This window comes from Pseudovibrio sp. Ad37, from assembly GCF_001623075.1.
Lineage (GTDB): Bacteria > Pseudomonadota > Alphaproteobacteria > Rhizobiales > Stappiaceae > Pseudovibrio.
Map to the genome: position 1 here is coordinate 1 of NZ_LMCF01000027.1, position 48,791 is coordinate 48,791.

At 52.7% G+C, this 48,791-nt stretch carries 32 protein-coding genes, 5 pseudogenes and 1 riboswitch; of the genes and pseudogenes, 27 read left to right on the forward strand and 10 right to left on the reverse strand.

The genetic code is table 11. The annotated features are described in order from the left end of the window. Positions 1 to 124: 124 nt before the first annotated feature. The 4 genes and pseudogenes from PsAD37_RS08355 to PsAD37_RS08370 all read right to left on the reverse strand — a co-directional run. A pseudogene (locus PsAD37_RS08355) lies at positions 125 to 775 on the reverse strand (ABC transporter ATP-binding protein); the annotation flags it as partial. A gap of 10 nt (positions 776 to 785) precedes the next feature. Beyond that, on the reverse strand, positions 786 to 1,673 hold the full coding sequence (locus PsAD37_RS08360) for a carbohydrate ABC transporter permease (RefSeq protein WP_063295753.1): 888 nt from the start codon (positions 1,671 to 1,673) through the stop codon (positions 786 to 788). Then, positions 1,666 to 2,574, reverse strand: coding sequence for a carbohydrate ABC transporter permease (locus tag PsAD37_RS08365; protein ID WP_063295754.1), 909 nt, complete (start codon positions 2,572 to 2,574; stop codon positions 1,666 to 1,668). Before PsAD37_RS08365 ends, PsAD37_RS08360 begins: the two co-directional genes overlap by 8 nt. A 72-nt stretch (positions 2,575 to 2,646) precedes the next feature. Beyond that, the gene (locus PsAD37_RS08370; protein WP_063295755.1) at positions 2,647 to 3,894 is read right to left on the reverse strand and encodes an ABC transporter substrate-binding protein; all 1,248 of its coding nucleotides are present in this window, start codon (positions 3,892 to 3,894) and stop codon (positions 2,647 to 2,649) included. A gap of 204 nt (positions 3,895 to 4,098) precedes the next feature. Between PsAD37_RS08370 and PsAD37_RS08375 the strand changes: the two genes are divergently transcribed. The 7 genes from PsAD37_RS08375 to PsAD37_RS08405 all read left to right on the forward strand — a co-directional run bounded on the left by PsAD37_RS08375 (position 4,099) and on the right by PsAD37_RS08405 (position 17,174). Further along, positions 4,099 to 4,815 carry a response regulator gene (locus PsAD37_RS08375; RefSeq protein ID WP_208986705.1) on the forward strand — a complete coding sequence of 239 codons (717 nt, stop codon included), beginning with the start codon at positions 4,099 to 4,101 and terminating at the stop codon, positions 4,813 to 4,815. A gap of 27 nt (positions 4,816 to 4,842) precedes the next feature. Beyond that, on the forward strand, positions 4,843 to 6,255 hold the full coding sequence (locus PsAD37_RS08380) for a HAMP domain-containing sensor histidine kinase (protein ID WP_063295756.1): 1,413 nt from the start codon (positions 4,843 to 4,845) through the stop codon (positions 6,253 to 6,255). A 216-nt stretch (positions 6,256 to 6,471) separates the two neighbouring features. Then, positions 6,472 to 7,368, forward strand: coding sequence for a sugar kinase (locus tag PsAD37_RS08385; protein WP_063295757.1), 897 nt, complete (start codon positions 6,472 to 6,474; stop codon positions 7,366 to 7,368). A gap of 1 nt (position 7,369) precedes the next feature. Next, positions 7,370 to 8,410, forward strand: coding sequence for an oxidoreductase (locus PsAD37_RS08390; protein WP_063295758.1), 1,041 nt, complete (start codon positions 7,370 to 7,372; stop codon positions 8,408 to 8,410). 576 nt (positions 8,411 to 8,986) lie between these two features. Next, positions 8,987 to 11,542 carry a phosphoenolpyruvate--protein phosphotransferase gene (gene ptsP, locus PsAD37_RS08395; protein ID WP_208991772.1) on the forward strand — a complete coding sequence of 852 codons (2,556 nt, stop codon included), beginning with the start codon at positions 8,987 to 8,989 and terminating at the stop codon, positions 11,540 to 11,542. 100 nt (positions 11,543 to 11,642) lie between these two features. After that, complete coding sequence (gene ptsG, locus PsAD37_RS08400; protein ID WP_063295759.1) at positions 11,643 to 13,352, forward strand: PTS glucose transporter subunit IIBC; 1,710 nt, start codon at positions 11,643 to 11,645, stop codon at positions 13,350 to 13,352. A 984-nt stretch (positions 13,353 to 14,336) separates the two neighbouring features. Next, positions 14,337 to 17,174, forward strand: coding sequence for a valine--tRNA ligase (locus PsAD37_RS08405; protein ID WP_063295760.1), 2,838 nt, complete (start codon positions 14,337 to 14,339; stop codon positions 17,172 to 17,174). A gap of 74 nt (positions 17,175 to 17,248) precedes the next feature. Here PsAD37_RS08405 and PsAD37_RS08410 read toward each other — a convergent pair whose 3' ends face one another. Further along, positions 17,249 to 21,181: an autotransporter domain-containing protein gene (locus PsAD37_RS08410; RefSeq protein WP_063295761.1), complete on the reverse strand. Its 3,933-nt coding sequence runs from the start codon at positions 21,179 to 21,181 to the stop codon at positions 17,249 to 17,251. Positions 21,182 to 21,522: 341 nt separating this feature from the next. Then, positions 21,523 to 21,969, reverse strand: coding sequence for an Rrf2 family transcriptional regulator (locus PsAD37_RS08415; protein ID WP_084407698.1), 447 nt, complete (start codon positions 21,967 to 21,969; stop codon positions 21,523 to 21,525). A 352-nt stretch (positions 21,970 to 22,321) separates the two neighbouring features. On the opposite strand from PsAD37_RS08415, the gene PsAD37_RS08420 reads away from it, so the two are divergent. Then, a complete protein-coding gene (locus tag PsAD37_RS08420; protein ID WP_063287743.1) occupies positions 22,322 to 22,543 on the forward strand; it encodes a hypothetical protein in 222 nt (73 codons plus the stop codon). Between the two features lie 445 nt (positions 22,544 to 22,988). On the opposite strand, the gene PsAD37_RS08425 is transcribed toward PsAD37_RS08420, so the two are convergent. Beyond that, positions 22,989 to 24,548, reverse strand: a complete 1,560-nt coding sequence (locus PsAD37_RS08425; RefSeq protein WP_063295762.1) for an L-serine ammonia-lyase, iron-sulfur-dependent, subunit alpha — start codon at positions 24,546 to 24,548, stop codon at positions 22,989 to 22,991. Between the two features lie 326 nt (positions 24,549 to 24,874). Between PsAD37_RS08425 and katG the strand changes: the two genes are divergently transcribed. The 4 genes from katG to PsAD37_RS08445 all read left to right on the forward strand — a co-directional run bounded on the left by katG (position 24,875) and on the right by PsAD37_RS08445 (position 30,491). Next, positions 24,875 to 27,052, forward strand: coding sequence for a catalase/peroxidase HPI (katG, locus tag PsAD37_RS08430; protein WP_063295763.1), 2,178 nt, complete (start codon positions 24,875 to 24,877; stop codon positions 27,050 to 27,052). Between the two features lie 116 nt (positions 27,053 to 27,168). Further along, positions 27,169 to 27,275: riboswitch (TPP riboswitch) on the forward strand. Between the two features lie 21 nt (positions 27,276 to 27,296). Beyond that, entirely contained in the window at positions 27,297 to 28,289 is a 993-nt protein-coding gene (thiB, locus tag PsAD37_RS08435; RefSeq protein WP_208991773.1) for a thiamine ABC transporter substrate binding subunit, read from the forward strand. After that, positions 28,265 to 29,812 carry a thiamine/thiamine pyrophosphate ABC transporter permease ThiP gene (locus PsAD37_RS08440; protein ID WP_063295776.1) on the forward strand — a complete coding sequence of 516 codons (1,548 nt, stop codon included), beginning with the start codon at positions 28,265 to 28,267 and terminating at the stop codon, positions 29,810 to 29,812. The genes thiB and PsAD37_RS08440 overlap by 25 nt, the downstream gene beginning before the upstream one ends. Then, positions 29,799 to 30,491 (forward strand): ATP-binding cassette domain-containing protein, encoded by a 693-nt coding sequence (locus tag PsAD37_RS08445; RefSeq protein WP_063295764.1) that lies wholly within the window; start codon positions 29,799 to 29,801, stop codon positions 30,489 to 30,491. The genes PsAD37_RS08440 and PsAD37_RS08445 overlap by 14 nt, the downstream gene beginning before the upstream one ends. Before the next feature lie 6 nt (positions 30,492 to 30,497). On the opposite strand, the gene PsAD37_RS08450 is transcribed toward PsAD37_RS08445, so the two are convergent. Continuing rightward, complete coding sequence (locus tag PsAD37_RS08450; protein ID WP_063295765.1) at positions 30,498 to 30,788, reverse strand: DUF1330 domain-containing protein; 291 nt, start codon at positions 30,786 to 30,788, stop codon at positions 30,498 to 30,500. Continuing rightward, positions 30,788 to 31,441, reverse strand: coding sequence for a GntR family transcriptional regulator (locus PsAD37_RS08455; protein WP_244272497.1), 654 nt, complete (start codon positions 31,439 to 31,441; stop codon positions 30,788 to 30,790). The genes PsAD37_RS08450 and PsAD37_RS08455 overlap by 1 nt, the downstream gene beginning before the upstream one ends. A gap of 156 nt (positions 31,442 to 31,597) precedes the next feature. On the opposite strand from PsAD37_RS08455, the gene PsAD37_RS08460 reads away from it, so the two are divergent. From PsAD37_RS08460 to PsAD37_RS29380, 15 genes and pseudogenes are all read left to right on the forward strand, one after another. Next, positions 31,598 to 32,206, forward strand: coding sequence for an amino acid synthesis family protein (locus PsAD37_RS08460; RefSeq protein WP_063295777.1), 609 nt, complete (start codon positions 31,598 to 31,600; stop codon positions 32,204 to 32,206). Continuing rightward, complete coding sequence (locus PsAD37_RS08465; RefSeq protein ID WP_063295767.1) at positions 32,172 to 32,978, forward strand: alpha/beta fold hydrolase; 807 nt, start codon at positions 32,172 to 32,174, stop codon at positions 32,976 to 32,978. The genes PsAD37_RS08460 and PsAD37_RS08465 overlap by 35 nt, the downstream gene beginning before the upstream one ends. 17 nt (positions 32,979 to 32,995) lie before the next feature. Next, the gene (locus PsAD37_RS08470; protein WP_063295768.1) at positions 32,996 to 33,913 is read left to right on the forward strand and encodes a flavin reductase family protein; all 918 of its coding nucleotides are present in this window, start codon (positions 32,996 to 32,998) and stop codon (positions 33,911 to 33,913) included. A 3-nt stretch (positions 33,914 to 33,916) separates the two neighbouring features. After that, positions 33,917 to 34,963, forward strand: coding sequence for an LLM class flavin-dependent oxidoreductase (locus PsAD37_RS08475; protein WP_063295769.1), 1,047 nt, complete (start codon positions 33,917 to 33,919; stop codon positions 34,961 to 34,963). Beyond that, complete coding sequence (locus PsAD37_RS08480; RefSeq protein ID WP_063295778.1) at positions 34,963 to 36,429, forward strand: aldehyde dehydrogenase; 1,467 nt, start codon at positions 34,963 to 34,965, stop codon at positions 36,427 to 36,429. The genes PsAD37_RS08475 and PsAD37_RS08480 overlap by 1 nt, the downstream gene beginning before the upstream one ends. Positions 36,430 to 36,539: 110 nt before the next feature. Then, positions 36,540 to 38,213 carry a BCCT family transporter gene (locus PsAD37_RS08485; RefSeq protein WP_063295770.1) on the forward strand — a complete coding sequence of 558 codons (1,674 nt, stop codon included), beginning with the start codon at positions 36,540 to 36,542 and terminating at the stop codon, positions 38,211 to 38,213. 108 nt (positions 38,214 to 38,321) lie between these two features. Next, a complete protein-coding gene (locus PsAD37_RS08490) occupies positions 38,322 to 39,773 on the forward strand; it encodes an NAD-dependent succinate-semialdehyde dehydrogenase (RefSeq protein ID WP_063295771.1) in 1,452 nt (483 codons plus the stop codon). A 14-nt stretch (positions 39,774 to 39,787) separates the two neighbouring features. Next, positions 39,788 to 40,165, forward strand: coding sequence for a carboxymuconolactone decarboxylase family protein (locus PsAD37_RS08495; protein ID WP_063295772.1), 378 nt, complete (start codon positions 39,788 to 39,790; stop codon positions 40,163 to 40,165). Between the two features lie 276 nt (positions 40,166 to 40,441). Then, complete coding sequence (locus PsAD37_RS28685) at positions 40,442 to 40,816, forward strand: heavy metal-binding domain-containing protein (protein ID WP_208991774.1); 375 nt, start codon at positions 40,442 to 40,444, stop codon at positions 40,814 to 40,816. 12 nt (positions 40,817 to 40,828) lie between these two features. Continuing rightward, a pseudogene (locus PsAD37_RS08500) lies at positions 40,829 to 41,602 on the forward strand (efflux RND transporter periplasmic adaptor subunit); the annotation flags it as partial. 48 nt (positions 41,603 to 41,650) lie between these two features. Next, positions 41,651 to 41,950: a copper-binding protein gene (locus tag PsAD37_RS29375; RefSeq protein ID WP_275078309.1), complete on the forward strand. Its 300-nt coding sequence runs from the start codon at positions 41,651 to 41,653 to the stop codon at positions 41,948 to 41,950. Next, positions 41,947 to 45,126, forward strand: a pseudogene (locus tag PsAD37_RS08505) (efflux RND transporter permease subunit). Before PsAD37_RS29375 ends, PsAD37_RS08505 begins: the two are co-directional and overlap by 4 nt. Before the next feature lie 120 nt (positions 45,127 to 45,246). Then, positions 45,247 to 47,706, forward strand: coding sequence for a heavy metal translocating P-type ATPase (locus PsAD37_RS08510; protein WP_208991776.1), 2,460 nt, complete (start codon positions 45,247 to 45,249; stop codon positions 47,704 to 47,706). 16 nt (positions 47,707 to 47,722) lie between these two features. Then, a complete protein-coding gene (gene cueR / locus PsAD37_RS08515; protein ID WP_063292212.1) occupies positions 47,723 to 48,124 on the forward strand; it encodes a Cu(I)-responsive transcriptional regulator in 402 nt (133 codons plus the stop codon). 108 nt (positions 48,125 to 48,232) lie between these two features. After that, positions 48,233 to 48,529 (forward strand): annotated as a pseudogene (locus PsAD37_RS29380) (redoxin domain-containing protein); the annotation flags it as partial. A gap of 54 nt (positions 48,530 to 48,583) precedes the next feature. Here the strand turns inward: PsAD37_RS29380 and PsAD37_RS29060 are convergent. Beyond that, positions 48,584 to 48,791: pseudogene (locus PsAD37_RS29060) on the reverse strand (IS1595 family transposase); the annotation flags it as partial.

Genomic DNA, 48,791 nt, shown 5'->3' on the forward strand with positions numbered 1-48,791 from the left:
GTTCTGGCTCAAATCGCTGATCACAAGATCACCCGCCTCAACGATCTCATGCCGTGGTGTTACGCTGCTAAGCCAGCGTAACAGGGCCTATTTCCGTTTTGTAGGTCGGGTTCGCCGGACGCACACTGCCGATTTGTTGGATCACGCCGTCTTTCATGATGGCGATGCGATCGGCCAGCGTCATGGCCTCGATCTGGTCATGGGTCACATAGACCATAGTGGCCTTGAGGGTCTGGTGGAGTTTTTTGATCTCCGTGCGCATTTCGCCGCGCAGTTTGGCGTCCAGATTGGAGAGCGGTTCATCAAACAGGAAGATCTTGGGGCGACGCACGAGGGCACGACCCATGGCAACGCGTTGGCGTTGTCCGCCGGAAAGTTGGGCCGGTTTGCGGGCAAGTAGATGCTCGATCTGCAGCATGCTGGCCACCTCATACACGGCGGCTTTACGTTCAGCTTTGCTGATCCTGCGCATTTCCAGACCAAACGCGATGTTGCGCTCTACCGTCATATTTGGGTAGAGCGCGTAGCTCTGGAACACCATGGCGATATCGCGGTTCTTGGGGTGGACGTCGTTGACCACCTCACCATCCAGCCGGATGGTGCCGTCTGCGATGGGTTCCAGTCCGGCGATGATGTTGAGCAGCGTCGACTTTCCGCAGCCGGACGCACCAAGCAGGACAAGGAATTCGCCATCTTTTACATCAAGCGAAATGTCCTGGAGGACGTCTGTTGAGCCAAAGGATTTTGAGGCATGTTCGATGGATATGGTCGCCATAAATGAGCCTTTAGCCTTTGACCGCGCCGGCGGTGAGCCCGCGCACGAAGAAACGTCCAGCGATGATGTAGACAACAAGGGTTGGCGCGGCGGCTATGAGCGCGGCTGCCATGTCCACGTTGTACTGTTTCACGCTGGTGGTGGAGTTGATGAGATTGTTGAGCGCGACTGTCACGGGCTGAGACCCGCCTGAGGTGAAGCTGGCGCCGAAGAGGAACTCGTTCCACACCTGCGTGAATTGCCAGATGACCGAGACCACGATGATGGGAACCGAGAGCGGTAGCATGATGTGCCAGAAGATGCGGAAGAACCCTGCCCCGTCCATTGTGGCTGCCCGGACCAGCTCTTGCGGAACGGAAACGTAGTAGTTGCGGAAGAACAGCGTGGTGAAACTGATGCCGTAGATGGTGTGCACGACGATCAAGCCAGTGATGGAGTTGGCGATGCCCAGATAGCCGAGGGTTTGGGCCATGGGCAGGATGACGATCTGGAACGGAATGAAACAGCCGAACAGCATCAGGGCGAAGATGATGTTTGCGCCGCGGAAGCGGAAGAGCGACAGGGCATAGCCACTTAAGGCGCCGATCAGGGTGGAGATCGCAACCGACGGCACGGACATAATCACCGAGTTGAGGAAGTACGGGCGCAGGCCCTCGCAGCGCACACCGATGCAGGCGCTGGACCATGCCTCGCGCCAGGCGGTGAAGTTGAGCTCATGGGGCAGATCCAGCAAGGCTCCTGCGCGGATCTCGGCAAGATCCTTCAGCGAGGTAGAGAGCACCACGTAGATTGGGCCCAGATAGAGCACGGCGGCGGCGAGCAGTAAGGTCCAGATAAACAGCCGGCCAAGCAGATGGCGTTTGCCGTTGGCGCCTGGGAGTGTTTTGGGTTCAGCCATGACGCTTTGCCCTCAACTCGGAATACAGATAGGGCACGATGATTGCAGCCACGGTTGCCAGCATCATCATGGCAGAAGCTGCTCCAAGGCCGATCTGGTTACGGCGGAAGGCCATCTCGTACATGAAGTTGGCTGGCAGCGTGGAGGAGTAGCCCGGCCCGCCATTTGTCAGTGCCACCACAAGGTCGAAGCTCTTGATAGACAAGTGTGCGAGAATGACGAAGGCGGAGAGGAATACAGGCCTCAACGATGGCAGGATGATGCCGAAATAGATGCGGGTGGTGCTGGCGCCGTCCAGATGAGCGGCACGGATGATGTCCTCATCAACGGTACGCAGAGCAGACAGAAACAGGGCCATCACGAAGCCTGAGGCCTGCCAGACGGCGGCGAGGACCACCACATAGATCGCCATATCGCGGTTGACGATCCAGTCGAACTGGAAGCTTTCCCACCCCAGTTTTTGCATGTAGCTTTCAATGCCGAGGGACGGGTTCAGGATCCATTTCCACGCTGTGCCCGTCACAATGAAGCTGATCGCCATGGGATACAGATAGATCGTGCGCAGCGCACCTTCTGCCCGGATGCGTTGATCCAGCAGAACGGCCAGCACGCAGCCAATGGTGATTGAGAACAAGATGTAAAGACTGCCGAAAATCAGGAGGTTATGGAAAGCTACGTTCCAGCGGTCCATGGCCAGCAGGCGCACATATTGCTGAATGCCCTGAAAATCAAAGGTAGGTAGCATGCGGGAGTTGGTGAGCGAGATGAAGCCCGTCCATGCAATGAAGCCATAAACGAAGAACACCAGGAGCAAGAACGGTGGTGCGACCACCAGCTGCGGCAAATATCGCTGCGCTCTGTCGAGAACAGACATCTGCTTGCGCTGCTGGGGGTTGGACATAGGGTTCTCTTTGCTCACTGGGTGCTGCGGTCTTATCAGGATCTACGCTTTACTCTGACTGCCCTAGGGAAATCAATCTGCTAGGATTACGGTCTCGGCAAGTTGATTGACAGCCTCTTGCGAAGACATATCCGTATTGAAATGCTCTGTGACCACATCCAGAAAAGCCCCACGCACGGCACCGGACTGAACAAGCTCGTGGGCGATGGACCCAACCACTGTGTTGCGGGCTTCATTGAGAAGAAGGTCTTCGCTTGATTTCATGGCGCACTCGTCAAAGCCATCAAGGCTCACGCCAAGTCTGGCAGGAATAGAGCCTTTCAGCAGGTTGAAGTCCTTTTGCACCTCTTCATCCAGCAGCATGGAGGCCATCAGTTGCTGTCCGGCTTGCTGCTCAGGGTCTGAGACTTTGAACATGGCGAAGCTGTCGGAGTTGATGATGTAACCGCCTTTGGAGGGAGACGAGACGCAGATGAAGTCTTCACCGTATTTGAGGCCAGTTGTCAGAAATTCGGCCTTGGCCCAGTCGCCCATAATCTGCATGGCCGCTTCACCGCGCATCACCATGGCAGTGGCAAGGTTCCACTCACGGCCCGGAGCGCCGGGGTCCACATAAGTGCTGAGCTTGCGCATCTGGTCGAACACCTTGATCATGGTCTCCGAGCGCAAAGCGTCCTGATCCAGATCCAGATAGACTTTTTTGTAAAAGTCCGCGCCGCCGATCCCCAGCAACACCACTTCAAACAGGGTCACGTCTTGCCAGGGCTGTCCGCCATGGGCGAGTGGGATAATGCCAGCGGCCTTGATTTTGTCCGCCACCTCGTTGAACTCTTCCCATGTTTGCGGAGGTGTCACGCCGACCTTATCCAGCACTTTCGGGTTGGCCCAGATCCAGTCCACACGGTGGATGTTCAAAGGCACAGCAACATATTTGCCCTGATACTGAACGGTTTCTTTCAAAAGGTCTGGAAGCAGCTCATCCCAGTTCTGCTGCTGCGCTATGGTGTTAAGCCCTTGAAGCGAGCCAATTTCGGCCCATTCCTGAATGTTCTGGCCTTTGATCTGGGCAACGGAGGGCGGCACCTGGGCCAGCGCACGGGCACGCAAGACGGCTGCCATGGCATCGCCGCCTCCGCCAGCAACAGGTGCGTCATCCCACACGCCGCCACGGGCCTCAAACGCTTGCTTGAGCGAAAGGGCAGCACGTGCTTCTCCACCTGATGTCCAGAAATGCAGAACTTCAGCGGTGGGTGCGGCTTGTGCCGTTATGCTACCGAATAAAACAGCAAGTGCGACCAAGCTGAGACGCGGGCTGCCCATTACATTCTCCCGATGGGTATTCTCAAGGACGCTTCTAGCAAACTCTTTCTTCAATTTATCGCGTATAAACACACAATCCAATGAACTTGCACGTGCAAGACAACCTGACGCATACACATTCCTCTCGCAGCGGCCAAATGTTTTGTTATACAGCACTGGGCCAGAGTGAGCTGGTTGGGACTGAAATGGGTACACCGAGGTATGATGCTCTCGAACAAAACACTGCTGATTGTTGACGATGATGAGGAAATCGCCAGCCTGACGGCAGACTTCCTGAAAGATCGTGGGTACACCGTGTTCACTGCAAACTCTGCAGAGGAAGCCATTGAGCTTCTGGACACCAACCACATTGATCTGATGGTTCTGGACATCATGTTGCCGGGAGAAAACGGGCTGACCCTGTGCCAGCGCGTGCGCCAGACCTCCAGGATGCCAATCATCATCATCTCCGCGATTACAGGTGATACGGAGCGTATTGTCGGGCTGGAGCTGGGCGCTGATGATTATCTGGAAAAGCCGTTCAATCCTCGTGAGTTACAGGCTCGCATCTTCGCTATTTTCCGCCGGACTGAAGACGTTGAAACAGCAGCCGCGCCCAAAGCGCAGCGCTTTGAGTTCGCCGGTTGGAAACTGGATGAGGCAACCCGCCACCTGACCGCACCAGATGGTGTGCTGGTGCATTTGAGCTCTTCCGAGTTTGACGCTTTACTGACCTTTGTGAAGGCACCACAAAAACCGATCTCTCGCGATACACTGGGCCGCGTGCTGCGCGGTGCTAAGGTGGATTCCCACGATCGCAGTATTGATATTCTGATCAGCCGCCTGCGCAAGAAGCTGGCACAGACGGACCCAAGTACGGACTTCATCACCACAGTGCGTCATCAGGGCTATCTGTTTTCTCAAAGCGTAACGCGGGTGTAGGTCCATGGCACTGAAAAGAGCGTGGCCATGTCAGGACTGATCCTGAGTCTCCTGCCCAGATCCCTTGAACGCCGTATGGTTGTGGTTCTCATCACCGCCGTGCTCTCGGTTTTCGTGGTTTTGGGGCTCACGCTCAACGCCTACAACACGCGCGAGTTAGCACTGGCGAACTCTTTTGAGGCCGGTGCGGAACTGAGCCAATACATGCGCGGCACTGCATCCGCTCCTTTTGCGGGTAAGTATCTGCAGGTTGTTGAAGCTGGCAAACCAGTGTTTTCAGGTGATGTCTCTTCTCTTCCTTTGACCTTCAATAACGATGGTCTCAAGCTCGCAGCCAAACTGGTGTTTACCGGCGCTCTGCCCCGGGCAGATTTGATCACGCACGACCAACTCAATCCAGCCTATCAACTTGATAAGCTGGGCGCCTTTACTCAGGCAGTCACACGACAGGACAAGGCTATCAAGCTCTATCTGACCTTGCCAGAGGGACGAGGCAGCCGCCTGATCACCTTCCCGAAGTTGTGGCAAGACCGGATGACGGAGCCGGTGCTCTTCATCATCGCAGCCCTTTGCATCACACTGGTATTTGTGCTGGCCCGCAGCCTCATTCACTACACCGCCGCCCCGTTCCGGTCCCTCGCAAAATATGAGCGGGCCGAACTGAAACCGTGGGACACCGAGGAAGCCGTTGCCCTGCAGGATACGCTGGTGCGAGAGCAGGAAGCCCGAGCGCAGTTGCTGGAAGAACAAAAACGCATGCTGGCCTCCATCAGTCATGACTTGCGCACCCCCGCAACCCGTTTGCGGCTCCGGTTGGAGCAGATCGAATCCACATCCCTACGCAACCGCATGCTGCATGATGTGGAGGAAATGACCCGTCTCATCGCGGCCTCGCTTGATTTTCTAAGGTTCAACGCCTTGCTGGAAGAGCCTCAGCACCTCTCCCTCGCCGCGCTGCTGCAATCTCTTTGTGATGACTATATGGACACGGGCAATGATGTTGTCTTCGTCCCCCAGCGCCATAAACTGACGGACCAAAGCCGCAATATTTTTGGTGGTGGCGGTGAAGTTGAGCTGGAGGTTGAGGGCCGCGCAGTCATGAACGGGCAACCGACTGCTTTGCGCCGTGCCTTTAGCAATCTCATTGATAATGCGCTCAAATATGGTGGTGCGGCCACCGTTGAGATGCAAAACCTTGAGAATGATCAGCTGCTTGTTTCCATCAGTGATCCCGGTCCCGGCATTCCGGACCATCTGCACGAGAAGGTGTTTGAGCCCTTCTTCCGCAATGACAGTGTGGAGCGCACCCGCTCTTCCAGTGTTGGCCTCGGCCTTTCCATCGTCAAACAGATCATCAACGCCCATGGCGGCGAAATCAGCCTTGGCGAAACACCGGAAGGCAAGTTCTGTATCTTCGTGAAATTGCCGCGCGAGTTGTAGGTGCACTCGCCTTCTGCGTAGTTTCCCTCATAGAACCCACCATTTTGGGGAAAGACCCGCAAAAACAACCTGTAATGTAACAAGTTGATACATCAGGTTTGCGAGCAAGGCACTTTCATGATTTCCCTAGGACATCATTTAGAAATCCGTCGTTAAAAGCGGAAGGTACCATCACTGCATTTGCGCAGTGTGACCCGGACTTTAATGGAGTACAGGATGAAAGCGCTATTTATTGGCCAGTCCTACATCGACGTGACCTTTTTGTCAGAGACCATGCCGGAAGGTGACGAGAAGGCAATTGCGCAGGATTATGCTGTCAGCTTTGGTGGCAACGCTGTCACCGCGGCTTTCGTCTGCGCAAAGCTGGGCATTTCACCTGACCTGCTGTGCTCCATGGCAGACGATTGGCTCTCCCGCATGTTCCGCGATATGGCGGCCAAATACTCCATTCCAATCCATAGCTGCAAAGTGAAGGAAAGTTCCCTCTCCTTCATCATGCCGAAGGACGGCAAACGGGCCATCGTACGTTGTCGTGACAACGACTTCCTGCATCCGGTTCCTGAGCTTAACCTGGCTGGTTGTCAGGCGCTGCATGTAGATGGTCACATTCCTCATGCCGCTTTGCACTACGCCAAACTTTGCCGCAAACACGGCATCCTGACGTCTCTGGATGGTGGTGCTGTTCGCGAGAACACCGAGGAGCTGCTCGACTATATCGATGTAGCCATCGTATCCGAGCTGTTCTGTGAGCAACTTGGCAAACCCCCGGAAGACACGCTGGAATACTTGCGTGCCAAAGGCGTGAAGGTCGGCGGTGTCACACAAGGCGAAGAAGGCCTGCTGTGGTACGAAGACAAATGCCCGATCAAACGTTTACCAGCTCTGAAAGTGCCAAAAGAGCGCGTCATTGACACCAACGGAGCGGGTGATACCTTCCACGGTGCTTACGTCTATGCGTATCTGGCAGACCCAAAAGGCAGTTGGGAAGATCACTTCAAAACAGCACGCGCGGCCTCTGCACACGCCATTCAGTTCCTCGGCAACGAGGCATCCCTGCCAACCGTTCTTGACCTCGACAACGTGCAGAAGAATTTTCCAGCGAGTGATGCGTAACATGAGTTCTGTTCAGCCTGTTAAAACGGCTCTTGTGGGCTTTGGTGTTTCTGGCCAAAGCTTCCACGCACCCCTGCTGACATTTGTGGAAGGGATCGACCTTGCCGCTGTGGTTTCCAGCAAACCGGATCTCGTCAAAAGCAAGTTGCCTGACTGCACGCCGTATACCTCCTTTGATGAGCTGTTGGAGCAACCGGAGATCGAGCTTGTCGTTCTCAGCCTGCCCAACACCTTGCACTACGACCATGCCAAAAAGGCCCTGCTCGCTGGCAAGCATGTGGTGGTTGAAAAGCCATTCACCATCACCAGTGCAGAAGCTGAAGAGCTGATCGACATTGCAGAGCAGAAAGACCTGAAGCTCTCAGTCTATCATAATCGCCGGTTCGACTGTGATTTCCTGACGGTTCAGGACCTGATGGAAACAGGCAAGCTCGGCAAAGTGCACTCGTACCTGTGCAACTACAACCGCTACCGCCCGGACATTAAAGGCCGTTGGCGCGAGCAGGATATCCCCGGTGCTGGTATTCTTTATGACCTCGGTGCCCATGGCATTGATCAGGCGCAGAGTTTGTTTGGCACGCCAAAATCCGTTCAGGCGAAACTGCGCGTTCAGCGTAAAGAGGCAGCAGCGGTGGATCACTTCCATCTTGTGCTCGGCTATGACGACTGCGACGTGATCCTACACGGCAACTGTCTCAGCACAGAGCAAGGTCCACGCTTTCAGGTGAGCGGGGATAAAGCCACCTACATTACCTATGGCATGGACCCGCAAGAGGACATGTTGAAGGCTGGCGGTGGACCTGCAAGCCCGACCTGGGGCGTTGAAGCTGAAGACGACAGGGGCACGCTGTATGACGAGACGGGTGAAGGTACGCGCGTACCAAGCCAGAAAGGTGGATACGAACGGTTCTACGCAGGTATGCGGGACGCCGTTCGCAAGGATACCGCAGTACCAGTCTCCCCACGTGACGCGATGCAGACCATCCGCATCATCGAAGCAGCTTATCTGAGCAACAAAGAAGCCAGAACTGTCTTGCTCTGAAGATCGAAACTTGACCTGTGGCGGCTCTATGCTGCCGCGGGCTCCTCTCCTCGCGGTTCAGCACATAAGCGCGCAGCAAAAAGCGCTTTGAACGCAAAAATCACAAAACAACGCAAAGAAAAATGCAGACTGAAATCCGGTCCCGTGGTCCCTTCAGGCATGCGCGCTTTTGCGATTTCGGGATGCTAGAGCGCGTGCTGATCTTCATTACAAGTGAAACTGCCCGAATTGGCCGCTCTGTAATGTATCAAGCTGTTGTTACAGCATTGTTGCAAATGTAAGGGAGGGTGCTGCCGACTGCATGTAATTGCATGATGTATATTAGTATATAATACGAGTTAATCTTATCTATACATCAAGTCGATTAGCACTGATATCCTTCAGCAAGTCATTCTCTATGTAATGAGAAATATTTCCCTTTGTAACAATTCGTAACACCCCGTAACACTAGTCTTTTTACGTATTGTTGTGCGGCCTTACGCAAATGATCCTCGCGTAAAAATCGCCTCTTGTCCCTTCAAGACTTAGTGGAAGCTTAAGAAGGCGCGCATTCACCTAATATAATCGGGAGATAAAATGGTGAAGGATCCAAAAAACAAATTTTCCATCAATTTGCCTTTGAAGGGCATTGTTCAGGCTGTCACCGACCTGCCCGATCCGGTGTTCGCCGAAAAGATGATGGGTGATGGTGTTGCCATCGACCCGACAGACAATGTTCTTTACGCCCCGTTTGCTGGCCAGATAACTCAAATTCATAATTCACATCATGCAGTTACACTACAACAAGGTGATGTTGAACTGCTGATGCACATCGGTCTCGACACCGTCGCCCTAAAAGGCCGCGGCTTTGAACTCCACGTCGCTGAGGGAGATCAGGTCGAGCAAGGTCAACCTCTTATCACCTTCGACGTCGACCTCATCGCCCGCGAATGTGTTTCCGTTCAGTCCGCAGTTGTCATCACCAGCGGTCAGGAAGTCACAACAGTTGCTCCCCTCGGCAGTGCTCAGACAGACCTCAATCAGGTCGTCTTCACCGTCCCAAGCAGCAACGATCCGCAAGCCACAATTGCTCCAGCGCAGGAAACTGCTGCCGAGCCAACCGGCCCTGCTATCACTGGCTCCGTCAAGATCCCCAACGCCACTGGCCTCCACGCCCGTCCAGCCGCCCGTCTGGCTGTTGAAGTGCGTAAAGCGGATGCGAAAGTGACCTTTACGGTCAACGGCAAAACCTGCAGCGGCTCTTCCGTTACCGGCATTATGTCTTTGAAAACAAAGCTTGGTGACGAGCTGGAGATTGAAGCTTTTGGTCCGGATGCACAGCAAGTGGTAGCTGATGTTATCGCTGCTGTGAAAGCTGGTCTTGGCGAAGAAATCACCAGTTCCTCCGAGGTTCCGCAGGAAGATGTGATTGAAGAAGCGCCTCTGCTTCAGGTCAAGTCCGGTGAAGAAGGTGTTCTCATCGGCTTCACCGCATCCCCGGGCCGCGCCATCGGCAAATTGGTCAAGCACAACAAAGCGCTACCGGAAGTTACCCGCGAAAGCATCGGCCCTGCTGAAGAGCGTGCCGCGTTCAAAGCCTCCGTCAAATCCAGCATCGCAGACCTGCAAAGCATCATAGATCGCTTGAACAAGAACAGTCAGGAAGAACTGGCAGAGGTCTTCAACGCCCATATCGAGCTGCTCTCCGATCCGGAACTCTCCGAGAAGCCTCTGGCCGATATCGCGAAGGGCCAAGGTGCAGCCTGGAGTTGGAAGCTGGCTTACGAAGCACAGGCAGAAACCCTTGCAAAGATGGATGACCCACTACTCGCTGGCCGTGCTGTTGACGTGCGCGACATTGGTCTGCGGGTTCTGAAAAAACTGCTTGGCGTTGATGACGGCGGTGAAATTCTGGAGGAAGGCACCATCCTTCTTCAGGAAGACGTCACCCCTTCCGAAATCGTTGCTCTGGATCTCACCAAGATTGTTGGTTTGTGTACCACTCATGGCGGTTCATCTTCTCACGCAGCCATCATCGCCCGCTCCAACGACCTGCCATATCTCGTCAATGTCGAAGAAGCCATGAAGGATCTGGAAGACGGCACCGTGCTGCTTCTGGACGCAAAGCGCGGAAAAATCAAAGTTTCTCCGACTGACGAAGAGCAAGCTGCCTTCACCAAGAAGATCGAAAACGCAGCCAAGCAAGCTGAAGAATACCAGCGCGACGCCCACAAGCCAGCCATCACCAAAGACGGTTTCCGGGTGGAAGTTGCGGCCAACATCGGCAGTGTAGAAGATGCTGAAAAAGCTGTTGCAGCTGGTGCTGAAGCCGTTGGCCTGCTGCGTTCCGAGTTCCTCTACATGGAGCGCCTCAACGAGCCGACGGAAGAAGAGCAGGCCGAAAAAGTTGGCGCAATTCTTGAGGTTATGGGCAAGGAACGCCCTGTTATCATCCGCACTCTGGACGTGGGCGGCGACAAGCCTTTGCCATACATGCCTATGCCGCATGAAGAAAACCCGTTCCTCGGTGTTCGCGGTGTGCGTATCGGCATCGAGCGTCCAAGCATCCTGCGCCGACAGGTCCGCGCCATTCTCTCTCAGGCGCACAAAGGCCATGCACGCATTATGTACCCAATGATCAGTGCATTAGACGAGCTGCGTGCCGTCAACGCGCTGGTGCGTGAAGAGCAGAAGAACCTTGGTGTTGAGCACGTTGAAGTGGGCATCATGATCGAGGTGCCCTCCGCTGCTCTTATGGCCGACAAGCTGGCACAGGAAGTGGACTTCTTCTCCATCGGCACCAACGACCTCACCCAGTACGTCATGGCCATCGACCGTGGCCACCCGGGCCTCGCATCCCGTGCGGATGCGCTGCACCCAGCCGTTCTGCGCATGATCGAACTCACCGTTCGCGCCGCAGAAGATGCAGGCAAATGGGTCGGCGTTTGTGGCGGTCTTGCCAGTCAGATTGAAGCCGTCCCGATCCTTATCGGCCTCGGCATTAAAGAACTCTCCGTCAGCGTACCTGCTCTGCCGGAAGTGAAACACACAGTTCGCACTGTATCCATGGAGGAGTCCCGCAAGCTCGCGCAAGCAGCTTTGGACTGCGCGGATACCAGTGACGTGAAAGATCTCCTCAAATCACAGCAGTGATGCAGGAGTAAATGTGGGAGTTGGTGTTCCAGTCGGGAATACCTAACAAAATCAGGGGGCATGGCGTGCTCGCACACCATGCAACTCTGGGGGAAAAACAATGAGTACATTCTCAAACGCATTTGGAGCCTTACAGAAGGTTGGTAAGTCCCTTATGCTGCCAGTGTCGGTTCTTCCAGCTGCTGGTATCCTTCTCGGCGTCGGCGCAGCTGACCTGCCGTTCATTCCGGAATTCATCAACCACCTGATGGCTCAGGCTGGTGGCTCGATCTTCGGTAACCTGCCAATCATCTTCGCAGTTGCCGTTGCACTCGGTTTTGCCAAAAACGATGGTGTTGCTGGCCTTGCAGCTGTGGTTGGTTACGGTGTTCTTCTTGCAACAATGGGCGTTGTTGCTGAGACACTTGCGATCGAAACCAAGCCGATCCTCGGGATTACCTCCATTGATACCGGCGTGTTCGGCGGCATCCTCGTGGGCGCGCTGGCTGCGTTCATGTTCAACAAGTTCTACCGCATCAAGTTACCGGATTATCTCGGTTTCTTCGCAGGTAAGCGCTTTGTGCCGATCATCACCGCGTTTGCCTGTATTTTCCTCGGTGTTATCCTGTCATTCGTATGGCCTCCAATCGGTGGTGCCATCAACGCGTTTTCCCGTTGGGCAGCTGAAGAAAACCCGGAAATTGCGTTCTTCATCTACGGTGTGATCGAGCGTGCGCTGATCCCATTCGGCCTGCACCACATCTGGAACGTTCCCTTCTTCTTTGAAGCTGGTTCCTACATTGATCCGGCAACTGGCCAGGCCGTAACCGGCGAAATCCAGCGTTACCTTGCTGGTGACCCAACTGCTGGCAACATGGCTGGTGGCTACCTCTTCAAAATGTGGGGCCTACCTGCTGCTGCACTGGCAATCTGGCACTGCGCGAAGCCTGAAAACCGCACCATGGTTGGCGGTATCATGATCTCCGCTGCGCTGACCTCCTTCCTGACCGGTATCACCGAGCCAATCGAATTTGCGTTCCTCTTCGTTGCGCCAGTTCTTTACATCGCACACGCCATTCTGGCAGGTGTTGGCTACTCCCTGATGATCATGCTCGGCATCAAGCACGGCATGACCTTCTCACACGGTTTCATCGATTACGTTCTGCTTTACCCACTGTCTTCCAACGGCTGGATGTTGGTCGTGTTTGGTCTGGGTTACGCAGCTCTGTACTACGCTGTATTCCGTGTTCTCATTGTAGCCCTGAACCTGAAAACTCCAGGCCGCGAAGCTGCAACTGAAGCCTCCGCAGCTGTTACCAGCGGCGATGAAGATGCAATGTCCGCAGCGCTTGTGAAAGCCTTCGGCGGCGCAGACAACATCACCAATCTGGATGCATGTATCACCCGTCTGCGTGTCAGCACCGCTGATGTCTCCAAGGTTGATGATGCTGCGTTGAAAGCCCTCGGTGCTCGCGGTGTGATCCGCGTTGGTAATGGTGCTCAGGCCATCTTCGGAACGGCTTCGGAGAACCTGAAGACCGATATGGAGATCTACCTGCAAGGCGGCGGTGCTTCTGCACAACCTGTTGCTGAGCAAGGTCTCGACGCCGCTGCAATCTTTGGTCAGCTTGGCGGCAAGGATAACGTGGTAGCTGTTGAGGCTGTTGCAAATACCCGCGTGCGCGTAGAACTGCGCGATATCGCTGGAGTGTCCATGCCAGAGCTGTCACAGGCAGGCATTCAGGTCATGAAAGCCGGAGACAAAGCGCTCCACCTCATCGTTGGCGACAAGTACACCAAACTCGCCAAGGATCTCTCTGCTCAGATTTAACTGACAGAGACATAAGGTGCCTTTGAAGGTTTACCCTCCTCCCGAACTTTCAGGGGCACCCACCACCAAAAGCAGCACTCCCCGCCCGGCGAGTGCTGCTTTTTTGTGTTTGGGAATCTATTCAAAAGGAGCGTTTGAGGAGTTGAGAAAATAAATCAAAGTAATTGAAGTACATTGGGTTGCAGAACTCTACCCTCTGAAAACGAGAGTGGGTGATGTAGTGATAATAAATTAAAATAAATATAAGTAACATACTGGGTAATTGAAATGTGAATTTTATTCATAGTAATGAGGTGTATTTAAAAATAGAAGCCTTTCTAAGGTTAGATATATGAATTAAATTAGTGTGATTAGGGTTTTTCTTACGTAAGTCTAGCTTCAGTTTCAGATTGTCATTTTGATGGTCTTAATATGTGAAGCATTCAGTAAATTTGTATTTGGTCGAAAACGTACTGGCCATCAATCTGTCGAGCCAGATTCTAGGCAGGCTGAAATACGCACATTTAAGAATTACAGAACCACTTTCGCTCATGGATGGTACACTCCTTATAAGGACTATGTTGAGTAGTTTCATGCTGGGTAGAGTGCGCTAAGCTTGTTGTTTACCCGATCAACTTTCCCCGAGGAGTTCCCAGAGAGCTTGTTAAAACCTGCTGATTACCCCTTTGAGTTGCAAACTCTCTTCTCGCTTCAACCTTTTAGTTACCGTCTTGCTGTACAGACAGCAGCGATTTGTATTCTGCTAAACCTACTAACTTCTATCACCGCATTTAGGCATAGGTCTTGAGGTACAAGGCTTCGTAATTCATTCTCAAATTATATCTCAGCAGTTTTTGGGTGTTTTGTTGTATATGTGATTGCTGGAGCGGTGAACAACACGCGTCTGATGCATAATTTGCATCCTTCAGCCGCCTGAAAGGTTGACTTAGGCGAGTGCTTCCGATTTACACCAGACAAACTCCATAAGTGGAAGAGCTTTTAGGTATGCTGGATAAAACATATGAGGCGGCCTCTGTTGAGCCGCGGATTTACGATGCTTGGGAACAGGCAGGGGCCTTTAAGGCAGGTGCGGGCGCAGAAGATGGAGCTGCGACCTACTCAATCGTGATTCCGCCGCCGAATGTGACAGGCTCTCTGCATATGGGCCATGCTCTCAACAACACTTTGCAGGATATTATGGTTCGCTACCAGCGTATGCGCGGTCGCGACGTTCTGTGGCAACCGGGTATGGACCACGCAGGTATTGCGACACAAATGGTCGTTGAGCGCCAGATGGCTGCTGACGGCGGCAATATCACGCGTCGTGACCTTGGTCGTGAAGCGTTTATTGAACGTGTGTGGAAATGGAAAGGTGAGTCCGGCGGGATGATCTTTAACCAGCTCAAGCGCCTTGGTGCGTCTTGTGACTGGTCCCGTGAGCGTTTCACCATGGACGAAGGCCTCTCCAAGGCTGTTCTGGAAGTGTTTGTTTCTCTTTACAAAGAGAACCTGATTTACAAGGACAAGCGCCTTGTGAACTGGGATCCTAAACTTCTGACTGCGATTTCTGATCTGGAAGTTGAGCAGAAGGAAATGCAGGGCAACATGTGGCATTTCCGCTATCCGCTGGCGGATGGTGTGACGTACCAGCACCCTGTTGCGTTTGATGAAGACGGCAAGGCGACCGAGTTTGAGACGCGTGATTACATCGTGATTGCGACCACTCGCCCGGAAACCATGCTGGGTGATACGGTTGTTATCGTTCATCCGGATGATGAGCGCTTTAAAGAGCTGCAGGGCAAAGACATTATCCTGCCGCTGGTTGGCCGCCGTATTCCAATCCTTGCTGACGACTATGTTGATCTTGAAACCGGTACAGGCGCGATGAAGGTTACGCCTGCGCACGATTTCAATGACTTTGACATTGGTAAGCGTCATTCTCTGCGTCAGATTTCCATCATGGACCGTGAAGCCAACATTGTTCTGCGTGAAGCAGAAGGCTTTATGGATGGTTTGGAACTGACCGATGAGCTCAACAAAACACTGGATACACTTGAAGGTGTTGAGCGCTTTGCAGCACGCAAACTGATTGTTTCCATGCTGGAAGAGCGCGGTCTGCTTGATGAGGTTGTTGATCACGTCAACATGGTTCCACATGGCGACCGTGGCGGCGTTCCGATTGAGCCTATGCTGACTGACCAGTGGTATGTTGATGCCAAGACCATGGCACAGCCTGCCATTGCATCCGTCCGTGAAGGTCGCACCAAGTTCGTTCCTGCCAACTGGGACAAAACCTATTACGAGTGGATGGAAAACATCCAGCCGTGGTGTATTTCCCGTCAGTTGTGGTGGGGACACCGTATTCCTGCGTGGTATGGCCCGGAAGGTAAGTTCTTCGTTGAAAAGAGCGAAGAAGAAGCTTTGGCTGCTGCTGCAGAATTTTACGGCAAGCCTGTTAAGCTGATGGAACAGAACGATGCTCTTGCTGCGCATGATGCAGGCGAGGCTGACTTTGTTGCCATGTACCGCGATGAAGACGTTCTGGATACCTGGTTCTCTTCTGCGTTGTGGCCGTTCTCGACTATGGGCTGGCCAGATAAAACCGCTGAGCTCGCACGCTACTACCCAACGTCTGTTCTGGTTACCGGCTTCGACATCATCTTCTTCTGGGTTGCCCGCATGATGATGATGGGCAAGCACTATATGAAGACTGAGCCTTTCGACACGGTTTACATTCACGCCCTCGTCCGTGACGAGAAGGGCGCGAAGATGTCCAAGTCCAAGGGCAATGTGATCGATCCGCTGGCGCTGATTGAAGAATACAGTGCCGATGCTCTGCGCTTCACGCTTGCTGCCATGGCGGCACAGGGACGCGATATCAAGCTGGCGACCTCTCGCGTTGCTGGTTATCGCAACTTTACCACCAAGCTCTGGAACGTTTGCCGCTTTGCGGAAATGAACGAGTGTCATGCTGTAGACGGCTTTGACCCTGCGCTTGTTAAGCAGACCGTGAACCGCTGGATCGTGACTGAAACAAGCCGCGCTATTCGCGAAGTTTCTGAGGCGATTGATACTTACCGCTTCAACGATGCAGCTGGTGGTGCATACCGCTTTGTGTGGAACACATTCTGTGACTGGTATGTTGAGCTGACCAAGCCGATCTTCTACAGCGATGATGAAGCGGCCAAGGAAGAAGTTCGTGCCACAACAGCCTGGGCTCGTGATGAGATCCTGAAGCTTCTGCACCCGTTCATGCCTTTCATTACGGAAGAGCTTTGGATGCGTACGGTTGAAGATGGCGAGAACAAGCGTGAGAAGCTTCTGGCGCTTTCTGCTTGGCCAACTTCCATTGGTGAAGATGGCGAGGCTGCTGCTGAGATCAACTGGCTGATCGACATGATTGTCCAGATCCGCTCTGTTCGTTCTGAAATGAACGTTCCGGCTGGAGCGAAGGTTCCTGTTGTTCTGTGTGGTGCTTCTGAGCAGACCAAGGCCCGTCTGGAAATCCACGAAGCGGCGATCATGAAGAACGCGCGTGCTGAAACGGTCACCACTGCTGATGAGATCCCACAGGGCTCTGCTCAGATTGTTGTTGGCGAAGCGACTGTTTGTCTGCCTCTTGCAGGTGTTATCGATCTGGATGCTGAAAAGGCTCGTCTTGGCAAGTCTTTGGACAAGATTGTTGGTGAGCTCACCAAGATCTCCAAGAAGCTTGAAAACGAGCGCTTCCTTGCAAAAGCTCCGGAAGATGTCGTTGCTGCTGAAAAAGAAAAAGTGGCTGAACTTGCTGAGCGCAAGGAAAAGATGGAGGCCGCTTTGGAGCGCCTCGCAGCTCTGGGTTAAGGCTCTTACATCCTTTGAATTTTACAAAACGCGGCTCTTCGGGGCCGCGTTTTTTGCTTAGGCTTTCTCTTCCCTCAATACTGCACGAATAGTCTGGCGTTGGCGCCGTGGTCCAGGGTTTGGTCGGCGAGGAGGCCGTAGTAGTTGATGTTGAGTTGGATGTGCTCGGCTAGCCGGGATTCAAGGCCGGTTTCGATCAGGGCCACGTTGCGGGCGATTGGGACGCTGGCGACGGTGAAGGGGTTGCCGCTGTCGATGAAGCTTTGGGTGTAGTCGAGCGTATCAGCGGAAGAGTATTGCCATGCTGCCAAGCCAACAAAGCTTGTGTCCCCGTAAAGGTAGTTGGAAAGATCAAACTCGCCGCGTGTTCCCAGCGTCAGAAAGGTGAGGGAGTTGGATTGTCCATCTGCTTTGAGTGCTGCTGCACCGCCGGTTTCGTTGAAGCCGGGGCCGGACAGGTAAGCATAGGCAACTCCTGCGAAAGGTTCCAGATTGCCGTAGGTGCTTTCCAACGTGTACCCAAGCTCACCAAACACTTGCACAGAACCGGCGAACTGGTCAGATGACAGTGTTTCTTCCGGGAAGAGGCTTACATCGCGATCAGTTGCAATGTTGTACCATGTACCGGCAACACCTCCGCGCAGTTTGACGTTGTCGATCGGATTGGCACTGGCGTAGCCGCCGACACTGTAGCTGTCACTGTCAGATGAGGCATCGATGGAGCTGATGTCGATGGATGTTCTGCCGAAGCCTGCAACCACACCCAGCTGCACCATGTCAAAGTAGATTGCATCAACACCAACCAGAACGCCGCCGACGCTTCTACCTGTGGTGCGGGCATTGCCATCGGAGAAGAATTGACCCCAGCTGCCGTAGACCTGTCCCCACATCGCAAAGTTGCTGACCGTGCGGGAAACGGTGTCGTCATCCACGTCTGCAGCAAAAGCGCTGTGGGCCTTGTAAAGGCGGTCATTCACCGCTTGTCTCAGGAAGCGGCTGTCGGCAAGAAGGATTGCACGGGTTGAAGCGTTGATTTCACCGGCGAGGGGATCGAGAAGAGCTTTAATTTGAGCGTTGTTCATGGGAGCAAGCTGTGTGAAGAGATCGCCGCTTTCATTGATAGTATCAAGCGCCAGAGTGACTGAATGTTCGTTGCGTGTATCTGCCAGACCATTGAAGTTGTTGGAGCTTCGGATGAACTGGATCGCAACGTCGTTACCGTCTCCGGGAATACCGTAGAGCACGTTTACATCAAGCATAAACATATCGTGGCTGACTGAACTGAACGTGCCTGTCGGCGGCTCTGTCCCTGGAGCGGAGAGATTGTCAATAATGACGAACTCATCGCCGATTTTGACCGGTGTTGGACCCATAACGTTAACGAGATCAAGCGCAACGTCGTTCAGGTCCACGCTGCCACCTGCGAGGATCTGGATCTGATCCGCGTTTGCCATTCCAGATACCGGATCAGAGCCGATTTCCATTTCCAGCGTGCCGCCAGTGCCAGTCGCGTCCAGACTGCCGAGCGTAATTGTACCGAAGGACGCTCCGGGTGCGATGATGCCGCCGTTAAGTGTCACACTGCCGCTGGCTGTGCCGTACCCTTCGAGCCGACCATCGGCGTTCACGGTCAGATCACCTGAAAGAGTAGAACTATCCGTTAAGGACGTACCAATCCGCATGGTGCCGCCGTTGATGGTGGAGCTGACCAGAGATTTGGTGCCGTCTGATAGGATAAACGTACCAGCACCGTTCTTTAGGAAGGTACCTCCACCGGGAGTGGCATCTCCTGTCCAGGTGAGGGTTGCACCTGCGTTTGCCATGTCGATGGTATTATCATTGCTGCTCACCTGCAGCTTGGTCGTATCAACAGTTTCGCTGCCTGTGCCCAGATAGAAAAGAGTTCCACCGTTTACGATCACGTTGCCGGACCCAATGGCCGAGGTAGAAAAGCCTTCCAGACCAAGCGTGCCGGTGTCGATTTCAATATCTGCTGTGTAGCCTGAGTTGTCGCCAAGCAGATTGACTTCACCCGGGCCGGTGAAGGTAACCTGATCTGAACCGGTCAGCCCGGACATGATGTTGATCTGGCCAACGATGTCGGTCGTTCCAACCACGTTCCCGGCGCCGGAAAACGCCAGTTCATTGATGGTGACCGTGCTGCCGCCGGTGTAGGTCAGGGTTGAGGAGTTCAGCGTGATGCCGACATTGCCGTTGCCGATGTTGGTGCCGTCACTGAAGATCAACTCGGTATCGGTTACGCCAAGATCACCAGTCCATGAGCTGTTAGTACCGGTTAGGGTGGTTGTTTGGCCACCATCGATGGACAAGTTGCCAGAGCCGGAAAGGTTGGAGGAGATTTCCAGATTGACCGTATTGTCATCAATGTCGATTGTGTTGCTTGTGCCACTGGCGATAGCAATCCTTGAGAGATTGACGTCTGTGGAGCCCTGATAGAGCAGGTTACCATTGTTGAGGGTGGTTGTGCCAAGCCCAAGGCGGTCCGGGTCGTTAAACTCGACGGAACTGTTTTCCTGAACAATGAGGCCACCGGAGAAATTGTTGTCGCCCTGCAGGTTGACCGTGCCGCCAGACCCAATGGTGAGAGCCCCCGGTGTGCCGCCGCCATCTGTGATGTCACCAGTCAATGTCAGGGTGCGTCCGGATTGCACATCAAGCGTACCGTCATCGTGCATCTTGAAATCGTTGGCGATGGTCGCATCTGTACCGGAAATATAACTCAGATCACCACCGTAAAAGAGAACGTCACCTGTGCCGATGTTGGCTGCCGCTCCAAACTCCACAGTACCGGCTGCCAGATCCAAACCGCCGCTGAAGCTGCTGCCCGCTCCACCCAGAACCAGCGTTCCTGCTCCGAGTTTCTTTAAGCGACCAGACCCGCTGATATCATTGCTGACAGTGAGGGTGTCGTTCGTGCCAACCTCAATTGAGGAGGTTCCATCCAGATCGATGAGGTTGTTGATTGTTGCTGAAGAGCCGGTAAATGTGAGGTGGCCGCTGTTCAATTCAATCGCGCTGTTGCCCAGATTGGACGCGCTTGAAAATTGAACTTCTGTGCCATCAATGTCCGTTCCACCGGTCCAAGAATTGTTGCCCGACAGAATGGTTACACCATTGCCTGCAAACCGGAGGGCTCCGTTCCCAGTAATGTCGCCTACGAGATTGAAATTGCCTGAAGAGGTTGTAATGAAGTTAGCGTCACTTGCTTCTGGCCCATCCACAACAAGAATGTCTCCATCAATAGTTGTGCTTCCGATTGCTGTGATACTGCCACCGGTAAACTCAAACTGGCCTTGCCCGGCAGAGTTCGTGTTAATGAACTCGACGTTGGCTCCTTCATCAACGCTCATCTTGCCTCGAAACAGCTTGTTGTTGGAGGTAAGTCGCGTAGTTCCTTCTTCAAAATAGATATCACCGGCACCATCTTCGGCAGAGGCGAGCTGAGCAATAATATGTTCACCTCCACTACTGGTCGCATTAAAGACCACTGTCGCGCCATCGAAGAAGATCAAGTCTCTTGCTTCAATTAAGCCCGGTGTTGTTGCTGGGTCACCGAGTTCTCCGCCAATATTAATCGTCCCGCCGCTGCCAATGACAATGCTGGTTGGCGAGGCTAGGAAACTACCATTGTCTGAAAGGTTGAGAGTTCCCTGATTTACAGAAGTCCCAATCTGGAGCGAAAAGACTGAACCGGTTTGCACCATGGAAGCGCTATCAGTGATATTCACAACTCCGTTGGCATTGATCTGCCCGATACCTACGAAATCGCTGAAGTTGACTGTTTCACCCTGAGAGATATTTAACGTTCCGTCAGTCCCAAAGCCCACATAAATGCCGTTGGTCGCATCTATGACGTCTGGTGGTACGTTTACGGTTCCCGTGACAATCTCCTGAGCAGGAGCTAAACTGATGGTGACGGCAAGCAGGCAGGCAAACGCAAGGCCCGCAAGTACAGTTGTTCCGAAAAGACGCTCACTATACCACATTTCAACCCTCACACATTTGCCAGCTACAGCAGTTCTGAGACAGTTGTTCGGTCGAGCACAGCCGTTACCAAAGGCTGCGCAGTGCAAAACGCAGCTTCAGTTTGAGTAATCACATTAGTAATCCGTTAAGATTTCTTCGCGCTACACAATTATGCTGTATTCGACTAAGGAGCTACGAAGTGATACGCAATACTCTTCTCATGAGCTATAGATTAACTGAATCGAATATAGTTATTAATAGAGTTTTTATTTGTTAAATTAGATTTAATTGTGAATTCAATATAGGATTGGTCAAATATACGAATGAGAAGGTCAATAGTGTCTACGAAGTATTCTTCCTGCTAGCTTTGTTGTGCCACCAAAGCAGATGGTACTGGCAAATCGATAACTGCACTCTCAATTGTCATTTCATCGAGCACGCTCAGGAAGGCGCTGGATGCTCTTTGCATCAATGGTTTTAGGCGACAAGAGGGGAGGAAGCAGCATTGGATTTCTCCACATTCGCTCTGTCGCAGGCACTCGACCACGGCAAAATCATTCTCTACCGCGCGGACAACATCTCCAACGCTGATGTCTTGTGCGAGACGGCCCAGTTTAAACCCTCCACCACGACCACGCATGGTCTCAAGAATACCGGCACGGGAGAGTTGGTTGACGAGTTTCATCACATGGCCACGTGAGAAACCTTGCTGCAAAACGACCTGATCGATGCGTTGAAGAATGTCTGGTTGCATGGCGCATTGCATAACGAGCCGCAAAGCAAAATCGCTTGCCTGATTTAAACGCATAGTGATGCTCCAAAGATATATCGTGCGTATATCATAAAATCAGAGAGTGCTGAACACCGAAAGCGATGTGGTGCTGTGTATATTTTAAGTGTATGAAATAACACATAATTTAGTGTCAACTCAGCTCTTTCTAAGAAAAGATGCAAATAATATATGTCTTTTGTTATGTGCGATGATAAAGATATATATAAAATAGATATTATGAGTCGGAAAGTTGTCACGATAGAGGGCAGGGGTTGTCTCACCAGTGTTTGGCATCGAATTAAGCTGTCAATTTCTTCCTCGTAAAGAACTCTGATTTCTCTGATGTACCACCGTCTGCTCTGAAACTTTTAAACTACGGAGACCTGTTATGTTGCCCGCCATTGTCTTGATCGCAGAAGGATTGGTTGCTCTCTGGTTCCTACTGTTTTTGACCATGATCACAAGCATCTACCTGGATGGTAGAGGATATGGCTCAGGCGTGAAACCCAAGGCAGAGCTAGCTTTCTTCAAACACATTCGTGTCTTCGTAACACTCGGCATATCAGTTGCCTGCGTCGTGACACTGGCTGAAGCATTTGAATTGATCTGACGGAAATCGGAAGAGCCCCATGAAAATCTACGAGTACCTCCCCGCCATCTTCATCTGGGCCATAGTCCCAGCCCCCCTCTGGATCTGGCTTGGCCTGATCTGGTTTGTTTGAGAGGGGTGAGAGGAGCTTACGCCATTCCCTCAAAATCCGATCTATGGATGTCCTTCTCACCCGACTTACAGGCGAAGAGGGGAGCCTTAGGTAGGCTGGGAGGCAGGTATTGGTGAGGTAGAAGGTGTCCAGATTCTGCAGCCGAAGGTGGAACGATTGAGCTTGCAGTTCAATGACGCGGATTCACGTGCCGTCCGGCAGATGGTGATTGATGCGCCAGCCGCCTCAGATTGCAACCCAGACACCTCCGAGATGATAAAGCTCCTGAACAGCTGTAAGGAGACGATTGTAGGGAGTATTAGCGGTTAAGGCATTGAGATCTATGGATCAACCTCATCCGCACATTGCACAGGCAGTCGGTGTTGCCGCACATCCACCGCGAGCGGTACAGCGCAAGTCAGAGTGCATCTGTTTGCCTACTTTTTGTGTGCTGATGACCATCTCATCAAATGGCAAAACAGCGTCAAAACCAGAAAGGCTAGCAACCGCAGACGATTGCGCATGCGCGATCCCAGCGATATTGCGCGCATGACAGGGAATTTCCACTTCCCCACCAACTGGGTCGCAAACCAAACCAAGCGTATTCATCAGACAAAGTGATGCCGCATTAAAGGCTTGTTGTGCTGTTCCTCCAAACAGATGGACCAATCCAGCTGAGATCATTGCGGCTGAAGCACCAGTCTCCACTGAGCATCCTCCCGTTTCAGCGGCAAAACTTCCGTGCTCAGCAAAAACAGCTCCCACAAGTGCTGTGACTTGAAGGGCGTCGATAATCCTTTCACGATCAACACCTTGTTGTTTCAAGGAATATAGCGTGCCCGGTACGATGCCAGAACTTCCAGCTGTTGGAGCAGCAACAACCACTCCCCGATTTGCGTTTGCATCCATAACTGCAAGAGAAGCGCTAAGCGCATCCTGCAAGAATGGTGAGCCGATAATCTCCACGGGATTTGCTGCACCAACCTGCTTTGCGCTCGGTTTCAGGAACTTCATAGTGGATGATTGATTGGTAAGCGCAAGGCCTGCCTGAACTGCGTCCATCATCACATCATACCGGTCTGCAAAGGCTTTTCGCGTTTGGGTCTCAGTCAAGCCTAACCGTTTGGTTTCCAGGGACAAAGCAAGATCTGCAAAACTGTGTCCGCTGCTGGTTTGTTGGACCAAAGCCTTTGGGCTGGCAAAAAGAGGGGCCTCGTCGTGGACAGAGAATTGGACAGGTGTGCAGGACCTGACCTTCCAGCTCTGTTCTATCATGTCTTTCAACTCTGGTTGTTGAGGTGATAGTGGCGAACTGGATTTGATCTCAATAAGTTGGTGGCTATTCTTTGAACCTGCACAGACACGAGCTTGTACCTTTGCATTTGAGGGAAGCTGCTGAAGAGGTGAATTGTCTCCACATTCCAGCAGAAGTATAAAATCGCTCCCAGTCACATCAATTGCGAAAGAGTTAAAGCTATCGAGCTTGAACATCCCGCCGCCTATTGAAAGGCCTTTGAAGTGATCTTCCCGAAGTGCGCCTTCGCTGTCTTCAACCGTGACTGCAATTTCTAGTCGGTTTGGATGATCGTTGGTGTCTAAATTTCTAATGTTGATCTCTAGCGTAAATGGCTTGCCGTTCATCAGATCAGATAGAGCTTGTCGATACTTAGGCGAGGTGACCTCTTCTCCCACCAAGCCTGCTGCAAAGCCTTCGTCACTGCCTTGGTTGGTATAGACTTGGGCAAAAGAACCTTCTGGATCAAATGCCATTTCGACATTGACGATTTTATCGCCATCACAAAGAGAGAGTTGGCGAACAGTCTTCCCGATGAAGTACGGCGCTGCAGAGTGAGAACTCGACGGTCCTCTCATCACCGGACCAATTATGGAATTGAGAAGACTGATAGTGCTCATGCAAATTTCTCCGCGAAAATCAATGTGATATTTTACACGGATTGTTGCTGCATTGAAGGGCAGAACTGATGCTTTCCTCACCTCGCGAAAAGCATCTTTGTGTGTGATGAGGAGAGCTCAGAGGAGCAATCTAAGCACCTTCGTTTACCTTAAAATTTATACGATAAGAAAAACTTATCGTAGTGCGCAGAAGATGCAATTTCACTTAATGCGTTTAGCGATCTATATTCAGTCTAGAATTTGCTGGATGCATCGTTTCGTCTCACCGCTTAAGGTAAACGCTACGTCAAAACCAGCAAGAGCCAAATTTGATAGTGGAGACAGCAATGCACGGTAACGATGTCAAGACAGCCGGTGTTTGTCCGGTGGTACATGGCGCGAATACATCGATGGATAAGCCGGTTACCCGATGGTGGCCTGATGCTTTGAATCTCGACATCCTCCATCAACATGGTGCGCGTACCAACCCGATGGACCCAGGTTTCAACTATCATGATGCTGTCAAATCACTCGACTTCGAAGCAGTGAAGGCAGACGTCCATGCGCTTATGACCGACAGTCAGGACTGGTGGCCAGCGGATTGGGGCCATTATGGCGGACTTATGATCCGCCTTTCGTGGCACACAGCTGGCTCTTATCGTCTTGCAGATGGTCGCGGTGGCGGCGGTTCCGGCAACATTCGCTTTGCTCCGCTTAACTCCTGGCCTGATAACGCAAGCCTCGATAAAGCGCGCCGTTTGCTTTGGCCTATCAAGAAAAAGTACGGCAATGCTCTCTCATGGGCTGATTTGATTATCCTTGCAGGTACAATCGCCTATGACTCCATGGGTCTGAAAACCTTTGGTTTCGGATTTGGCCGTGAGGACATCTGGGGTCCAGAGATCGACACTTATTGGGGATCTGAAAAAGAATGGCTTGCACGCAGTGAAGAGCGTTATGACGATCTGGATGATCCTTCAACGCTCGAAAACCCGCTTGCAGCTACTCATATGGGCCTGATCTACGTGAACCCTGAAGGCGTAAATGGCGTTCCCGGTCCGCAAAAAACAGCCGATCAGATCCGCGAAACCTTTGCTCGTATGGCAATGAATGACGAGGAAACTGCTGCGCTGACGTGCGGTGGTCACACCGTTGGTAAGACCCATGGACGCGGTGCCGTCGATAACATCGGTGTCGCACCGGAAGCCGCTGGTCTTGAAGAGCAGGGATTTGGCTGGTCTAACCCCGGACAGGATGGCAAAGCAACGAATGCCTTTACTTCTGGCATTGAAGGTGCGTGGACCACACACCCAACCACATTCGATATGGGCTTTTTCGATATGCTGTTCGGCCATGAATGGGAGCAGGTAAAATCTCCTGCCGGCGCATGGCAATGGGAACCGGTGTCCATCAAGGAAGAAGACAAACCTGTTGATCCAACAGACCCGTCTGTTCGTCACAATCCGATCATGACGGATGCGGACATGGCGATGAAGGTTGACCCGATCTACAATGAGTACTGTCAGAAATTCATCGCAGATCCTGAGTACTTCAGAGATACGTTTGCGCGTGCATGGTTCAAGCTGACCCACCGCGATATGGGACCGAGAGCCAATTATCTTGGCCCGGATGTGCCGAAAGAAGACCTTATCTGGCAGGATCCGGTTCCGGCGGGCAACACCAACTATGATGTTGTTGCAGTGAAAGCAAAAATTGCGGCAAGTGGTTTGAGCAATGAAGATCTGATCAAAACCGCTTGGGACAGCGCACGTACCTATCGCGGTTCTGATATGCGCGGTGGTGCCAACGGTGCTCGTATCCGCCTCGCTCCTCAAAAGGATTGGGTTGGCAATGAGCCAGACCGCCTTGCGAAAGTTCTGGCTGTGCTTGAACCAATTGCAGCACAGGCAGGAGCCTCAGTCGCAGATGTGATCGTGCTGGCAGGAAATGTTGGTGTGGAAAATGCCATCAAGGCAGCTGGTTTCAACGTGGAAGTTCCATTTGCTTCTGGTCGCGGTGATGCAACAGATGCGATGACTGATGGGACATCCTTCTCTGTATTGGAGCCTATTTCTGATGGCTTCCGTAACTGGCAGAAGCAAGAGTACGCTGTTAGCCCGGAAGAAATGATGCTGGATCGTGCACAGCTCCTCCGCCTCACTGGCTGGGAAATGACTGCACTCGTTGGTGGTCTGCGCGTTCTTGGTGCCAATTATGGCGGATCAAAGCACGGTGTCTTCACGGACCGCGAAGGTCAGCTGACAACGGACTTCTTCGTCAACCTGACCGATATGGACAACAGCTGGCATCCACTCAAAGATGGCACCTATGAGATCCGCGACCGGAAATCTGGCAAGCCAAAGTGGACTGCAACCAGTGCAGACCTTGTGTTTGGCTCCAATTCAGTCCTGCGCGCTTATGCTGAAGTGTATGCTCAGGATGACAACCACGAAAAGTTCGTTCGCGACTTCGTGGCAACATGGACCAAGGTCATGAACGCCGACCGCTTCGACCTGACAGCCTAATAAATGCGACCAGTCCGGGCAGGGAACTGCCCGGGCTTCTTCTTGCAACTCCCTACAGGTGCCCTCTCCATCCCAGCTATATCCAGTTGCGCTTCTGTGTTTTTCCGGTTAAGAACCGCTTGACCTCGGGGTGCGCGTATTTGTCGTGCTGAGATGCTTTAGTGGCGAACCCGTTGAACCTGAACCGGCTAGAACCGGCGGAGGGAAGGGTACCGGTTTCATCCATCCTTGCCCTCTCGCCGCAATGGAGGATGACTTGAAACATCTGTTAATTGCTGCGGGATTACTCACTGCAACATCAGCGATGGCTGCTGAGAAGCCTCAACTGACAGTTTACACATACGACAGCTTCGTTTCTGACTGGGGCCCAGGCCCAAAAGTGGAAGAAGCGTTTGAGGCTGTATGCGAGTGTGACCTGAAACTTGTTGGCGTCGAAGATGGCGCAGCACTGCTTTCCCGCATTCGTCTTGAAGGTAAAAACTCAGATGCCGATGTGGTGCTGGGTCTGGACACCAATCTGGTAGAGACTGCCAAGAAAACTGGCCTGTTTGCACCACACTCTGTTGAAGCCCAATATACACTGCCAGTGGAGTGGGCTGACGAAACCTTTGTGCCGTACGACTGGGGCTACTTTGCCTTCGTACACAAGGCTGGCGAAACCGTACCAACCAACTTCCGCGAGCTTGCGAAGAGTGATGCCAAGATCCTTATTCAGGATCCACGCTCCTCTACACCCGGCCTCGGGTTGTTGCTTTGGGTGAAAGCGGCTTACGGAGACGAAGCTGCTGATGTTTGGGCGGATCTTTCCGATAACATCGTGACGGTTACAAAAGGTTGGTCAGAAGCCTACGGTCTATTCCTTGATGGGGAAGCGGACATGGTGCTCAGTTACACCACGTCTCCGGCTTACCACCTGATTGCCGAGGAAGATAACAGCAAAACCACTGCCGCGTTTGAAGAAGGCCATTACATGCAGGTTGAAGTAGCGGCAAAGCTTGCCGGGACTGATCAGCCAGAGTTGGCAGACAAGTTCCTGAGCTTCATGGTTTCAGATGCTTTCCAGACAATCATTCCAACAACCAACTGGATGTATCCAGCTGTGACACCAAAAGGTGGTTTACCTGCTGGGTTCGACACTCTGCAGGTGCCTGAAAAAGCTTTGTTCTTTAAGCCTGAAGAAGCTGCTGCTGCAAGACGTGAGGCTCTGCCGGAATGGCTAGAAGCGCTCAGCCAGTAAGTTCGCTTCCCGGTGTTGCCGCGGCATTTCTTGTCGCGGCACTCATACTTGGCACGTTGGCCGCGGTTGCCTTGCGAGCCGAAGCGGGTCACGGCTTTTCCTCTTCCGATTGGGCCGCTCTCAAGTTTACGCTCACGCAGGCCGTGCTTTCTGCTGTGATCAGTGTTGCGTTGGCAGTGCCGGTTGCGCGCGCCCTGGCGCGACGGCGGTTTCCGGGCCGCAGTTTGCTCATTGCACTGCTCGGTGCCCCCTTCATTCTACCAGTTATCGTTGCCATTCTTGGGTTACTACAGGTGTTTGGCCGTGCGGGCTGGATATCTGATGTGCTTGTTTATTTTGGTGCTTCACCCATTCGCATTTATGGCCTCCACGGTGTTGTGGTGGCTCATGTTTTCTTCAACCTTCCGCTTGCAACCCGATTGATTTTACAAGGGTGGCAAGAAATCCCTTCAGAGCGTTTTCGCCTTGCTGCACAGCTGGGGTGTGATGGAAAAGCTCTGTTTCGACTGATCGAACTCCCCATGCTCGCGCGCATTTTACCCGGTGCACTGGCTGTGATCTTTGCTATCTGCCTGACAAGCTTTGCTATTGCTCTGACACTTGGTGGTGGGCCACGGGCGACAACCATTGAGCTGGCGATCTATCAGGCATTTACATATGACTTTGATCTTGGACGGGCCGCGCTGCTTTCTGCATTGCAACTCACGCTCACTGCTGCAGCAGCCTTTGCAGCCCTAAAGCTTTCGCGCGGTGAAGGGTTTGGTGCAGGACTGGACCGAGCGATCCGGCGCTGGGATGGTGGTGCACCTGTTGCAGACGCCTTCTGGATTTTGCTTGCAACATTCTTTTTGCTTTTGCCGCTCAGTGCCGTTGTTCTTTCAGGCCTTAGCGGTCTGTTTCTGGTGCCCTTTATTGTGTTGAAGGCGGCGCTTGTTTCCGTTGCTGTCGCTGCGGCCAGCACGGTGATCTTGTTGCTGTTCGCATTGCCTATGGCAGCAGCCGTTGCCGTTCGCCGACATAGCGTGGTTGAGCTTGTCGGAATTTTGGGGTTGGCAGCGTCTCCACTGGTGATCGGAACGGGCTTGTTTATCATCATACGCCCGTGGGCAAACCCGTCTGACCTTGCTCTTCCTGTGACGGCACTGGTCAACGCGGCGATGGCATTGCCGTTTGCGCTTCGTATTCTAGTCCCTGCAGCGCGGGATACCGTTTCGCGTCATGGACGGTTGGCCTTGTCATTGAACATGGAAGGTTGGGTGTTCTTCTCACGCGTCCTCATTCCACGTATGCGACCCCAAATCGGGTTTGCTGCAGGGCTTGCAGCAGCACTTTCCATGGGAGATCTTGGCGTGATTACCCTGTTTGCAGATCCGGAAATTGCAACGCTGCCTCTACAGATCTATCGCTTGATGGGGGCATACAAAATGCAGGCAGCAGCTGGCGGCGCCCTTTTACTGCTTGTGCTTTCAATGGCACTATTCTGGATTTTAGACCGAGGAGGCCGCTGGCATGCTGAAGCTTAACTCTTGTCTCATTGCCAATGGCGCGTTTGAGTTGCATGCCAATTTATACGTTGAAGCTGGCAACAGCGTCGCCGTTATTGGCCCCTCCGGCGCAGGGAAATCAACTCTGCTTGAGGCCATCGCTGGATTCCGCGAGATATCGCAGGGGCAGCTTTTCTGGAAAGAAGGTGAGCTCACCAAACAGGTTCCGGGAAAACGCCCAATCGCCATGCTGTTTCAAGATGGCAACCTGTTTCCTCACTTAACTGCCGCCCAAAACGTGGCTCTTGGTTTGCGGCCTAACGGAAGGCTCTCAAAGCCTGAGCAAGAGCAAGTCACAGCAGCTCTTTCACGGGTTGGACTGGCAGCTATGGGAGAACGTAAGCCAGCTGAGCTATCCGGTGGCCAACAAAGCCGCGTCGCGCTTGCACGCGTTTTGGTTCAGCACCGTGATCTGTTGTTACTCGACGAGCCCTTCGCTGCCCTCGGCCCTGCTCTTAAGGCCGAAATGCTGGATCTTGTCGCGGAGCTCATCGCAGAAACTGGCACGACGCTTCTTATGGTCAGCCACGACCCACAAGACGCCCGCCGCATCACGAACAAAGCAATCCTCGTCGCCGACGGATCAGCGCACCCACCTGCTGAAACCCAACAACTTCTCGACAACCCACCGCAAGCATTGCGAGAGTATTTGGGGTAGGGGAACTTACTCCATTCCCTCAACGATCATGATATCCGCCAGAGCTGCGGTTTTGCGGTGGGTTTTGGCTTCTTGGTATTCTGGGGAGTGGTAGCAGGCCAGGGCTTGTTCCATGGTGTCGAATTCGATGACGACATTGCGGGGATGTGTGGTGCCTTCCAGGTGTTCGGTTTTTCCGCCGCGGGCGAGGAAGCGGGCGCCGTATTTTTGGAAGGCGGCTGGAGCGGCCTGGGTGTAGTTTGTGTAGGCGTCAGCGTCCGTGACTGTGACGTGGGCAATCCAGTAGGCTTTAGGCATTATTTTTCGCTTTTACTCAGCTCTGCAGTCAGAAGGGTTTTGGCAATATTTGCGGCTTCCGTCAGGTGTAACTGAATGGCAGCTGCAGCGGCTTGAGGGTCGTTTGTGTCGATTGCAGAGAAGATTTTTTCGATCCGCTTGTAACCTGCATCATGGCGGTCACGAGTACCCAAAGTCATTGCGCGCAGACGGCTGATGCGGCCGTTGAGTCGCTGTACCACTTCCCATGCAACGTTTTGGCCGCTGATATCAAAAATGCACTGATAGAATAATGTTGTTGCTTCAAACAGGTCGTTTGTTTCGCCACTGCTGTAGGCCAACTTAAGCTGAGCGAGTGCTTTGCCAAGTTTTTTCTTATCCCCATCTTTGGCCAGTTCTGCGCATTTTTGTGCGGCGCTGGTCTCCAAAAGCATACGGATTTCGTAGATCTGTTGCGCGTTTTCCCAATCCAGTTTTGCAACAATCGGGCCTTTGTTTGGGAGTATCTCAACAAGGCCTTCTGCTTCAAGATATCGGATTGTTTCCCTTACAACTGAACGGCTTACACCAAGCTGGTCGCAGAGCGGACGCTCGACTAGGCGGTCACCTGACTGGAAGTGGCCGGCAATGATAGCGGCTCTCATTTTCTCAAGAGCCATATCGCGGAGCGTCATAGTAGGACGCTCAATCTTTAAAGGATTATTTGCAGTAGAGATCATGGCAGCAATCTAGCTCGCGTTGACTTCATTCGCAAGAAGGTATTGACATACGGTATTATGGTATACCATCTTATCACCATTGAATTTGACAGTGGAATGAACGGAAGACCAATGCCAGCAGAGATACGCAAGACACTTCTTCACGTGGAAGACACGCTGATTGAAGGTGGCAAGAAAGCAGAGACCCCATTGCGGATGATTGCGGCAGTTGCTGTTGTCAAGAACCCATGGGCTGGGCAGGGCTTTGTTGAAGATCTGCGTCCGGGCATCCATGATGTTGCACCAGATGTTGGCAAGTTGCTGACGGATATGATCATCAACTTCGCAGGTTCTGGTGAGGCTGTTGAAGGATACGGCAAGGCAGCTGTTGTTGGTGTGAATGGTGAAGTTGAGCATGCCTCCGCGCTCATTCACACGCTGCAATTTGGCAATTTTTACCGTGAAGCTGTTGGCGCCAAAACCTATCTGGCGTTCTGTAACACCCGCGCTGGTGTAAACGCTCCGATCATGATTCCGCTGATGGACAAGAATGACGGTGGCCGCCGTTCACACTATCTCACCATTCAGCTTGCTATTCCGGATGCACCGGGTCCAGATGAAATCGTCATCGCACTGGGAGCGTCACTCTCAGGACGCCCGCACCACCGGATTGGTGATCGTTATCAGGACCTTAAGGAGTTGGGACATGACGTTGACAACCCTGCAGCTGTCACATCCTAAGGGCACAGTTTGCTACCGTGAGGTTGGCGAAGGTGAGCCGCTTGTGCTGGTCCACGGGGTTGGCATGCAGGATGCTTCTTGGGAACCGCAAATCGAGCACTTTGCGAAAACGCATCGTGTTATTGCGGTAAACATGCCGGGGCATGGAGGAAGCACTGCGCTTCCTCAAGGCTCTCAGTTGGAAGATTATGTAGCGTGGCTGCATGCGACGATCTCAGCGCTTGGATTTGAACAGGTGAATCTTGCCGGTCACTCCATGGGTGCATTGATCAGCGGTGGTTACGCAGCAACGTACCCGGAACGCGTAAAACGCGTTGCTTTGTTGAACGGTGTTTACCGCAGATCTCCTGAAGCTCGCAGTGCTGTGGAGGCGCGGGCTAAGGAAATCGCAGAGGGCAACATCAACATCGACGGACCTTTGAGCCGTTGGTTTAGTGAGAGCACTGCGGATCAGCAGGCGAAAGAAAAAGTCGGCAAATGGCTCCGGGAGGTTGATCCGGTTGGCTATGCAGTCACTTACAACGCATTTGCACATGGGGACGTGACCTATGCTGACAAATGGAAGGAAATCAGATGCCCGGCGCTTTTGCTGACGGGTGATGGTGATCCGAACTCCACCAAGGAAATGGCGGTGGATATGGCCAAGGCAGCGCAGGACGGCATGGTCTGCATCATTGAAGGCCATCGTCATATGGCCAATCTGACAGCACCGGAACAAGTCAACGCCGCAATGGCAAGCTGGTTAAAACAGCCAATAAGAACAAACGGATAGAAAGGGGGATCTACCCGATGACAGCGATGGACCCACGTACATTGAGGAATGCATTTGGTACATTCCTTACCGGTGTTACGGTTGTGACAGCCCACGGCCAGGATGGTGAGCCGCTTGGCTTTACAGCAAATTCCTTTTCAAGCGTTTCTCTGGATCCGCCATTGTTGCTGGTGTGTCTTGCGAAGAGCTCCAGCAATTATGATGCGTTGACTGATGCATCCGGTTTTGCTGTCAATATTCTGGCAGAAACCCAGAAGGATGTGTCCAACACCTTTGCCAGCCGTGTTGAAGACCGTTTTGCGACTGTTGACTGGAAAGTTGGTCCTCACGGGTCGCCGGTTCTTTCCGATGTTGCTGCGTGGTTTGATTGCTCAATGCACAATGTGGTGGACGCGGGTGACCATGCAATTCTGATTGGTGAAGTAAAGGCTTTTGAGACCGGTGTTGCCAATGGTCTGGGTTACGCACGCGGTGCATATTTTACTGCCACACAAGAAGTCAGTTCCATTCAGGTAGATAGTGAAACCGTTGTGAGCGCTCTCTTGGAACGAGACAAAAAAGTGCTGTTTTTTGAAGATGATGCAGGCCAACTGCGATTGCCAACGCGCAATGTCAGCAAAGGCACACCAACCAAAGAACTTACAGCATTACTGGAAGAGGTCGGTGTCCCGTCTTCTGTCGGCTTCATTTACTCCGTCTACGAAGATGAAGAAGCGAATGCCCAGCATCTGGCTTTCCATTGCTCAGCCGGTGAAGGGGCCAGCCAGTCTGGAAACTTCCTTGCTTTGACAGATGATGTGCTGGCGCGCGTACAGGATGCTGCCACACAGAAAATGCTGGGCCGGTTTGCGAAGGAGACTCAGAAGGGCAATTTCGGCATCTATTTTGGAAATCATGAAAACGGCGAAGTGCGCAAAATCGCACTGGGAGAGTAAGCCATGAAATTTTCACTTTTCATCCATCTTGAGCGCATTTCCGCTGATGAGAGCCAGCAAAAGCTCTATGACGAGTTTCTGCAGCTTTGTGAGATTGCAGACAAAGGCGGCATGCATGCGATCTGGACTGGTGAACACCATGGCATGAACTTCACCATTGCGCCGAACCCTTTCATCAACCTTGTAGATCTGGCACGGCGGACCGAAAATGTACGTCTTGGAACAGGAACTGTCATCGCCCCTTTCTGGCATCCAATCAAGCTGGCTGGCGAAGCAGCTATGGCGGATATCATTATGGATGGCCGTCTTGAGCTGGGTATTGCTCGTGGTGCCTACAGTTTTGAATATGAACGCATGATCCCGGGCCTTGATGCGTGGGAAGCTGGTCAGCGCATGCGCGAGTTGGTTCCTGCCGTCAAAAAGCTCTGGGATGGTGATTATGCTCATGAAGGTGAGTATTGGCAGTTCCCGAAAACGACATCTGCACCACAACCAATGCAGGATCCGCACCCACCTGTCTGGGTTGCTGCGCGTGATCCAAACTCCCATGATTTCGCTGTGGCGCATGGTTGTAACGTGCAGGTTACGCCGCTTTGGAACGGCGACGATGAAGTTGAAAGCCTCATGGAGCGCTTCAACGATGCTTGTGAGAAGAGCCCGTCTGTTCCACGCCCGAAAATTATGTTGCTGCGCCACACCTATGTTGGTGGTGATGAAGCGGATGTTCAGCAGGGTGCTGAAGAGGTCAACCGTTTCTACAACTACTTTGGTGCATGGTTCAAAAACGAACGCCCAATCACTCAGGGTCTTATTGAGCCGCTCAGCGACGAAGATATTGCGAACCACCCCTTCTACAGCGCGGAGCAGATGCGTACCAACAATGTGATCGGTACGTCTGACAAAGTCATCGAGCGCCTGAAGCACTACGAAGACCTTGGCTACGATGAATACTCATTCTGGATTGATAGCGGCATGACGTTTGAGCGCAAGAAAGCCTCTCTTGAACGCTTCATCAATGAAGTGATGCCTGCTTTCCAAAAGGATGCATGATGAAACGCTTCCAGCACTATATCGATGGTCGTTTTGAAGATGGCTCAGCGCAATTTCAAAGTCTGGACCCGGCAACAGGTCAGCCTTGGGCAGAAATGCCCGAGGCGCGGACTGAGGATGTAAACCGTGCTGTTGCTGCAGCTGAGCGGGCTTTCTTTGATCCTGCCTGGAGCAGCCTGACAGCAACACAGCGCGGCAAGCTGCTTTACAAACTGGCAGATCTGGTTGAGGCGAATGCGCCTAAGCTGGCACAGTTGGAAACGCAGGACACCGGGAAGATCATCCGCGAAACATCTGCCCAGGTGGCATATGTAGCGGACTACTATCGGTATTATGCTGGCTTGGCAGATAAGATTGAAGGGGCTCACCTTCCAATCGACAAGCAGGACATGGAAGTCTGGCTACGCCGTGAACCTGTTGGTGTGGTGGCTGCCATTGTTCCGTGGAATAATCAGTTGTTCCTGTCCGCTGTTAAGATTGGCCCTGCACTGGCTGCCGGCTGTACGTTGATTGTGAAAGCGTCTGAAGAAGGACCTTCACCGCTTTTGGAGTTTGCCAAGCTGATTGAAGAAGCTGGTTTCCCGAAAGGTGTGGTCAACATCATCACCGGGTTTGGTGCCGAATGCGGACAGGTGCTGACATCGCATCCGTCCGTGGCTCATGTCGCGTTTACTGGCGGACCGGAAACTGCAAAGCACATCGTGCGCAATTCTGCGGAAAACCTTGCCAGCACGTCGCTAGAACTGGGCGGCAAATCTCCGTTTATTGTGTTTGAAGATGCTGATATCGACAGCGCCGTAAATGCGCAGATATCCGGCATTTTTGCAGCAACAGGCCAAAGCTGTGTTGCAGGTTCTCGTCTGATCATCGCAAAAAGCATCAAGGACGAGTTTCTTGCTCGTTTGAAGGCCAAAGCTGAAGCCGTCGTCATCGGGCATCCGCAGGATATGGCAACAGAGGTTGGCCCTTTGTGCAGTCAGCGCCAGCGCGATCACATTAATGCAGTGATCAAAGCTTCTGTTGACGCTGGTGCGACGGTGCTGACCGGTGGTGTGGATTGCGATCGTGATGGCTTCTACTTCCCACCAACCATTCTGGATTGCTCAAAGGTGCCGAATGCCCCTTGTGTGACAACCGAACTGTTTGGCCCAGTGCTTTCTGTTCTCACTTTTGAGACAGAGGCTGAAGCCCTGCAGATGGCGAACGATACAAAATTTGGCCTGGCTTCCGGCATCTTTACGCAAAGCCTGACGCGGGCACATCGCATGATAAAGGGCATTCGCTCCGGCATCGTGTGGGTGAACACCTATCGCGCAGTTTCCCCTGTTGCTCCGTTTGGTGGACAGGGACTTTCCGGCCATGGCCGCGAAGGCGGACTGCAGGCAGCCTTGGATTACACAACAGTCAAAACAGTTTGGTTGCGCACCTCTGATGATCCGATACCGGACCCATTCGTTATGCGCTGAGAACAGGGAGAACCCCATCCGTAGCTCCTGTTCAGCAGGGGTTGGAGATAAGCCGGTGGTGAAACCCGGCATGGACACAATGTCCGATTAATTTAGCCTGGGAGGGAACTATGGCTATCGAAAAAGAGCACATTCAGAAAGATCTGAATGTTGCCGAAACGGGGCTCTTTAAGGGCTTGCACAACGGAATGTCGATCGCGGCCAAGGCTATGGTTGCGGCATTTGTTGTGTTCACGATTTTGAATGTTGATTATGCTGGTGAGCTGTACGGGGCGGTACGCAGCTGGGTCGAAACAGCGCTGAGCTGGTACTACATCTCCTCAGTCATGATCATCTTCTTCATTTGCATTGGCTTGATGGTCAGCCGATTTGGCTCCATCCGTCTGGGTGATGATGATGCACGTCCGGAATTCAGCAACTTTGCATGGTTTGCAATGCTGTTTTCCGCAAGTGTATCCATCGGTATCATGTTCTTTGGTGTTGCTGAGCCGTTGTTCTACTTCGACAACTCCGCTGGTTGGGGTTACCCGAACAACCCGTTTGCGGATATGGCTGGCCACAATGAAATGAACATGGACCGAGCAGTAGATGCGGTTCGCGTGACCAACTTCCATTGGGGTCTGCATGGTTGGGCGATTTACACCATCACCGGTCTTTGCCTCGCATACTTCTCATTCCGCAAAAAGCTGCCGCTGACATTCCGTAGCGCGCTTTACCCGATCCTTGGCGAGCGCATCTATGGTCCGGCTGGTCATGCTGTTGATCTGCTTGCCGTGTTTGGCACCGTATTCGGCATCGCGACGTCCATGGGGCTTGGCGTAAATCAGATGGCACAGGGCCTGAACGTGCTGTTTGGTGTTGATCCGGGCACGCTTACTCAGATCGCTTTGGTTATCGGTATTTCCATTGTGGCGACACTGTCTGCTGTCTCTGGCATTGGTAAGGGTATTCGTATTCTTTCCGAATGGAACATCGCTCTAACACTGCTGCTGATCCTGTTCTTTGTTGTAGCAGGTCCATCTCAGTGGCTGGCAAGCTTCTTCCTCACATCCGTTGGCGATTACATGTCCCACTTCCTGTCCATGGGCTTCTGGACTGCAAGTGAACCAGGTGATGTGAAATGGCAGGGCGGCTGGACCATGTTCTACTGGGGCTGGTGGCTTTCCTGGGCACCATTCGTGGGCATGTTCATTGCACGCATCAGCCGCGGTCGTACCATTCGTGAGTTTATGTTCGGCGCTATGCTTGTGCCAACCGTGATGGCCTTCCTCTGGATCACCATTTTTGGCGGCAATGCACTGTTCATCGAAATGAATGCGCCAGGCGGTGTTGGTACTGCAGGTCTGATTGATACCGTCAACAGTTGGAACCTTGGTGGCGCGCTCTATGGCACCATTGAGCAGATGACCTCTAATGGCACAATCAGCTGGTTGATTGCAGCACTCACCACCTTCTTGCTGGCGACATGGTTTATCACGTCGTCCGACTCCGGCACTTTGGTTATCACGACCATCCTGTCTATGGGCAATGCACACCCACCTAAACAGCACCGTGTGATCTGGGGTGTTGCTCAAGGTGTTGTTGCTGCGGCGCTCTTGTTGGCTGGTGGATTATCCGCTCTGCAAACTGCTGCTATTGCGGCTGCCTTGCCGATCAGTGCTCTTGTGGTTCTCATGTCATGGGGAATTGTGAAGTCGCTCATGCAAGATTCAAGTGCAGTGAGAGACCCTCATGAAGAGGTTGCTCCGGACGGAACTGCGCTGGACCGTGAACTGCGAGCCTAATCCGACTTAACGGAAAATGAACGGAATGGGGGCCACATCTGGTCCCCATTCTTTTCCGGCGTGATGACTATGCCGATGTGACAACAATGAAGGACAAAGGGTGCCGCCATGGACCTGAAACTGAACAACCCAAGCCTGTTGCAATCCGGTGCATATATCGATGGCAGCTTTGTTTCGCGCCAGAAAACCTTTGCAGTCAACAACCCCTCTACAGGTGAACTGATTGCCAATGTTACAGATTGCTCGCGCTCTGATGTGGTCGATGCCATCAACGCCGCAAAGACTGCGCAAAAAGCATGGGGCAAGCGCACAGGCAAGGACCGCGCGCAGGTTCTGAGACGCTGGTTCGACTTGCTGATTGAGAATGCTGATGACCTCGCGGTTATCCTGACCGCAGAAATGGGGAAGCCAGTTGCAGAAGCAAAAGGTGAGATCCTTTACGGCGCCAGCTTCATTGAATGGTTTTCGGAAGAAGCAAAGCGCGTTTACGGTGATACTATTCCGGGCCATCAGGAAGACAAACGTATCATGGTGATCAAGCAACCTGTTGGGGTTGTTGGTGCTATCACACCATGGAACTTCCCCAATGCCATGATCACCCGCAAAGCTGCGCCTGCACTGGCTGCTGGCTGTGCCATGATTGTAAAACCTGCCGCTGAAACACCTCTTTCCGCATTGGCGCTGGCATTGCTGGCCGAGCAGGCAGGCATCCCGAAAGGCGTGCTGAGCATTCTGCCATCGACGGATGCAGTCGCCGTTGGTGAAGAGCTGTGCACCAACGAGATTGTCCAGAAGATTAGCTTCACTGGCTCCACAAATGTTGGCCGCATTCTCATGCGTCAAAGTGCTGACCAGATTAAGAAGCTCTCCCTGGAACTGGGCGGCAACGCACCGTTTATCGTGTTTAATGATGCGGATCTGGATAAGGCTGTTGAAGGGGCTTTGATTTCTAAGTTCCGCAATGCAGGTCAAACCTGCGTCTGCTCCAACCGTATCTATGTACAGGACGGTGTTTATGACGCCTTCGCCAACAAACTTGCAGATGCAGTTCGTAATCTGAATGTTGGAGATGGATTCCAGTCCGGCGTAACCATCGGGCCCCTCATCACAGAAGCCGCCGTTCACAAAGTGGAATCCCACATCAAGAACGCACTTGAAAACGGCGCAAGTATTGTGTGCGGTGGTGAGCGCAGTGACAAGGGCGGCACCTTCTTTGAGCCAACCGTTCTTGCCAATATGACGAGTGATATGGACGTGGCAAGAGAAGAAACCTTCGGCCCGCTTGCCCCACTGTTCCGCTTCAAGGAAGTTGATGAAGCTATAGCAGCAGCGAACGATACCGAGTTCGGCCTTGCCTCCTACTTCTACAGCAATGATCTCTCCACAGTCTACAAAGTGGCGGAAGAGTTGGAATACGGCATGGTAGGTGTCAACACCGGTCTGATCTCCACTGAAGTTGCACCATTTGGCGGCGTCAAGCAATCCGGACTTGGCCGCGAAGGCTCCAAGTACGGCATCGAAGATTATGTTGAGATGAAATACATCTGCATCAGCGTTTAAGAGAGAAAACAAGAATGTCTGACCGGTTTGAAAAAGGCCTGAAACAACGCAAAGCAACCCTTGGCGCTGACTATGTAGAGGCCAACCTGGCAAAGGCGGACGACTTCAATCGTCCGTTTCAGGAAGCCATGACCGAATGGTGCTGGGGTTTCGGCTGGGGAGATGACGCTATCGATGCACCAACTCGCAGTCTGATGAATCTGGCCATGATCGGCGCTCTCGGAAAAATGCACGAATGGGAATTGCATTGTAAAGGCGCGCTGCGCAACGGCGTCACCAAAGAACAAATCCGCGCCGCCTGCCACATCGTAGCCATCTACGCCGGCGTCCCCGCCGGAGTAGAATGCTTCCGCAGTGCAAGAAAGGTACTGGAAGAGGCGGGGGAGTTGTAGAGCCTCTGTTACTAAGAAGTCTTTTTTGGAGCCCTGCTGATGATATCGGCAGGGCTTTTTTGATGATGACAAGCACTGGGCTTCAGTATTAGACTTGACCTTCCAGTCACTGGAAGGATTAGAATGACGGACACTAAGTTAAGCAGTGCCAGAAGGAATAAGGAAAAGTGGTGCTGTTTTGTGGGATTGGAGGGATTTGGTTGGGATGGTGAGTATCCCGGCGGTAGCAAAGCACCTTCAGGTCTGAATGATGTTTGGTAAATCAGGACAGGACCGATGCGTCGTGGATACGCGGTTGTGGCTGGGCTTGCGATTGTAGCAAGTGTTTCGGCTGGGCTAGGGATCTTTATTGGAAGTTCGATGGACTGGACTTCTGCTGGACCAGGCAGTGCTGAAAGTGAAATCTTGTATTGGGTTGCGCCGATGGACCCAAGTTTCCGGCGTGATGCACCTGGAAAATCTCCCATGGGGATGGACCTCGTTCCCGTTTATGCAGGGCAGGATGCGATGCAATCCGGGAGTTCTGTTGTGTTGTCTCCAAATGTGATTAACAGCATCGGTGTACGCACGGCCACCGCCAGCGTTGAGCCTATCTCAGAGAAAATCGAAAGTGTTGGGTTTGTTGGCTATGACGAGTATGGCTCCAGTTAGGTTCATTTACGCACGGAAGGGTGGATCAAGAAACTCAACATCCGTGCAATTGGTGACCCCGTTAAGAAGGGAGATCTGCTTTTCACTGTCTATGCGCCAGAGGTGACTGTGGCGAGTGCTGATCTGATCCGGGCCGTGCGCCGGAATGATAAGCAAGCCGAGCAGAATATCCGAATCCAGCTTCAGAATTACGGTATTGATAGCGCCCAGATTGACGAGATGGCTCGGGCGAATACTCCGGCTAGGGTCTTCAAGGTGTACGCTCCTCAATCCGGCGTGGTGACCACGTTGGAAGCGGCGGATGGTATGTACCTGCAACCGGATTCTATAGCGCTTACCCTATCTGATATGTCCTCTGTGTGGTTGATGGTGGATGTGTTTGAGCAGGACATTGCCCGTCTGAGCAAAAACAGCGATGTGCTTGCGAGCTTTGAGCATCTGCCCGGGCAAGTGCTTGAGGGCCGCATCGATTATATCTACCCGGAACTGGATGCGGTGACACGCACACTGCCGGTCCGTCTGCATTTTGACAACTCAGAGGGTGTTTTACGTCCAAATATGTTTGGCCGCGTAACCATCATCCCATCTGAAATGCGACGTGCAGTGACAATTCCAGCCAGCGCGCTGATCCGTACAGGTTCATCTGATCGGGTTATCCTGCAAACTGAGGAGGGCACGTTTCAGCCACGCATGGTGACGCCGGGCCTGACGGGGCGTTTTGGAGGAGGGAGCAGGACCGAGATCTTACAGGGGCTTGAAGCAGGGGAAGAAGTCGTAACCTCCGCTCAGTTTCTGATTGATAGTGAGAGTTCACTTTCGGCGGGCGTGGCCCGCATGTCTTCTGCGCAAGACGGTCCCATCTGGGTTAATGGCACAGTGACTAATTTCGATGCTGAGACAAACTCCGTCACTATTCGACATGATGCCATTGAGGAGTTGCAGTGGCCAGCGATGGAAACAACGTTTGCGGTCCGTGCAAACCTGAAGAACCATGCATTCCAATATGATAGGCCTATTGAGTTTGCTATCTCAAAGGGGTCTGACAAGCGCTTCAGCCTTGTCGATCTGCGAGATGTCAAAGATCAAGCTTCAAAAACAGCACCTGCTGACACGGTGGGGGCCGTTGAAAAATGATTGGCTCCATCATACGTGCATCCATCAGGAACCGCGTGATCGTGCTCATGGCCGCTGTGATGCTGACACTTGGCGGCATCTGGGCGCTGAAAGAAACACCGGTTGATGCAATTCCGGATCTGTCTGATGTGCAGGTCATTATCAAAACCCCTTATGACGGGCAAGCCCCTCAGGTCATTGAGGATCAGGTAACTTATCCGATCGCTACAGCCATGCTGTCGGTGCCGGACGTGATCGACGTGCGTGGGTTCTCGTTTTATGGCGATTCCTACGTCTATGTTGTCTTTAAAGACAGCACAGACCTTTATTGGGCCAGAAGCCGGGTGTTGGAATACCTTGCTCAGGTTGGAGCCCAACTACCTGAAGGCGTGACGCCTGAACTGGGTCCAGATGCGACAGGAGTTGGCTGGATTTTTCAGTACGCCCTGATTGACCGGACCGGTCAACATGATCTGGCACAGCTGCGCTCTTTACAGGACTGGTGGTTGAAGTATGAGCTTCAAACTGTCAGCGGCGTGTCGGAAGTGGCAACCATCGGCGGTATGGTCAAGCAGTATCAGGTGGTCGTTGATCCCAACAAACTACGAGCCTATGGCGTGACATTGCCTGCTCTCATGAGCACGATCCAGAACGCGAACCGCGAGACCAGCGGCAGTGTGATTGAGATGGCAGAAGCGGAGTACATGGTCCGTGCAACCGGGTACATCCAATCTATTGAGGATCTTGAGCAAATCCCGATCAAGGTGAATGAGCGTGGTGCAGCTCTCACCCTGAGCGATGTGGCAGACATCCGCCTTGGTCCGCAAATGCGCCGTGGTGTGGCTGACCTGAACGGCGAAGGCGACTCCGTTGGGGCCGTTGTCATTATGCGCTGGGGTGAAAACCCGCTGAGAACACTTGAGGGTGTGCATGCCAAGCTGGAGGAGCTGAAACCGAACCTGCCTGAAGGCGTGGAGATTGTGACCACCTATGACCGGGCTGGGGTGATTGAGCGAGCAATTGATAACCTAACCACCAAACTCTCAGAGGAGTTTCTGGTCGTGGTTCTGGTGTGTGCAGTGTTTCTCCTGCATCTCAGATCTTCATTGGTCATTTTGATTTCGCTTCCTCTTGGCATTTTGACGGCACTGCTGGTGATGCGTCTGCAAGGGGTGAATGCGAACATCATGTCCCTTGGCGGGATCGCTATCGCTATTGGAGCGATGGTTGATGCGGCCATTGTGATGATTGAGGCCATGCATCGACGGCTTGAGAAGGAACCGAAACCCGATAAGAACCGCTGGAAGATTGTCGCCGAATGCTGTTCCGAGGTTGGACCAGCTCTGTTCTATTCACTGGCGATTATCACCATCAGCTTTCTGCCGGTGTTTGTGCTGGAAGCGCAGGAAGGTCGTCTGTTCAAGCCGCTTGCGTTCACTAAAACCTATGCCATGGCGGCTGCGTCCATTCTCAGCATCACGCTTGTACCGGTACTGATGGGATATTTTGTGCGAGGACACATTCATCCTGAGGCGAAGAACCCGGTCAATCGGTTGTGCATCGCCTTGTACCGGCCCGCACTTGCAGGCGTGATTGCCTGGCCCAAAACAACGATCATCTTTGCGCTGGTTCTGGTTGCGTCCATTCTTGTGCCGCTGAACCGGATTGGGTCTGAGTTCATGCCGGAGTTGAAGGAAGGTGACTTTCTTTACATGCCGTCACTGTACACCGGTGTTTCTATTGGTAAGGCGCGTGAGGTACTTCAGCAGACGGACCGTATGATCATGCAGGTGCCTGAGGTAAAGACCGTTCACGGCAAACTTGGACGCGCTGAAACAGCAACAGATCCAGCTCCACTGACCATGTTTGAGACCACCATTTAGCTCAGACCGCAAGATCAGTGGCGTGAAGGGATGACGCTTGAAAAGATCCGTCAGGAGCTGGACAAGTCAGTTCAGGTTCCGGGCCTTACAAACGTCTGGATCCAACCGATCAAGAACCGCATTGATATGCTTGCAACTGGTATGAAAACACCTGTCGGCGTCAAAGTGTCGGGGCCGGACCTGCAGGTCATTCAAGACATTGCAGTGAAGATTGAAGGCCTCGTGAAAGGCGTTGAGGGGACGCTGTCCTCTTACGCAGAGCGACCAAGAAGTGCGCGCTTTATTGAAATCGACATCGATCGGAATGCAGCCGCTCGCTATATGCTGAATATCAAGGATGTTCAGGATGTGGTGCAAACCGCGATTGGCGGAATGGATATTGCTGAAAGCGTTGAGGGTTTGGAGCGATACCCCATCAATCTGCGCTATCCTCAGGATTGGAGAAACAGCCCGGATCAACTTGAGAAGCTCCCTGTTGTGACACCATCAGGTGCGCATATTCCGCTTGGAGCTGTCTCTGATATCAACATTGTTGACGGCCCTGCTATGATCCGCTCAGAGAATGCGCGACCAACAGGTTTTGTTTTCATTGATATCGAGGGACGAGACCTTGGCGGTTATGTCAGCGAAGCACAAGAACTGGTCGCTTCCGAAGTTAAAATCCCTGCTGGCTACTCGATCACATGGTCAGGACAGTATGAGTATATCGAGCGTGTTCAGGAACGCTTGCAACTGGTTGCACCGGTAACATTGTTGATCATTACCCTGATGCTTTTCCTCGCATTCAACCGCGTGGGTGAAGTGGCAATCATCTTGACCTCCCTGCCAGTCGCGCTGACAGGCGGTGTCTGGTTTGTCTACACCTTAGGGTTTGACTTGTCGGTTGCCGTACTGGTCGGTTTCATTGCGCTGGCAGGCGTGGCTGTCGAAACAGCCATCGTGATGCTGTTGTACCTGAACCTTTCCTGGGACAAGCGCGTGGCGTTTGCCCGGAAAGAACACAAGGTCCTCACCGCAAAAGATATCCTTGATGCTGTTGTCGAGGGTGCCCTGTTACGATTGCGGCCAAAAGTGATGACCGTGGCAACCATCTTTGCCGGGTTGATACCGATCATGCTGGGCAGTGCAACAGGCTCAGAGATCATGAAACGGATTGCAGCCCCAATGGTTGGCGGCATGATCACCGCAACACTGCTGACTCTCTTCGTTATTCCGGCAATTTATGTGCTTTGGAAGAGAGCCCGACTATCTGCCTTGAATAAAATCACCGCAGAAGAAGCCAGTGAAAGTCTGGAGAAAACAAAGACTAAGTGACGTTTGGTTGTCGTTTTCCTGATGGCCAAAGTCTTTTCATTTTCCTGATGATTTTAGTCTTGACCTTCCAGTGGCTGGAACCCTTAGGGTGCCTTCAATAGACAATGAAATGGTGAAATTATGTCCCACAGTTCAACACTGAAAATGCAAGTCGAAGGCATGAATTGTGCGTCTTGCGTCGGTCGTGTCGAGAAAGCACTCAAGAGTATTTCGGGTGTGGCGAACGCCTCTGTCAATCTTGCAACAGAAAGCGTGCAGGTCAATTATGATGAGACCCTCACGCCGCAAGATGTGGCCGACGCGCTTCAGAAAGCTGGCTATCCAGCGCTCACAGAAAACATCACCTTTGGTGTTGGGAACCTGAACTGCGCGTCTTGTGTGGGACGAGCTGAAAAGGCTTTGCGAGCCGGAAATGGTGTTCTGGAAGCCAATGTTAATCTGGCAACAGAAAGTGCGACAGTGCATTACGCAGTGGGGGCGACAACACCCTCCGCGATTGCTGAACTGGTCACCTCAGCAGGGTATCCTGCTACATTGGACAAGACCGAGCCTGCTGAAGCAGCTCACCGCAAAACAGATGAGATCCGTCAGCTTAAGAGCAAGGTGTTGCTCGCTGCCGTGCTGGCACTTCCAGTTTTTCTTATCGAAATGGGAAGTCACTTCATTCCCGGCGTCCATATGCTGGTTGAGAACTCACTTGGTTTGCAGAACAGTTATTACTTGCAGTTCGTCCTGACGACTATTGTGCTCTTTGGACCGGGCCGACATTTCTACACCAAGGGCTTCCCGTCGCTCTTAAAAGGCGCGCCGGATATGAACTCTCTGGTCGCGCTTGGGACCTCCGCCGCTTATGTATTCTCTCTCGTTTCAACTTTTGCGCCGCAGTTGCTCCCGGCGGGAACCGTAAACGTCTATTACGAGGCCGCTGCTGTAATTGTCGTCCTCATCTTGCTGGGCCGCTTTCTGGAGGCATGCGCCAAAGGCAGGACTGGTGAAGCGATCCAGAAACTCGTTGGCATGCAGGCTAAAACCGCGCGTGTTGAGCGCGATAGCGTGGTGACAGAGGTCCCGATTGAAGAGATCATTGTCGGTGATGTCATTCAGGTGCGCCCAGGTGAAAAGATCGCCGTGGATGGTGCCGTTGTCTCAGGTTCTTCCTTCGTGGATGAGAGCATGATTACAGGTGAGCCAATCCCGGTTGAAAAGGCCTCTGGTGATGATGTTGTCGGCGCGACAATCAACGGCACTGGTGCCTTAAGCGTGCGTGCAAGCAAAGTTGGCAATGATACCGTTCTCTCACAAATCATTCAGATGGTGGAACAGGCTCAGGGTGCCAAGCTGCCAATTCAGGGATTGGTCGACAAAATCACGTCGTGGTTTGTGCCAGCCGTGATTACTATTGCGATCCTCACCGTTGCTGTGTGGTTCCTGTTTGGTCCCGATCCCGCGCTTAGTCTTGCTTTGGTCGCGGGTGTTGCTGTGCTTATCATCGCTTGCCCATGTGCCATGGGGCTTGCAACGCCAACCTCCATTATGGTTGGTACAGGTCGCGCAGCCGAACTTGGCGTCCTGTTCCGCAAAGGCGATGCGTTGCAGATGCTTCAGGAAACCAAGGTGGTTGCCTTGGACAAGACCGGCACGCTCACTGCCGGACATCCGGAACTGACAGATATTATCCTGCATGAAGGTTTTGAGGAGGAAGATGTTCTGCGATTGGTCGCAGCAGTTGAGCAAAGCTCCGAACACCCCATTGCAAAGGCGATTGTGCAGGCCGTCGAAGAGCGTGGCATTGCACTTCCAAAACCAGAGAGCTTTAACTCTCTGACCGGATTTGGCGTCAGCGCAGTTGTGCAGGGGCACGATGTTCTGGTTGGTGCAGATCGGTTGATGGACCGTGAAGGTATTGCACTGGAACAGCTTTCTGTTGATGCAACCGTACTTGCAACTAGAGGAAAAACCCCGCTTTACGTCGCTATTGATGGAAAAATTGCAGCGGTAATTGCAGTTGCTGACCCAATCAAGAAGACAACTCCAGATGCGATCAAGTCCCTTCATGGGCTTGGTTTGAAAGTTGTGATGATCACAGGTGATAACCAGAAGACGGCCAATGCCATTGCAGCCGAACTTGGTATCGACAGCGTGGTTGCTGAAGTTCTGCCTGACGGCAAAGTCCGTGCGCTGGAAGACTTGCGTAAGAACGCTTCCGGTAAACTGGCCTTCGTAGGCGATGGCATCAATGATGCGCCTGCTTTGGCAGCAGCAGACGTTGGTATTGCCATTGGCACCGGCACTGATGTGGCAATTGAAGCAGCAGATGTCGTTCTGATGGCTGGAGACCTGAACGGTGTGGTCAATGCGTTCCACATCAGCCAGCAAACCATGCGTAACATCCGCCAGAACCTGTTCTGGGCATTCAGTTACAATACACTGCTGATCCCGGTTGCTGCTGGCGTGTTATATCCATTCGGTGGCCCGCTTCTGTCTCCTGTTCTGGCAGCTGGTGCTATGGCACTTTCAAGCGTGTTTGTCTTAACCAACGCTTTGCGGTTACGCTGGATCAAAGCGACAACAGCCCACTAAAAGGGATGGAACGACGATGAATATTGGTGAAGTAGCAGAACGCTCCGGCATCCCGACCAAGACCATCCGTTATTACGAGGATATCGGCTTTCTTCATCCCAAACGGAATGAAAATGGGTACCGGATCTTTGAAGAAACAGAGCTGCACAAGCTGACATTCATCGGCCGCGCCCGTTCACTCGGGTTCAACATCGAAGAGTGCCGGGCCTTGCTGGCACTCTATGAAGACAAAGAGCGCGGCAGTTCTGACGTCAAAAAGATTGCGCAACAACACGTCAAAGAAATCGAGGCTAAAATCGCCGACCTCATCGCCATGCGCGACACACTCACCCACCTCATAACCGCCTGCGCCGGCGACCACCGCCCCGACTGCCCAATCCTTGATAATTTGAGTAACGGGAAGGGGGAGCCGCGGTGATCAGGAAATCGTTACCACAGGCCTGGACATTTTGATCCAGTTTTTATGGACAGCTCAACCATTGTTATGACAACCTCTAGGCAGATCAATTAGTTAAAGGGTGGCATTGTGCTTCTGAATACTCCTGTTTGTGACTTTGGTTGGAAGGCGCCGGATTTTACGCTTAAGGATCCTGATGGAAACAGTTTCACCATGTCGGAGTGTATTGGTGAAAAGGGGCTCCTGATTGCGTTTATTTGCAACCATTGTCCTTATGTGCAGGCGATTGGAGATCGTTTGGCGGCAGATACCAGCTTGCTCATTTCCGAAGGCTTTGGGATTTTAGCAGTGATGTCCAATGACTACCATTCGGTTCCTGCAGATGCTCCGCGTAAGATGAAAGACTTTTCGCAATTGTATGGCTTTGAATTTCCTTATCGGCCCTATGGGCACATAGCTGCATATTTGGCCAGGCCATTATCAACCAAAGACAGCTATCTCGGATCTGACGGAAATACCACCTTGCTGGGTCCGTCGCATTTGACGCCCAACAGCATTGCTCAGCAGTTTTGCGATTTGCAGGGCAGGAGGAACACGTGACCATATGGTTCTAAGTTTTTTCTTGCCATTGCGGCTTTGCCTGACAGCCTGCCCCTTTACAACACGTTGTGACCAACGGAAGCCAATT

Coding starts and splice junctions, on each gene's coding strand:
- PsAD37_RS08360 (WP_063295753.1), bottom strand. CDS start 1,673: ATGGCTGAACCCAAAACACTCCCAGGCGCCAACGGCAAACGCCATCTG.
- PsAD37_RS08365 (WP_063295754.1), bottom strand. CDS start 2,574: ATGTCCAACCCCCAGCAGCGCAAGCAGATGTCTGTTCTCGACAGAGCG.
- PsAD37_RS08370 (WP_063295755.1), bottom strand. CDS start 3,894: ATGGGCAGCCCGCGTCTCAGCTTGGTCGCACTTGCTGTTTTATTCGGT.
- PsAD37_RS08375 (WP_208986705.1), top strand. CDS start 4,099: ATGCTCTCGAACAAAACACTGCTGATTGTTGACGATGATGAGGAAATC.
- PsAD37_RS08380 (WP_063295756.1), top strand. CDS start 4,843: ATGTCAGGACTGATCCTGAGTCTCCTGCCCAGATCCCTTGAACGCCGT.
- PsAD37_RS08385 (WP_063295757.1), top strand. CDS start 6,472: ATGAAAGCGCTATTTATTGGCCAGTCCTACATCGACGTGACCTTTTTG.
- PsAD37_RS08390 (WP_063295758.1), top strand. CDS start 7,370: ATGAGTTCTGTTCAGCCTGTTAAAACGGCTCTTGTGGGCTTTGGTGTT.
- ptsP (WP_208991772.1), top strand. CDS start 8,987: ATGGTGAAGGATCCAAAAAACAAATTTTCCATCAATTTGCCTTTGAAG.
- ptsG (WP_063295759.1), top strand. CDS start 11,643: ATGAGTACATTCTCAAACGCATTTGGAGCCTTACAGAAGGTTGGTAAG.
- PsAD37_RS08405 (WP_063295760.1), top strand. CDS start 14,337: ATGCTGGATAAAACATATGAGGCGGCCTCTGTTGAGCCGCGGATTTAC.
- PsAD37_RS08410 (WP_063295761.1), bottom strand. CDS start 21,181: ATGTGGTATAGTGAGCGTCTTTTCGGAACAACTGTACTTGCGGGCCTT.
- PsAD37_RS08415 (WP_084407698.1), bottom strand. CDS start 21,969: ATGCGTTTAAATCAGGCAAGCGATTTTGCTTTGCGGCTCGTTATGCAA.
- PsAD37_RS08420 (WP_063287743.1), top strand. CDS start 22,322: ATGTTGCCCGCCATTGTCTTGATCGCAGAAGGATTGGTTGCTCTCTGG.
- PsAD37_RS08425 (WP_063295762.1), bottom strand. CDS start 24,548: ATGAGCACTATCAGTCTTCTCAATTCCATAATTGGTCCGGTGATGAGA.
- katG (WP_063295763.1), top strand. CDS start 24,875: ATGCACGGTAACGATGTCAAGACAGCCGGTGTTTGTCCGGTGGTACAT.
- thiB (WP_208991773.1), top strand. CDS start 27,297: ATGGAGGATGACTTGAAACATCTGTTAATTGCTGCGGGATTACTCACT.
- PsAD37_RS08440 (WP_063295776.1), top strand. CDS start 28,265: ATGGCTAGAAGCGCTCAGCCAGTAAGTTCGCTTCCCGGTGTTGCCGCG.
- PsAD37_RS08445 (WP_063295764.1), top strand. CDS start 29,799: ATGCTGAAGCTTAACTCTTGTCTCATTGCCAATGGCGCGTTTGAGTTG.
- PsAD37_RS08450 (WP_063295765.1), bottom strand. CDS start 30,788: ATGCCTAAAGCCTACTGGATTGCCCACGTCACAGTCACGGACGCTGAC.
- PsAD37_RS08455 (WP_244272497.1), bottom strand. CDS start 31,441: ATGACGCTCCGCGATATGGCTCTTGAGAAAATGAGAGCCGCTATCATT.
- PsAD37_RS08460 (WP_063295777.1), top strand. CDS start 31,598: ATGCCAGCAGAGATACGCAAGACACTTCTTCACGTGGAAGACACGCTG.
- PsAD37_RS08465 (WP_063295767.1), top strand. CDS start 32,172: ATGACGTTGACAACCCTGCAGCTGTCACATCCTAAGGGCACAGTTTGC.
- PsAD37_RS08470 (WP_063295768.1), top strand. CDS start 32,996: ATGACAGCGATGGACCCACGTACATTGAGGAATGCATTTGGTACATTC.
- PsAD37_RS08475 (WP_063295769.1), top strand. CDS start 33,917: ATGAAATTTTCACTTTTCATCCATCTTGAGCGCATTTCCGCTGATGAG.
- PsAD37_RS08480 (WP_063295778.1), top strand. CDS start 34,963: ATGAAACGCTTCCAGCACTATATCGATGGTCGTTTTGAAGATGGCTCA.
- PsAD37_RS08485 (WP_063295770.1), top strand. CDS start 36,540: ATGGCTATCGAAAAAGAGCACATTCAGAAAGATCTGAATGTTGCCGAA.
- PsAD37_RS08490 (WP_063295771.1), top strand. CDS start 38,322: ATGGACCTGAAACTGAACAACCCAAGCCTGTTGCAATCCGGTGCATAT.
- PsAD37_RS08495 (WP_063295772.1), top strand. CDS start 39,788: ATGTCTGACCGGTTTGAAAAAGGCCTGAAACAACGCAAAGCAACCCTT.
- PsAD37_RS28685 (WP_208991774.1), top strand. CDS start 40,442: ATGCGTCGTGGATACGCGGTTGTGGCTGGGCTTGCGATTGTAGCAAGT.
- PsAD37_RS29375 (WP_275078309.1), top strand. CDS start 41,651: ATGTCTTCTGCGCAAGACGGTCCCATCTGGGTTAATGGCACAGTGACT.
- PsAD37_RS08510 (WP_208991776.1), top strand. CDS start 45,247: ATGTCCCACAGTTCAACACTGAAAATGCAAGTCGAAGGCATGAATTGT.
- cueR (WP_063292212.1), top strand. CDS start 47,723: ATGAATATTGGTGAAGTAGCAGAACGCTCCGGCATCCCGACCAAGACC.